This window comes from Mesorhizobium sp. WSM4809, from assembly GCF_055811655.1.
In genome coordinates this window covers 1-54873 of record NZ_JBVVQW010000018.1, presented here as the reverse complement: position 1 = coordinate 54873, position 54873 = coordinate 1, and the positions used below count along the sequence as shown (strand labels likewise).

The window sequence follows — 54873 nt, the reverse complement described above, 5'->3', positions numbered from 1 at the left end:
CCCGCTTTTCTCTAGAGCAGGTTCAAATTCAAAAATAGAGTCGGTATTTGAATCAGATTGCTGCCGCTCGTTTTGAGAGTCATTGCCGCTCGGATTCGTAGATTTCATATGAATTTCCAGCAGCTTATCCACATCCTCACGCAAGGCGGCCAGATCGGCGACGATGGGCTCGAGCTCGGCAATGCAAGCTCGGCGAGGAATTGCCTCCACAACGCCGCGGAAGCGCTTCCACAGGCCTCCCCAGTCGCCAGGGACGTCTTCATCAAGGGCCGCCTCTATCAGCTTATGGATGTCACGGCGGTGCAAGGTGATCCGCTCGCGCATAAGCCTGAGCGCCCTGTTGTCGGCGCGGACACGCTCGGCCGCCGCCTGGAATTCGTAAGCACGGGCCAGCAGCGGCGCCAGGGAGAAGCCAAATGCTTCCTCGATCTCCCCTCCCCTGCCCTTGCGGGCGTAACGCTTGCCGTTCGGGCTATCCCGACGGGTGATCAGCCCGCAGTCAACAAGAGCCGCCAGGTGCCGCCGAAGCGTGGCATCAGGCATCCCGTGCGCCCTGAGCGACAGCTGAGCGTTCGAGGGAAAGACGATGAGATCGTTCTCCTCACTCAACTCACTGTCAGGATAGAAAGATAACAACGCATTCAGGACGGCCAGAGCACGATCGCCGATGCCGACGATGCTCTTGCCTTCGCAGAGGTTGCGGTAGATCTGCCACTTGTCGACGACCCTGTCCTTGGGGATTTCACGTGAATCGTTTTGCGCTGCCAACATGGCAAGCGACATCGGTCGCCGCCCAAAGGGCGTCGTTGCAATACCCGTCTCCATCTTCTTTCACCTTCGATTAGGCAAAAGAAATCTGCTCGCCAAAACGGCGCCACGACTCTTGACAGTGATTCGGGGAAATGCGATTCTCAGCTTGCGACAGACGAGAAGGGCTTCCGCGACGGTGACGTTCGGGGGCCTTTTTCTTTTGCGGTTTTAGTCTCCTGTTGATGCCTTCTCCGACTTTCTGAACGCCTCATAAAGGCTGCCCAGATTGTCGGAAATCCACGTCCCAAAACGGCTGCCGTCCATCTCCTTCACGGCGATAGTGATGGCTTTGCCTGCCTTCTTGACGCTAACGCTAACTGATTTGTCCTCGGGGACCCAGGATTGTGCTTGGGACTTCACAGCCACCTTGCGAACTGGTTTCCCCGTCGAATTCAGGGCTGCTAGCAACCTTTCGAAGCGTTCGTTGCTCTCCAGCTCGGCGAATTCTGGTTCGGATAAGATTGCATTGACCACTTCGGATTTCTTGCCGGCAAGCAGAGACAGCTCAACCCACCGCTCGCGGCCTACAGACGTAGCTGATCCAATCTTGCCGATCACAGATGCCGGAATTCTTGTGACAACTGATACCATCTTCGAGACCGCAGCGGCGTTCGAGGCCAATGCTGACGAGATCACTTCTCGGTCGTACCCCAAATCCTCAAGGCGCTTAGCGAACATCGCCTTCTCGATGAAACTGAGATTTGCCCGAGCGGAATTCTCCTGACCCTGGGCAATTACATGGGTCTTGTCATCGATCTCCTTGACGACCGCCCTCACCTTTCGTCCCAGTTCGCGGGCGACTCGGACTCTGCGATGGCCGAAGACAATCATGTAGCGCCCGTCTGAGCTCGGATGCGGACGGACAAGTATGGGAGAATCCTGCCCTCTCTCCCGAATCGCTTCCAGCAGCTCTTGGTATTGTTCCTCGTCGTCGCCCATGCGGTCGGAAACGAACGAGCCGTCGACTGCGCTTGGGTCAAGTTCGACGACATGCTCGCCCTCAAGATACGCATCCGCTTGCTTCGCCAACTCGTTGACTGAGCGGATCATGGATTTTGACGCGCCGCGAATCGGATATGCCGCAGCGGAGGCTGATGACGCCCGGTCGTCGGTCTCCGCTTCTACGAGGCCTGCAAGAAGATTCTTACGTGCCATATTTACCTCCAGATAGCGCGTAGTCCATTGAATACATTTGGCAAATATCCACTTTTGTCAGCAGACAAAGTCAACGCCCCCATGCTTCATGAATTAAAGCTACGATTTCGCCGTTTACGACGTCCAAGGCTTCCATTGCCCGCTCGTATGTGGAACGGGTCATCGCATTCTTTTCGACTTCGTAGAGGGTCTGCTTGGTAATCCCCGCATCGGAAATCGCCGTTGATTTCAGCATCTGGTTCTTCAGAATGAATTCGCCGAACAGCGTATGCAGGAACGCTACCATTTGCGCCTGTGGCTGATCTGTGGGTTCGAATCGAGTAACAAGATAGCGATACCACTCCAGATTCACCTCCGCACCGGCCGCCCTGATCGGCTCCAGGATGTTCCCGAGCATCAGCAGAAACTGGCCCATGCTCATAACATCGAGCATCTGCGGATGGATGGTGATCAACACTGAGGTCGCCGCGGTCAGTGCAGTGATCGTCAGATAGCCAAGCTGCGGCGGACAGTCGATAACTATGACATCGTAGCGATCGTCGACCTCCATCAATGCAGTCGAAATGCGCGTGAAAAACGCCCTGCCCACATTCGAAGACTTGTCCGTCATTGCCAGAGGCGTGTCGTATTCAAATTCCTGCAGCTCTAGGTTCGCTGGCACGATGTCCAAGCCCGGGAAATTCGTCGGCTTGATGATTTCCGAGAGAGGCACCCTCTCGTCGTCATAACGGATCGCGTCGTAGAGCGATTTCGTCTGGTCGAGTTCAGGTTGGAATCCATGCAACGAAGAAAGCGACGCCTGCGGATCGAGATCGACAGCTAGGACACGGTGCCCGGTAAGTGCAAGGTATTGGGCTAGATGGGCGGCGGTAGTGGTCTTTCCGCTGCCCCCCTTGAAATTAACCACAGCTAAAATCTGAAGCTTTTCGCTCGGTCGCCGATGGGGAACATACATGCGGGCGTCAGATCGACCGTACTGGTCGAGATACTGGCGCAGCTCAAGCATCTGTTCAGCAGTGTACGAGCGTCTGCCCGACGTCGAGGTTTCAGGCACCGGTCCCTTTCCTTCCAGATGCAGTTTCTTCAGATGGCTCTGGGAAACCCCCAGATACGTGGCAACCTCCGCCAGCGAGAACGAACGAAGATTTTTCTTTGCGTGGGGAGGGAAGCGCTGCATCGAAAGCAGGTGCAACTTCTTCGATATCTGGTCGCCCTGATCGAGGATACTTTTCTCGAACAGCAGCGGGATTTTCGTAGGAACGGGCGAACTCACGTTCATTCGATCGAGACTCTCTAAAAACGATTTTTGACGTAAAAGCGCCAGGCAACCGTCATTATGTCCGATTCGCTCGCCCGGGCAAGAAATTTAAAGTTAACAAAAGCTTAATGTCTCGGGATAGGATCACATGATCCGATTCATGCGCCTGAATACGCTATACAATTCGGCGATTTTGTCTGCGGACAAATCCACTTATCCAAAGCCCAAATCGTGCTTACCCAAGCGTCCCGCGCAAATTTTTTTCGGCTTCCTTAGGCTACCCCGCACCGGCGCATGGCAAGTGATCACGACATTGAGCTGCTGAGGAATATCTGCAGATTAAACTCGACCGCGCTGACCCGACATTGCAAAGCGGCCACGTCATCTTTCCTATCCCTTGAAGAAGCTAAACTAAGCGTTTCGGCCGACCGAGTGCGGCTCTAAAGCCGCGAGGACGGTTTCGACGGAAGCGGGGTCGGGCAGGCGGACATAACGCTCGTCGACCTCGGCGGAGGAGGCGAGCCCAGCGCGCAGCGAGTGCCCGGAAAACTCCTGTGCCCGCTCGCCTTCAGAGAGATCCCCGCGCACGCGGCGGCCAAGACCGCGTTTGACCCGCCGCGCCACCTCCTGACCGTTCAGCCGCTCGGCTCCCATGCGCAATACGGGCCAGCTTCAGCCAGGTCTGCAGCGCGACCACCGGGCAGGTGGCGTCGGACGAGCGATCACTTTCGACCTAGCGCCAGCCGGCCATGCCTCGCAACGCAACCAGCACGCCCTTGTCTGGAAAGAATTCAATCCAGCGGCGACCGTCGTCGGTTTGATCGCGCGCAGCATCGAGGCCGACGACTTCGAATCGGCGCAAGCCACCGGCGAAGCCCAAAAGCAACATGACGCGGTCGCGCAGACCGCTCGGTGCCGCGGTCAAGCGTTTCCAGCATGGCGAGAAGAACGTCGCGCACTTTGATGGGAGGGGAGGCGTGTTTGTTTACGGACGCCGGCGAACACGGTGGCGATATGCCGGTCCTTCCGGTCGAACGGTCGACCGCGTTTGCGTAAAGTGCCAAGCCAGCGACGACAGGCAGCACTCGATGGTCGACGCCGACTTGTGTCCCTTGCCGATCCCGGGGCCTGGGCCGTGATGTAGAGGCCAACGATCTGTGGGTCTGCGGCTGCGAATCAAACGACTGACGCCGGCACCGAGCTCAAACAATGCTTCCAGTTGGCGGCATAGGCGCGACGGGTGTTTGCCGAACTCGCTGCTTCGACATAGCGCGCGCACGGTCAGCTTGATCCGCGTGCGTGCTAGGGCGGTGGCAGCAGCTTGAATGGTTCGGTCTTGGGCTTGAAAGGTGCCGAGAACCGCCATATCTTTTGCACAAGAAATATGACTCTCAGTATGGTAGGATGAATTCTGTGGCCCACGCACTCAAGATCCCCGAGCAGAATGAACCTCTCATCTTGTCCTATATGGACCGGAACGGGAAGATTGCGATCGAGCAGGTCGCGGACGGTTTTGGCATGTCCAAGGGCCAGTTGGCCCAGACCGCCGGTCTTGCTCGCGAGACCCTTTATCGCTCAGAGCGCAGTGCTACGGTTAAGACACAGGGGCGTCTGCGGGAAATGCTTGAGATCATCAGCCGCGTGACGGATTGGGCGGGCGGCAAGGAGCAGGCGATGGCTTGGTATCGGGCTCAGCCGCTTCCGGCATTTGGCGGGCGCACCGCCGAAGCGCTGGTGAAGGACGGCAAGGCCGCTGCGGTGCGTGATTATCTCGATCACATGGCCGTTGGTGGTTTCGCTTGAGGTTCGTTGGAACCTGCTACCGGGCACACGATCCACGTTGGGCATTCAAGCCGACTTCCGGCGAAGGGGCGGCGATCAGAGGTGCGCGATTTAATCCCAAAGGCGTGCCGGCGCTCTATTTGGCGCTGACCATTATGACAGCGGTCAAAGAAGCCAACCAGGGGTTCGCGCACCGGATCGATCCTTGCGTGCTGTGTTCCTATGAAATCGACTGCGATGACATCGTGGATCTGACAACGGACGAGGCGAGGGGAGAATTTTCTATCGCGCTCGAGAACATGGCCTGCGCCTGGGCGACGGCGCTTAGCGACGGAGAGCGTCCGGCGTCCTGGTCCGTCTACGACCGGCTGCGGCCTCGGAGTATTGCCGGCATTGTGGTCCCAAGTTTCGCGCCGAGCGCCGAGATGGAGGATCGTAACCTGGTCCTTTGGGACTGGGGTCCGGATCTGCCGCACAAGATAACCGTATTCGACCCAAGCGGCCGGTTGCCGAAGGACCAGCTATCCTGGCGATAACGCACGCTCGGCTCCGAAGGGCAGGGGAGGGGTCTTTCGCCCTACAGGCCTGATGCTTTGGTGAGATTGACACGGAAACGATCGCGTCTGCGCTGATAGCGGCGAGTCATTTCAGCCGAGGCATGGCCGAGCTGCTTTTGCACGTAGCGCTCATCAACCTGGGCAGAGGAAGCGAGGCCGGCGCGCAGTGAATGTCCGGAAAACTTCTGTCCCCGCTCGCCTTCGGAGAGATCGGCGCGCACGCCGGCGGCCAAGGCCGTGCGCTTGACCAACCGGGCCACCTCCTGATCGTTGAGCCGATCGACGCCTACCGTTTTGCTCTGACCAGTGACACGGCGGAACAAGGGGCCATGCGCGATGCGGGCAAACTTCAGCCAGGCCTGCAGGGCGACGACCGGGCAGGTGGCGTCGGACGAGCCGCGGCCGATCTCGACCTCGCGCCAGCCAGTCTTGCCGCGCAATGTCACCAGCACCCCTTTGTCCGGGAAAAACACGATCCAGCCGCGACCGTCCTCGGTTTGATCGCGGGCAAGATCGAGGCCGACGATTTCGGAGCGGCGCAAGCCGCCTGCGAAGCCCAAAAGCAGCATGGCGCGGTCACGCAGGCCGCGCAGCGTGCCGCGGTCGAGCGTCTCCAGCATGGCGATGAGATCGTCGCGCAGGACGGCCTCCTTCTGACGGGGCGGGGCGGCGTGCGTGTTGCGGATGCCGGCGAGCACGGTTGCGATATGACGGTCCTTCCGGTCAAGCGATTGGCCGCGCTGCGTGTAGTTCCAGGTCAGGGATGACAGGCGGCGCTCAATCGTCGCCACCGCCTTTTTGTCCCTTCCAGTGCCCGAAGCCTGCGCGGTGATATAGAGGCCGACGGTCTGCGGGTCCGGCCGCGATGGATCAAAAGACTGGCGCCGGCACCAGGCGCAAAAATGCTTCCAGTCGGCTGCGTAGGCGCGACGGGTGTTCGCCGAACTTGCTGCCTCGACATAATCGCGCGCACGGTCGGCGAGCTTTTCGAGATGCGTAGGCAACGATGTCTGTCGCGGGTCAAGGACCGGCGGGGGAGGGGAGGGGCCTTCATCCGGCCGCCCCATCTCCATGACGACGTCGACAATGTCCGGCAGGTCATCGGCGTCGATTGCGTCGGTGGACACCATCAAATTACGGGCTTTGCCCATCCAGCCTCGTCCATTCTAATGTCGCAGCAATGCGATTCTTGCGAGCGAAGGTGCGGCCAAAGTCCGGAATTGTCCACCGCGAGCTGTGTGACGGAATAGCTGCGGTTGCGAGAGGTCCGGTTATCGCCACCGGGGGTGGTCTCTCCTTGTCTTCGTGTTCAACATCCTTTATATTTCGTTCAACAGATGGAGATCTCACGATGACCACACGTGGCGCAGCGACAGCCGAAAGCGAGGAGCGGGTCGCACACACACGCAACCGTCTGGTGCTTGAGCAGGCGAGGGCGGTCGGCCTGCTTGGCGCGGCCAAGAACACCCGCCTTTCCGGCAGGGTGCCGTCGGAATTGATTGAGGCGGCAAAGAAGCGCGCCCATGTGACCTCCGATACCGAACTGCTTGAGCTGGCCTTGTCGCGACTGGCCCTCGAGGATGATTTCGGCGCCCGGCTCGTCGGCCGCAAGGGCAGCATCTCCGCGGACATCGATCTTGGCATTTGATCTAGGCGGCGCACTGCGGTCTCTAAAACCACAGCGGCGTAGGGCAGGGCTGGAACGGCGACCAGATTCCGCCCTGTCCTGGGCAGGTGACCAGCCGCCTGTCGGCGGCGTATTGCTCCTCGACACCAGCGTCTATCTGGATGTCCTGCAGGGACGTACGCCCGAAGCGGTCGATAACCTTCTGATGTATCGGCTCTGTCACCACTCGGCCATCTGCCTTGCCGAGCTCAGCCCCGTGTTCGGCCGGCTCGACCCGGCGCACCCGACTACGAAGTCGGTCCTGGGAGCCGTTGCGGATACGATCGAGGATATTCCGGCGCACCGGCTGCATGCACCCGACGCCGCCGCTTGGGGACGCGCCGGCATGCTGGCCGGCCTGTTGTTCCGGCTGAGCCATCTGCCAAAAGGGAAGGGGCATGAACGCCGCTTCCTCAACGATGCGCTGATCATTCACCAGGCCGGCATGCTCGGGGCGACGGTCCTGACCGGCAATGTTGGCGATTTCGATTACCTCAGCCAGCTTGTTCCGTCGGTGCGGGTGATCTTCTACCGGGCAGCGTCAGGTTTGCGCCCGCAGGCTTAAAAGCGTCATTGGGATGCACCAGCGCTATCGTTGTGCCGTTCCAGGAAAGACCGTCGCGCTGTGGGGTGGTCCGGAGGGTCGCTGGGCGTGAATTTTGGGCTTCTGCTCAACGAAAACGGCCATTTGTCCTTGTAGCGCAATAACGAACGATAATGCAACATTATCATTCGTTTTGTTGGTACGACGGGCTGTGCGTTTTGGTGCAAAACACATGGCAAAAAGCGCACCGGCACTTTACCCTCCAAATCATGATTCGCCTCGATCCCGCGCCCCCCAGCTTCTCTGCGCCGCCCTTCGTTCCGGCTTGGGCGATCACAAGCGCCGGCGCGCCGAGTGACGGCGACGCGGCCTTCCGGGCAGGCGCCGCCCTGGGTGCCCTCGATACGCTCACCCGCGCGCAGCCTGCCGGGGCCGGGGCCTGGCGGCAGCGCCTGGCGCTTCGCTGCGCCGCCGCCAGCATGCGGCTTGTTGGCCGCGCCGAGGACGCGGCCGCCCTGCGCGACGGTTGGTATCTGCGCCAGGTCGGGACCGACCCCGGACCCGCCGGCACCATCTTTGGGGCCTGGCGGCAGTTGGCCGGGCAGCCGCCTGTCGCCAGCGCCGATCGGCTCGAAAAGATCGTCGACCAGCTCGGGCTCCATTTGGATGGTGCCGCGCTCGCCGACCTCTGCACAGAGATCGAAAAACTGGCGGGGTTGCAGCGGCCGGCGCCGTTCGCCGCCGCGGCGATTGCCGCTCACGTCGTCGCCGTGCGCCCCGATGCCGAGCTTTTGGCGTGGTGGCTCGCCGATCTGGTGCTGGCGCACAGCCTGCGCTGGCCGCAGTCGCTGCCGCTGCTGATGGCTCAGGCCTTTGGTCCGGCTTTTCGCCCCGACGGCGGCGGCAAGCGCATTCGGCCGGGCGAAAAAGGGTTTGAGCGCGCGGTCTGTGTTGCGCTGGTTCAAGCGGCGGTGGAGTCCTGCCGGCTGGCCGCCGAGTTGTCGCGCCGTGCCGAAAGGCTCATCGCCATCGCACCGAAGCTCAGGGCAAAGGGGGCGGGCGATGTGATCCAAAGACTGCTCGACGACGACGTCGTCTCCGGATCGCTAACGACCAAAAGCCTGTCGCGCTTTGCGGCGCGACGCCTGTTCGAGCGGCTGCAACAGCTCGATACGGTGCGCGAGCTTTCCGGCCGCACCACATTTCGGCTGTTTGGGTTGTAGGGATGAGCCAAGCGTCTGCCCGCCGCAAGCCAAACGTTCAGCCGGCTTTGCTGGATACCGAGCTGGAACATCTGCCGGCCGCGCTTCGCTGGCGCGAGTGGATGGGCCGCGTCGAAGCGGTGATTTTTTCCGCCAGCGAGCCGGTGACACGTAGTGTCCTCGCGCGGGTGGTGGGGAAGAACTGCAATCTCGAGCTGATCATCGACGACATCCGCGCCGAGCTCGCCGGCCGCCCCTACGAGCTGGTCGCGGTCGCCGGTGGCTGGCAGCACCGGACCAAAAAAATTTTTGGGGACGCTATCCGCGCCGCCTTCGGCACGGCAGCGGGCGAGGGGGCAAAAGAACTGTCGCAGGCGGAGGCGCTGGTTTTGATGTGCATTGCCTATTTCCAGCCGATCACCCGTGGCGAGCTGTCAGGCTTCTTCGGCAAGGAAGTGTCGCGCGACCTGATCGGCGTGCTGCGCGCGCAAGATCTGATCGCCTCGGGGCCGCGCAGCCCGCAGCCGGGCGCGCCCTATACCTATGTGACGACCAAAAATTTCCTGTCGCAGTTCGGACTCGACACGCTGCGCCACTTGCCGGATTTCGAGGCGCTCGAGGACGCCGGGCTGCTGTCGAAGGAAAAGCTGCTGGCCGGGGATATACCGATCGGACTTGGCCGGGGGGAGGGCGACGGCGAAGAGCGCGAGCCCACGACAGGCATCGTTGAAGATGAGGCGCTCTGAACTGATCGGAAACCAAGTTGCTTACGGCAGCTAGCAACTCAGGGCCAAGATGACTGGTCGTGCGGCAGCCGTTCATCGCCGAAGGGGATGAAGCCGGCGGCGACACAGTGGGTCAGGCCGGGCATCATCGGCCGCGTAAAGCACTTGCGCGGTGAGGAAGACCTTCGGGACGACTCGCTGCAGGATTTTCGGGAGGAGTAGGGAACCGTCCAGCGTCTTGGAAATTCTACCAAGACTTCAACAAGCCGAGGTTCCAAGTGTTCAAAGATCACAAATTGAGAATGATTGAGGGCGCTCTGGCAGCGGTTCTGCCTGTCGCGTTCGTGGCGCTCCTCCTCTCGATCGGGGTTTCATGACCATCAATCATCTTATCTGGAGCTTCCGCTCTTCCGCTTTGCGTTGGGGCTAAACTGGCGCGATTGTGAGAACATTAAATCGCCTCTGCCGGTCGCGGCCACGGCAACCCCACCGCTTCCGGCTTTGCCGCCCGGACTGGGGATGCCAGTTCTGCCAGTTCAAACAGGCAGCCCTCGACGTAAGCTATCATTTCATTTCATGATTTGACCAGTTGAATCTGCTTGACTGAATTATTGGACTCTTTCCCATAATTAAGGTATTTCTAATATTCTAATAAAAGTTTGGGGAAGCTACTCAACTCGGTAGCTCCGCCGAGCTCTGTAAATCCGTTGTCTTGGCGAACAGTGAGTTGCCTTGGCACATGCAAACTCCGAGCTACCGTTAGGACGAGCGAGCCCCATGATCTCATCAGGGGAGTGCTATGCCGAACAAATTGCCGAAGGCAAACAAAATCACCGCAAGTGGTTTCGAGGATCAACTTTCCACGATCGTGTTAAGCGGATCGGACCAGGATGGGTCGGTCACAGGCTATGTTCTCACGTCGTTGCCATCGAACGGCACGCTCTACCTAGATGCCGCGCGCACAGTTCCGGCGGCACTCAATACGGTGTACGCAAGCAGTACGGTTTACTTCTTGCCTGCTTCGAATTTTAGCGGAGTTTCGTCCTTCAATTATAGCGTCCGAGATAACCAGGGCGGCGCCTCCTCAAGTTCCGCATCTGTCACGCTCAACGTAGCGGCCGTAAATGATGCGCCGGTGGTGGATCTGAATGGGTCTGCCGGTGGGACATCCGCAACCCTCGCCTATTCGGCAGGCTGTCCAGCGGCGCGGTTGCGCCATCCGCAGTTGTTACCGACATTGACTCTTCCAAGTTCAGCGGGGGCTCACTGCGCGTCGCGATTACCCAAAACAAGGCAGTTTCGGATCAACTCGCTATCTCTACCGACGCGTCTGTGACGGTATCGGGCGGCTCTGTCTTCGTCGCCGGCGTCAAAGTCGGAACGATTTCCGGTGGCAGCAACGGATCCGATCTCGTCATCAATCTGATCAGCGGCGCCTCGCCGAGTTCGGTTTCCATCCTTCTTGAGCACATCGCATACTCGAATTCTTCGGCTAACCCGCCCACGTCAGCTCGCGCCCTCACATTCACGCTGGTAGATGGCGGAGGTACTGCGAATGGCGGGACTAGTACCGGAATTGCGACGGCCACTATCAACATCGATACGGGCAATCATGCGCCAACTTGCTCAGTGTCGATCGCCGGCACGACGAGCGAGGATCAGGTGCTGACGGCCTCGAACACACTGGTCGACGCCGATGGGCTCGGCAAGATCAGCTATCAGTGGCAGCGCGATAGCGGCTCCGGCTTTGCCAACATCGGTGGGGCGACGAACGCGGCCTATACGCTCGGCGACGCCGATGTCGGCGCGACGGTTCGCGTGGTGGCAAGCTACACCGATGGGCATGGCACGGCGGAGTCGACCCTATGTCGACAACTGGTTGGAGACGCGCCAGTCGGTGAACGATATCATCAGCGCTTTCACGGTGTTCGTGCTCAGCACCAACCTGGGGGAATCGCTCCAGGCCGATGGCGATCAGATTTTCAAGCGGGCCGAGCTGTTCAACCTGCTCCGCTCCAACAAAGGCCTTCGGCTGGCTCGGGGGGCAGTTCGCCATTTGGCGTCATCTTGTTGACGGCCTCTGGCAAATCCCGGGTGATCCTGCTGATGAGTTCCTCGCGCGAAAGGCCGGTCTGCATCGAGAGTGACGTCAGCGTGTCTTCGTCTATTGCCGCTTCCACCTCATTTGGCTGGATCGGTTGGTTCGGCCCAGTGCCTACCCAAGAGTCGACCTTTGAGCCGGCCCCCGCACCTCTGAATCGATCTAGGATATCGCCAAGCCCGGTTCCCGAGACGCCCTTGGAAACCTGATCTAGAATCCCGCCTTCCGGGTCGTTGGGATTACGATCTCCCGCCCCCCGGATCAATTCGCCGATTTTGTCGCGATTTTGGTAGGCCAGAACGCCAAGCATCGCGATCGCCAGTCTCCCAAGACTTGCCATTTGGACCTCCACTGTTCGAGAGGAGAAGGCCTTAACCTTGCAAAAGTTCCGCCAGCGACGATCAAAGTGAGGGAAGCCCGATCCCGTACAGCGTCAGGCCGCGCGCTCATGCTCGCGCGGGGCGACTGACAAGCGAAGTCCCATCGCTACGGGGTTAAGTCCGAGATGGAGGAGATCACGCCGAAGGTGAAGAGGCGATAGACTGAATCGAGCCTCGCTTTAGTTGGAATCATCAGTGCGCTTGGGGCGAGAGCCTTGGAGGGAAGGTGAGCGCACTGGTCTGCCAATAGAACTTCCATTCCCCCGTCCGCAGCTTTGAATAGATTTTGCAGACGCGTCCCTTCCAATGAAAATCCAGGCCTGTCTCTTTGTTGCGCCATAGGGTGTCGATGTCGACCACCCCGAAAGCTGCGTCCCCCGTGGGGGCCACTTCGATCTTGATCGTACTCCGACGATTATGAATCAAATCATGTGCGGCAAATAGGTCGTTATAGCCCTTGCGCCACTCTTCTTCATCGAAACGCCCCATTACGAAGACCCAGTCAATTGGATCATGCGCATCTGCGTTAGGGGCAAATGGCCAAGCCATGTCAGGATGGATCATGGCCAAGAAGGGCTCGATGTTTTTTTCGTCCCAACCCTTGGTTTCCTCATCAACCAAATTTTGGATGACTTCTCTCACCTCGGTCATGGTTCTGATACCCATCGCCATGCGACTCACGCCGCGTGCAGAGTCGGGATAGCTTCGATCTCGGCGCTCAGCGCCTTCTCTGCCTGCTCCAGATCGTAGATGCGCTGGAGGTTGAGCCAGAACACCGGACCGTTGCCGATCAGCTTGCCGATGCGCAGCGCCATGCCGACGGTGACAGGCTGCTTCTCGTCCAGGATGTCGTAGAGCGTGCGCCGGGAAATACCGAGCAGCTTGGCGATCTCGGTCTTCGACTTATCGAGGGCCGGCAAGAGGTCTTCGCGCAGAAGCTCTCCAGGATGCATCGCGGGCAGGCCGCGCTTGATGGGTGCCGTGTTCATCAGTGGTAATCCTCTAGTTCGACTTCGATAATGTCTTCGCCGTCCCAACCGAAGGTGATGCGCCAGTTTCCGTTCACTCGAACAGAATAGCGCCCCTTCTGATCGCCCGATAGGCCGTGAAAGCGATAGCCGGGAAGGTCCATATCTTCCGGCTTTGAGGCTGCTTCCAAGGCCCGAAGGATGCGGGCGACTCGCTTGTCGTCTTGCACGCTCAGACCGCGCGGATTGCCGGTCTCGAAGAAGCGTTGCAGGGCTTTGTTTCGGAAAGACTTGAGCATGTTTGTAAGGTAGCGCCTTACACATTCCAGGTCAACAAAATTGTGAGGCGCGGCCTTACATAATAGGAAATCAGATCGATGCCGAATGAGCAAGAGATCGACCAGCTCGCTGCCAATGACACCATGGCCATGGATCGCAACAGCGTGCGCACGTTCGACCAGGACGGCCATCTGCGCGTCGAGATGACGCCAATCTCAAAGGCAAACGTCTGCCCGTACTATGGCCGCGAAATCCCGGATTTCGAGGCGCTCGGACTCGATCCCGAGCGGGTGTACCGCCTCTATCGTGACGCCGACGAGCTGGCGAAAGCAGCCCCGACCTTCGTCGACAAGCCGCTGCTGCTCAAGCACATCCCGGTCAGCGCCAGGGACCATCCGCGCGAAGCCGTTGTCGGCGCGCTGGGTGACGCCGTGGAGTTCCATGCGCCGTACCTCATGGCGCCGCTCAGCATCTGGGATGGGGCGGCAATCGCGCTGATCGAATCCGATCGGCAGAAAGAACTTTCGAGCAGCTATCGCTACCGGGCCGACATGACGCCCGGCACGCTGGCTGGAGAATCCTACGACGGCGTGATGCGGGACATTTCCGCCAATCACGTCGCCTTGGTTGAGGAAGGCCGCGCCGGGCCTGATGTAGTCGTCGGCGACAGCAAAATGGAGATCATCACGATGTGAAAACAGCACTGCTGTCGCGCATGGCGTCTGTCGCCCACGGCGCGATCCTTGCCCACGTCATGCCCAAGCGGCCGCCGATCAGAAGATCGATGTCAGCGCGGCTCTCGTTGGCGTCACCGCTGACAATTTCAAGGCCAAGCGGCCCGCCATCATCGAGGCGGCCGGCAAGGCGGCCAAGGGCAAGCTGGCGGCCGACGCTAAGCTCGACGGTCTCGATGCGATCCTGGTCGCGCTCGACGAGATTGAAGTGCAGGAAGCCAAGGACGAAGATGACGACGACGAGGAGGCCAAAAAGAAAAAGGCCGCGGACGACGCGGCCGAGGAAGAGGAGAAAAAGAAGGCCGCCGAAGACGCGGAGCAGGACGACGACGAAGACGACGACGACGACAAGGTCGACAAGAAGGCTATGGACACCGCGATAGCCGCGGCGGTTTCGACTGCTGTTGATCGCGCCAAGTGCGAAGCCCGCGAAGAGGCCGCCCAGGTGCGCGCAGCGGAAGAGGCGGTGCGCCCCTACATCGGCAAGCTCGCCATGGCCCACGACAGCGCGGATGCTGTCTACCGCACTGCTCTCACCTCGCTTGGGGTCAACATTGATGGCGTTCACCCTTCGGCACTGCCTGCCATCCTAAAGGCCCATCGTCGTCGCCGGCGGGATCATCTTCTTCTACGAGGGTGTTCCGCTCGGGCCGCTCCGCGACATTCCCTATGTCGGCCCGGCGCTCGCCAGCGTCGCCGACGGCCGCGTCGGGCGGGAGCACGCCCTCGGCGAAAAGGCCGATGCCGCGCTGTGGCACGAAAAGATCAAGCTCGCCGCCATCGCCCAGGCGGCCGACATGAAGACCCGGCAGCAGGACATCGATGCCGCGGCTCAAGCCTACATCGACAAACAGCATAGCGACGCCGGCCGCATTGCCGAGCTGGTGCGCGCCCAGAAGGACGAAGACAATGCACCGCACGATCCGACGAACCCTTCTGGCTGTAAGCCTGATGGCATCTCTCCAGGGGTGTCAGCACGGCTCGACGCTATCGGTCGATAGCTTGGCGCCGAAGCCGGCCATCCACGTTGACCCAAGCGTGATCCAGGAATGCGAGGGGGTCGTCGCTATCCCGCATCGCTTCATCCCGCGCGAAGAGGCGACTGACTTGCACGCCGAGGACCGGCGCCGGCTCGGCGATTGCGTGCGGCTCAACCACGCCAAGGCCATCACCATCAAAACACTCGTGAAATGACGGGAGCAGTGCCTAACCGGCTGCGCGACCTCGACCCGGAAACGATCCTCTGGCTCGATCGCCTCGACAGCAAACAGCGCGAGGCCCTAATCTGGGCTGGGCGCCTAAAGCCGGAACAGCGCGACCGTCTCGATGAATTCCTCGATCTCGACCAGGATCACTTCGATGCTGGCTTCGCCGTGGTCAAGCTCTGGACGCGCCTCAAATGGCTAGGCTCCACATCGATGTGGATCATTTTGACGGTGGCCGGGTTACTATTGGCAGTGACGCAAATCATCGATCAGCTCAAAGGAGCGAAGCCGTGAGGCTGCCTCGCACCTCCTCCGAAGTTCTGACCGGCCTGGTGTTCCTCTTGGCCGGGGCTCTCGGTGTGCTGCTCTACCTGCAGATAGCGCAGGCGCTTCCCCTGTAATTTCCTAACCATCATTTCCAGTCTCCCCACCGGCTTCGGCCGGTGGGGTTCCTTTTTGCGTTTCGTTGGCCTACCTGGTGGGCAGGGCGCGAGGCGGGCGAAGGCGATGATCGGCGGGTTCTTGGACGCCACGCAGAACATGCAGCGCGACATCACGGAGATCCGACGCGATATCAAGGACAGCGATTCCCGTGCCGCCCTAAGTTATGAGGAGTCCGACCAGCGCGCATCGGATGCGTTCTAAAAAAAATCGCAACGCAGCCCGCAAAGCCGAAGCCGGCTAACAAAGATTGAAAGCGGTAGCGTCCCCGCTGCCGGTCGAGGTCACCAAGCCTTGGCCGGGTCCGCCTCCGGCCTCCAGTAGGGGCGGACCCACTGAAGCTCAATTTTGCAGATCAAGGGAACCTGTTTCTAAAATCGAAGTTCAGTTCGCAGCTTGGTTTACAGCCGAGCGGTCTCGAGGCAGGGCCCGTCATTGCTGATCAGTGACGGGCCTTCGCGTTGGCGCTAAAGGGCTTGGTCCGACCAAAGCCCAATGCCGAAGCGCAAAGGTCTGACCCGTGAAACATTGGAGTTCTTTACACGTTTGATGCAGCCGACGATCAACAGTCCCCTCATCGTCGGTTGGTTGATTACCCGCCACGGCTCGCTTGGCGTGGCGGGTACTCATCACGGAGAGCGAATGCAGCCTGGTGAGATCATTGCAACGCGTTCGCAACGGGGTTGGCCGCCGTCCCGGTGCCAGGGTCAGCACTTAGCGGCACCTAATTTGCTGCTTCCCGTGAATGACAATCAGCCACCCAGCAGGCTGGTACACGAGCCGCCCGCGGACCAACTGGGCGGATCGCCTGAGAGTACATATGGCGACATTCCCTGTGGCGCATATCAAGATCGGTCAGGCAGGCTTCCCGGCGAACTGGACCGATTTGCCGCTTTGGAACTAGTACTGGTTCCCGGCCAAGTGATCGTCTACGGATTACATATTGAGCATGCGCGCATGTCGGCACGATTGAGCGCGGTAGCTTTCGAGAATGCTGTCGTTCGATCGAACGGGCCGTGCCAGCGGCCGTTCCTATCCCCTGTTCCGGTCTGCGTGCCTTGGCCTGCATTGCAGAAGCCACAATCGGCTCGATGGATCCGCCCTCGATCGTGAGTCCAATTCTCGTAGATGTAGTAGTCCATCCCGCCCTCCAATCCCGTGATTGCCGGTGTGTTTCAATAGGCGTACTTGGCGGGCCAGCGCCAATCCGTCTGCGCTTTGCCGTAGCAATTGCTGTAGTCAACAAACTGGCCTGTAGCGATGTCGCGGCAAGCCCAAACGAGTTGGGGGTATGGGTTATAGAACTCGTCCCAATCGGAGTCCTGGTAATAGTTCGGCCTGACGTATCCGCCCCCGCCGCAGTCGTTGTTCGAGCATACCGCAACGGCTGCGCCCACAGCTGCAATGGCGATACCGGCAGCTATCGCCTGATTCTGCTTTCTGGTCATGTCGGCGCACTGGACGAGAGTCACGGATCGCCGAACAAGCTCAGCGTAAAGATCATCCTGAAACTTTGCATCCTTGGTAGAGGTGAAGGTTCGACAAAGGGCTGAAGTGCTGACGGCACTCGGGTTCTTGGTTAGCGCCTGTTGCGATGTCGTGCATGAGGCGGTTGCAAGCGCCAAGGCTACCGCAGCCGAAACTGCGGCTCGTCTGCCCATTCTCATTGTAGTCCCCCCACACACCAAAATTGTTCGGCCCGCGAACCCAGCGGCCGATAGTCATTCACTAGCAGAGCGTCTCACACGCCTGCCCGTCGCCATCGCGATCCAGCTTGCCGCCCCAAGGGCAATTGCTGAGATACCATTGAGCCTCGTCGCACGAGCTGATTTGCGAGCATTTCCGCCGCGGCTGGCAGGAATAGCTTTGCGCTACCTGTCGATTGATGATCCCTAGGGGCCGCTCGATCACCGCCGGCCGGGCGTCCCCATGCCCTGCGCGCCATTCCCACGGCGGTTGGAACTTTCCGACCCACAGCCCAACCTTCGCCGCCTCGGCCTTCGCCTGCTGCGCTGCATAGGCGCCATGGCTGTATTGAGGCCAATCGAGCGCCTGACCGTGCTCGACCATCCAGGAGGCGACGCTTGCGCCATCGGCGCGCCGGCAGTCGCCCACAAAGCGGTTGTAGCGATCCCAGGCGACGAAGTTGCATGTGACCGGCCTCGAGGTGGCCAGGAACCTGTCTAGCGCTGCCGCGGCCTTCGCGCCGCACCGGTAGCGACCGCCCTTAGCGTCGTCGCATTGTTGGGCTGACTCGGGAGCGTCGATGCCGTTGAAGCGTATCCGCTGCCCATGAATCTCGATCGTATCGCCATCGATGACAGAGGCGACGCCGGCGATCGGCTCCGGGGTACGTCCGATCCAGTTGGAAACGTGAAGGTCAGGGGAACTTTCGCTGTGCTGCACGGCGAACTGCGCGACGAAGGCGGCTGCCGCAGCAACCGTCACGAAGACCAGCCGCTTTGGTATGGCCGCTATTAGGCGGGCACGCCGACGCTGTGCACCTTGCCGTTTGCGCCATTGGTCTGAGCGATTGTCGTATCGGGATTTGTCCATTTACTCGCAGCCTACGCCGTCGTGATCGCCATCCAGCCGGTTGGTGTCAGCACCAGTGATTTTCACAGGACCGGCTACAACCGGATTGTTTCCCTTGCCGCCTGCACAGTCCAAGTCGGCACCACCAGTGGGCGCCACGCGCCGATACGCGTTGAAGGCGGCCACCGCGCGGGCGCCGTCGCCCTCGATGTGGGTGTTGTTGCTGTTTGGGTTGAAGGGATCGACGGTCTGCAGAAGCAGGTTGGCGTGGTTCGCATCGCCGGCCGCGAGCGTCACCGAATCATAGTTGTTCAAGTAGTCGGATGTGCAAGCAGAAAAGAGGAGCAAAGCCCCTAAAGACAACACCCTTTGCCAATACATTTGCCCACTCCCCAGTTCTGAAGAGTTGCACAAGATCCAACTGCTCGCAACTGCCGGGCGAAATGGCCTGATCAGCTAAGCCATGGTAGTCGATAAGATGGCAGGGCGTGCTGATCTGCGCGGCTAGAAATCGAGTAGTAGCCGAATGTAGCCGTATTCGATTGGCCAAGCCCCGGTGACTGCAGAAATCAAACCATAATTTGCCGCGACTAGGATTGCGGCGATGACGTAGTCGCTCCAATTGAATTCCGTGATGAGCCTCAATAGCAGTTTTGATCTTGACGATCTCGGTCCGGACGGTCTCATAGGCTCGCTCTTTGCGGGTGCGCACTGAACATCGATTTCCAATTTCAGGCCTACCAGGACGAGAGTCTTTGCAAGGGAGCCCGCTTTGTTCGGTGTGCGCTCTTAGGCTGGGGCGATGTCAACGCACATACTCTTTAAATCGCCCATTCAGCCAGATCGAAGCCGCTGGGGCAATCCAGTTATCAGGGCTCCATGCAGTTCCCCGCTCTCTAAGCGGCGTTTCGAAAGCACGATAAGCGGTCGCTCGATCAAGCGATAGCTCACTGCGCTTACGACGGCCGTCAGGAAAAGCAACGTAAAAAGATGGACGACGCTCGCCAGGGGGCTACGCGACCAGAACGAGCTCAATACGCCTATCAGGCCCAGGTGCCAGAGATACGTGCTGTAGCTAGCGTTTCCGGCAGCCAGCGCCAGTGATGGCGTCCTCAGCTTGCCATCGCGCTCCAGCATCATCGCCGCGCAAAGTAACAACGCGGCAGGCGGACCGAAGCCGTACCAGCGGAACGCATTGATCTCCATGGTGGGGTATAACCAAATAGAGGCATAGAGAAACCAACCCACGGCGCCCAAGAGCAGCAAGCTCGCCGGCAAGCGGATCCCTGATTGGCATACCGCCGCGACAGCGATCCCCATCACAAATTCCAACATGATCGGGCTTGTCATCGTTTCGGCTGTCGGCCAAACCTGCGATACCAGCACAAGGAAGACAGCCATAGCGGCAAAACCCAGCTTGCGGTTTCGAAATATCATCACGATGACAGCAACCAGCACATAGAACCTGATCTCGAATACAAGCGTCCAGCCGACTGGCTGGGGCAAAGGGAAATCGATGAGGAAGAGCTGGCGCGTCCAGGCCCACACGTCAGGTGGCGGCGTGCCCCTCCCGGTCCAGAGCGTGAGAATCATGGACAGCCAGAACAAAGGAAGTATGCGCAGTACGCGCCGGAGCGCGAAACGACCAGCGTCCGCTATCCGTCCGGCATCCTGTCTTGGCTGCGTGATCAAATACATTATCGCCCCACTTATGGCGAAAAAGATATCGACACCAAAATGGCATATGACGTCAGTGTATGGGCGAAGGGGCATGAGGGTATTCTGGCCGGACAGTGCGTTTGCCTCTATGACTGCGTGCCCGAGGACGACCATCCAAGCGGCGATCGCCCGTAAACCCTGGATGGATCGATACGATCTTTTCGGAACGATCATTATGCCTCCGGGACCAAGCCGTCCTGCAACTGTCGAAGCTAAACAGCGGCTTGGCCATTGGTAGGCTCTCGGCCTAGCGGCGCGCATTCAGCCGGCCCTGGCGGCCCAGGGGCCGAGTCCCCGCTAGTTATACCCGAGCAGATGGCGAAGCCCAACTATCGGCAAATAAACGGTCCAAATCATGCCGATGGCTGCGGCAACGCCAAGGCCGATTGCGGGAGCCCAAGCCTTCCAGAGCATCTGGAGCCGCGCCGCTATTTCAGTCAAACTGTCTTCCATGGACGAATTCTCCCCAAGTTGATTCGAGAGGCGAAAATATCAATGAACGCCAAGACTGCCGCGCTTGCAATCACCGCAAGTGTTTGCATCGCTGGTTTCGCTTATTCGAGCGGTCATAAGGCCGGTCGTGTTTCTCAACTGAAAGACACCGTCACATCCTACAACCGCCGGATGGGGATTAATGACACCGCCAACAGCCTCGGCCGCGTCGATCTCTGCCTCGAGCTTGGTGGCCTACTTGATGAGTGCGAGCGGCTAGACCGCTGATCTGCTCGACCGGCTGATTTCAGCCTTCCACCTCCATTGCCAATTCAACAACTGCCCCTCAGGGCGGAAAGGTACTAGCCATGGACCGCAACTTCGCGGGGCGCTTGCGCTCGTTCTGAAATCTGAAGGCCTCTGGTCGGACAATCCGGCTGATCCCGGCGGCGCCACTATGAAAGGCGTCACGCTCACCAACTTCCGGCGCTATGTGAAAGCCGACGCTACCAAGGCCGATCTGCGCAAGATCACTGATGCCCAGGTTGCGACGGTCTATCGCCGGTTCTATTGGGATGCGACGGCCGGCGCCCAGCTTCCGGCGGCGTCGACTACGCCGTCTTTGATTTCGCAGTGCACAGCGGCCCAGGTCAATGTTGCGCGGCGTACGAGCCGGAACCTCGACCCTACGACTTCGACTATCTGCACAACGTTTGCCGGTATCTGAAGGCGAACAACAATCTGTCCGTGGATTCGCTGTTCATCCTCTTCAAGTCGCTAATGCTGTAGCCATTCCCCTACGGCTGGGTAGTGCTAGAAGCCCTCGTCTTTCAGCGTATTCCCGCCCCGGCCCTTACGAGCTTCAAGATCGGACCAGTAAAAGCTCAAAGCCAACTGCGCTGGCAGGCCGATGCCGAGGACGAGGACAAATCCTATGGGGCCAAACCAATAGAGGGCCAGAAGCATGGCTGCACTGAGGATTACGGTTCCAACAAAACAACGGAAACAGCGCGTAGGGAGCATGGCTGATTTTGTAGCACAAACCACCGCTGCCTCCACCGGGTCTGGCAAATATGTAATCGCCCCTCTTGTTGCTCGATTGACACGTTGTCCGGCCGAAGGCAAAGAGTGACACATTGGATTGGCAAAGGGGAATGTCGATGAAGAAGACCTATCAGAAGCCCGTTTTCACGAAACGTGAGCGGCTGTCGTCGGTAACGGCTTCGCCCAGCTCATCTGCGGTTTCCGGGACTTAATCAAGAGAATTACAGTTTTGGAAAGCCCGCCCCCAAAAGGTGGCGGGCTTTTTTGTGCATTAGTGGAACCTGAAATGTCGAGGCAAAACTGCGGCAGCGTCCCCCGCTGCCGGTCGAGGCCCCCAAGCCTGGGCCGGGTCCGCCTCTGCCCGCCAGTAGGGGCGGACCCACTGCATTCGCTGCAACTCAACAAAACTGCCCTGTCGAACTTCGGTCGTCGCACTGCTCCCGGTGCTTTCCCCCATGAGAACTGCCCGCTGGCCTGACGGCTGGCGGGCTTTTTTGCGCCATGTGCGGGGAGACGCTCAGACCCTATTCGCTGGAACCGCCGCTTCAATACGAAGTTAGGTGCCCGAGGGACATTAAACATGGAGTTGATCATGAAACAGCTACTCTTCGCGTCCGCCATTGTGGCACTGTCAACTGGGTTGGCCTTTGCCCAATCGAGCAACACCACCGACACTGGCGGGTCATCCACGACGACAACCAAGACCATGCCGAGCACCACGACCGATCAGGGCACGGATTCGACCACCACGAGTGGAACCAACTCGAACTCCGCCAAGGACTGCGCTCCGGGTCAGCAAACTGGCAGCGCCAAGCAGGCCGCGCCAGGTCAACAGGATACCGACGCTAACTCGGCTGCGCCTGGCCAGATGAAAAAGACCACGGAAGGCTGCTGAGCACTCTTGTTGGAACTTCGGGCTCTGTCCCGGGTTGATACATCGCGGTCGATTCCTAGGATGTAGCCGCACAATATAAGCCCGTCGTGCAAGGCCAGCACGGCGAGTCTTCCCGCAGGACCAAAGGCTTGGATGTGATAACCAAAGGTCCGGTCTGTGCTAATTGGTTCTCGGCTTGTCTGGCGGCCGTTCTCATACATCAGCAATTCATGATATACTTTGTGATGTGCCGCAGTCGCTGTATCGTTATGGAACATTGGGCTTGGCACTTACATTGCATCGCAAATCTCAGCAGGGGAAAACTAACACCCCGGCAAGTCCCGCTATCCCTAGGGACGGCCCGCCGCTGCTGCCGTGAATGGGGCGGGCGGGCTTTTTCCCCGCCGCTGCTCCGGCCGGCGGCTTTTTAGTTCAGCCGCGGCGCTCGGTCGGCGACAAACGCCAATGTTTCAGCAATTCGCTGAAGGAACTCTTCCAGATCGAAGACCACACCGTCGGGCTCGTTAAGATATCTTCGCGGTCTTGCCGCTGCGGATGCTCAATCGCGACAGTGAAGATATAGCCGGGTCTAGCGCCGCTTTCTGGCGGCGATCCATGCCGTCATATGCTCCAACCATTTCATGAACTTCGCCTCCCGCGAAAGCGGGCGATCGGCAACACGGGTAAGGGGGCGGGGGTCGCCGATCGCCCAGTCTGGGTATGCTAGAATGTCGGAGGTGGCCCGACAAAATCGACGCTACGCCTGTCCCCCGCGCCCGCAATGGCCATCATTCGGGTTGGTGAAGATGCCGTTACTATCCACAGCTAAGCTTTAATGCTCGGCGCGGGCGGGATACTCGTCGAACTCAACGTCAGCTTGTCGACGGTCTTGACAATGGCGGTGGCCAACGCGGCCGCCTCATGCATGAGTTCCGGCCCATAAAGACCGTTCACCACTTCCTCGCTCGGAAGAACGCCAGGCGGACAATGATCCTCGATCGTTCGCCGGATCAGGGTTAGCGCCGCTCTGCACTCTTCTGTGTCAATCGTCGGCATGCACCGAAACATGCAGAATGGCTAAAATGTTCCGTCGGGGCCGATCCGTTATTGCAGTGCTGCTTGCCGGTCCGTGGTCGGATAACCTCGTCATCGGCTGCCCAGTGCCTTGGCCTCACGCTCCAGCGTCTCACGGTCGTTCCCGTGCTTTCTGATAAGTTCCCGCACTTCAGGGATGGTAAGCTGGAACTTGCTGGCGAAGTAGCCGACCTCATATTCCTCGTCGCCCGATACCCGGTCGCGGTCGCGAATATCACGCTTGCTTTTGTCGTCTGGCATGTTTGTTCCTCCTGAGGGAAGAACAGCGAAAGTGGCACCGGGTTCCACATACTATCGCGAACATCCACCCTTCGTTTGATCGCGGTAATGATTGAAACATTCAGCTTCGCTAAAATGTCCCGGAACCGATCGGGGCCTTGTGCCTTGAATCGCAATTATGTGAGTTCCGTGCATGCGTCTGAAGTTCATCCCGCCGATGCAGCCGGAGCTGGTCGACACCCCGCCCGAGGGTGCGGAATGGATTCACGAGATCAAATTCGACGGGTACCGAACGCAGATAATCAAGGACGAAGACGGCATTCGCCTGCTGACCAGGAGAGGGTACAACTGGACTGCACGTTATAAGGTTCTTGCCGACCAGGCCTCCGCGATTGAAGCCGACGACTTCATCATTGAGGGTGAAGCCATCGTGGTTGATGAGGTTGGACGCTCCGATTTCCATGCGCTGCAGTCGGCCGTCAGCAGCCGCGAGACCTATCAGGACTACTATCTCGTCGCCTTCGATTTGCCGCACCTAAACGGGCACGACCTGCGCAACATGCCGCTGGAGGACCGGCGCGAGCAAGCGCCTGTGGGACCGCGTGCAGGGCAAGGTCGGCGGCCCGGTGCCGAAGGGCTTGAAGAAGGACAAGGCGGAATGGCTGAAGCCGGGTCTTGTCGGGCGGGTGAAGTTTCTGAAAGGTGAGGAGCAGCTTCGTCACGCCAAGCTGCTGGATTACCGGGAGGAGGAATAATGCCCGCCGCAAAGCCAGGAGTCCGGCCCGTTGCCCCAAGCGCGCAAGAACCGGCGCATTCGCGTTCTAGACCATCAGGCTTAGTTGCTGGATTCCTATCATGCCGGTAGCGTGACAGGGCTGGTCATTAGCCCACCCCTTGTGCCCGGCCTGGCCGGCGCGGTTCCTGTCACCCCAAATTCGTAATCCGGGCCGGCCATCCCTGGGTCAACTCTCAATGATCGGATGCAGGGAATTAGGCAGAGCCCTCGGTCTCGCTTTCCTCATCGAACAGACGCGGCACCGGGAGATACGCGTTGGCAATGAGGCAATCGCCAATGATGGTCTTGATCAGATCCGATTTCGCCAACCCCAATTCTACTGCGATGTCGGAGAGCGTATCCTGAACGCCAGGATCAAGATCGATGCCGCCGGTGTTTCGAATTATCAGCGCGGCGCGTCGAAGCAGGATTTGAAGATCGGCGCGCGAAACGTCTGCGATGCAGTCGGACGCCTGCTGCAATTCCTCGGCGAACGGCGAGCGGGTCACGGGTGCCTCCCTCCCAAGAGATATTGATCGCCGTCGGCCCGGTGCCTGCGGCAGAACCAATGTGACGGCCCCTTCGGTCGCGCGAAGCCGAACGGCGCACCCGTGCCGCAACCGGCATGCTCACAGACATGATTTTCAATCCGGGCGCGTTCGCGCGGGGCGGCTACCATGCCTTCGGCAAGTCTGGCTGGTTCATCGCTCATAGGGGATTGATCGGCGCGACCAAGGCGGGATGGTCATTGGGCTGCTTGTTGATCAGTGTCGCGTTGACATCGCGGCCGACGCGATTGAACTGCAATTGGCCGTCGATGTCGTGGCTGAGGATATCTTTCAAATCTTCCTTGGGCGTCGCCGGATCCAGCCACGCGTCATAGTAGGTGTGGTCGAGGATGACCGGCTGCCGATCGTGCAGGTTCTTCATCGGGTCGCCGGCGGGCTCGGTGATGATGGTGCAACTGGTGATGTCGAGGTTGGAGTTGTAGGCCCACAGCCCTGCGAATGAGAACGGCGCGTGGCCGGGCAGATAGATGTGCCAAGGGTCCTTTTTGCCGTCGGCCGGCGAGATGGTCCATTCGTAGAATCCATCGGCGGGGGATCAGGCAACGCTTCGACTTGAATGCGTGTCGGAAGGCCGGGGCCGTATCGACGCCTTCGATCCTGGCGTTGAACATTGCCGCCTTGGGCATCTCTTTCGCCCAGCACGGTACGAGCCACCAACGGCCCTCACGGAGTTTGTGACTGCCGTTTTCGCCGGCGGTGATGAACGGGACTTCCTCGGTCGGCGCGATGTTGTAGCGAGGGGCGTCATTGCGGCCGGTCTCCGCCGGCGCCGTCAGCCGATAGAGCCGGTGGATCTCGGACCAAGTGAGGTATCGGGTGAAGCGGCCGCACATGTTCAATAGACCAGTTCAAGCATGAGATAGTTGTCCGGCACAGCATCAGGAGGCCAATTGGCGCAGCATGCAGCGATAGCGGCCTTGTTGGCCGCCATCCCAATACTTGCGGCATCGTCCTCTTCCGCTGTGGGCTCTTCATCGGCAGCAAAGCTGGCGTCGTCCCAGTCTTCCAAGGCGAACATTCCATCTGCGGCTTGCTGGGCCGAAATGCCAGCCGCAGTGAACACGGCCTTAGCCGCCTCGACGCCGCTCGAAGCGCCTTTGATCTCCAAGCGAAGCTGCATTATTCGCCTCCTGTGGCTATCCTGCCGACAGTGAACAAAATGAGAACCTGAGAGTCAATCCCCTCTTGACCTGACAGGAATATGTTCCTTATTCCTGAATGCATCTATGCAAGGAAAGCTATGGGAAAGCGCCAAAGCGCGCCGGCCGGCGAAGCTATGTCGGAATTGGAACTTGCTGCTCAACAGGCAATCGAGGCGGCGGGTGGTGACGCCGTGGTCGCATTGCTGAAGGTGCTAGCGAGAAACTTGGAGATCGAGCGCGAACTGGCGCTGTCGCGCGCGGCTGTCTCAACGGGCTTTTCCCGCGGTGGCACAAGGCACGTACATAAATGGCGGACACGGCTGAGGACAATTTCCGGATCGAGGTTTGGGATAGAGAGGAGAAGACCCACCTCGAAACAATATCCCGATCACCAGATGCCATGGTCAGCCAGGCGGCTTGGCAAGCCGCGATCCGTCGCCGCCCAGGAATGTTGCTGATCCACTACAACAGCCGACACGTCATGGAGAAGATTATTACGCCGGGTGAGGTCAAGATCCCGCCCCAGACGATTATCGACGGCAGCATTCATGCCGGGCTGGATGTCGCACTTGGTGACTTGCGCTCATGGCACTGGCTGCGGGCCTATTGCACAAAATGCTCGCATCACGCGACGGTAAAGCCGGAAGGGCTGATCAGGCGGTACGGTAGGGATGCCTTGTTCAGCTCGGTCGAGCGAGCGCTTTTCTGCACGAGCTGCGATCGCGGCGGGCCGGTTCGGCTCGAGGTCCACAGCCTGCCGCGAAACTAGAGGAATTATTAAATGCATGGCCACACGACAACTCGTGAAACTCTTCAAAATTGCCGGGAAAAGTGTGGGCCAGATATCGCACGACCCTTGAATTATCCATCAGCCGGTCAAAAAAGCGGCCGGCTGCCAGCAGTTCTAGGCTCACGGAGCCACGTCGCTCCACGGCGCTCAAAAACTCACTGCTTAGCTCGCCAAGTTCAGGCGTCATCGCGCCCAGTTGGTCTTCAGACACGTTGGCAATCATCGCCGGATCGAAACCCTCGGCCAGCAGCGAGCGCGGCGTAAAAGCGACAAGGATCTTTGCGTACGTGAACGTGACCCGCTCCATAGCAACCATCAGTCGGGCAATTTCCAATTGCCTGACGGGAATCACATGCCGCAGCAAACCGAAGATTTTCACCTTCACAGGGTAGTCTTGGAGGAAATCGAGGACGTCCGGGCAAATCCCGCTGACAGAATGACGGCCTGCATTCTTGCTAGGAAAGGGCTTGCTGGCACGCGCTGCTGCACCCGGTTCGTACATCGCGCCTTGCAACCTCTCGGCCAAGAATTTTGGTATGGTGGCAAGCCCCTCGGACACCAGCAATGAGTGAAACCTTTTATCACTCATTATCAGACGAAGCGCTTCGACCAGACTACTCAAGCGCTGTTCTGTTACCACAGTTTCTCTTATAAAATTTCGCTTGCGTGTGCACTCCGCTTCATAAGCTGCTATGAGTTTTGGCGCGAATAGCTTCTCCCTTGACCCTGGTTGATCGGCAGCAATACTACGGGCGTGTCTCTGCTCGCTGGTTTGCAAAGCATTGTAAGCGGCCTCGCTGGTCATAGGATGCTTCGGACTCACACTACGTTCTCTGCACCTGCTCGCTCCGCCAGCATGATAAGCGGGCTGAGCGTGGGAAAAAGGTAGGTGTCCAGTTGTGCGCCATTGTTAGCGCGCAGCTCCGATTTGCCGACGATTTTAGATACAGGGGCAATCAGATAGTCCCGGATGACAAGGTCACCCGGACTCATCCTGATCAGGACGAAAATGTCGGGCTGTGACTGGTGCTTGTTATTCAGAGACCAAACGGGATATCCGAATACGGAAGCACCGCAACGTGCGATTTCGATCGCAACAGTGATCTCATCGTTGATCCGGAGGATGCCGGTTTCTAGGTCATAAGTCGCCTGTCCGCTAGTCCTCCCGATCGCGACCAATAGGTCATCAATTGCCTTCAAACGCACCGTCTTCAGCCGCTTTTTCGCGGCGATGATCTGGCAGTTCCTAGGCAACCGATATCCAACGAATTCGTAGAGTTCCAGAAGGCTTCCGAAACGTTCGAAGTAGAGGCTAGCTGCGGGGCACTCGGGTGCAGCGTCAATAATCGCGGTCGACAACGCGCCACGGCGCGCGAGGACTTTCTTGAGCGCAGCCAGCATCTCGTCGTTGTTTATACGCAAATAGAGTGTTTTGTGGATGAGTTGCGCCCTCTTGAATAGCTTGCGGTCAACAATCGGCTCAAATGCACCTTCCGTGCGCACCCACTGTTCGGGGGGATTGTTCACCGCCTTGCCTTTGAGCTTAGAGGAGCGCCGATTCCAGACGCTGTTGCCAATGTACGTTTCATTGGTCAGAACGGTGCGTACGCTTTCCCGCTTCCATGGGCGCCCAAGGTCAGTCATCACGCCGCGCTTATTCAACAGCCTTGCGATTTCAAGCTCTGTCTGGCGCGTTTTGACGAAGTGGCTGAAAATCCATTGTACCGTCGCGATCTCGTCTGGCGGCCCAGGCACTACGATTACTCGGTCGGTGTGCATGCTCTTTTGTTCGCGCTTTGAAAGGATTAATTTGGGGCGTCCCGAATCGTCGACCAGCAGGCGTCTTAGGCCGAGGCCCGGCTTACTACCCTGGCGGAACCCCATCCGGACCAGCCTTGCCTGGCCGATGAATGTCTTTTGCGAGAGCATGCGACTGTGCTCAGCCGCCATGCTGCGCTTTATCGCCTTCAGCACGTCTGATCCGATGCTGCCATCGTTGGCGAACTGCTCTGCGCAAAATTCGATTCGTACGCCAGCCATCTGGCATCGGTACTCATAAACGGCGCTCTCATCGATATTCTGGAACCGTCCCCAGCGGCTGACATCGTAAACCACAACCGTTTCGAAACCGGCTCTCCCGCTCTCGACATCGGCTAGCAACTGCTGAAGGCCGGGACGGCCTCCGAGATTGAGACCACTGCGACCAGCGTCCTTGTAGGTGGCGACGATGTCGTAGCCCATGATATCCGCGTAGTCGCGTATGGCATCCCTTTGGTTGTCGATAGAATAGGTCTGGTTTTCCGTCGACATGCGCAGATATTGGGCCGCACGCACTGCGCCCCTACCTGAAGGAGCTTTTTGGGTCGGTACAACCTTGTCCATCGCTTGCTTGCGCCCCTGCCGATCGGACATGCTAACGATCATCGGCCTGAGGTTTGGTTCAAAATACCTCTCCAGTTTATGTCGAATGCCTGGCTTTTCTGGTTGGACCCTTTCAACTGTCGTAAACGCTGACTCACTTCGTGAGAGCGCGTGCCCCCGTTCCGCCGCAATGCGACCGCACGGACGGTCGATAGGATTTCAGACTTTTAAGGGAGACCTCCATGACCTTTCACAAAGCGATAGCCGCAGTGCTGATGACCGCAGCACTGGCAGGCTGCGCGCAGACCGAAGGCCAGCAGCGGGCCGGAACCGGCGCGCTGATCGGCGGCGCCGGCGGCGCCCTTGTCGGCCAAGCCATTGGCGGCAACACCGAAAGCACGCTCATCGGCGCCGGCGCCGGCGCGTTGCTGGGCGCCGTTGTCGGCAGCTCCACCACGCCGCAGCGTCGTGGCGAACAGATGTGCCGCTATCAGGACCGCAGCGGCCGCATCTACACCGCCCCTTGCGACGACCGCTATTACAACGGCGATTACTAAGCGGTTATCGCCGGCCCCGTCTTAACTCAGTCAGCGCCGCTTCGAGGAGCGGCGCATATCGATGTCATTTTTTGCCCACTTCTTTGGGCTAGACTGTTCCTCGCGGCGGGCTTTGGAGGAGGTCGATGTGACGACAAGCCTTGCCGCCCTGAAAAGCCAAAGCAAACGCGCCGTAAAACGGCTCATCGGCTATGATTCCCGCAACTGGCTGCGTATCCGCCAGATCGAGGCGTTCACGCTCTTTCTAGAGGCCGGCAACCGCAAGGCCGCCGACGTGATCGAGATCTCGCCCGGCTGGAACCGCTATTGGCGGGCAATGTGCCCCAATTACCGCTCGGTCGATTTCCCCGCCTTCGACATCTGCAGGGATCGCACCGACGAGCAATATTCGATCGTCATCGCCGACCAGGTGCTGGAACATGTGCGGCGGCCTCACGCGGCAGTGCAAAACATCCACGCCATGACCCGGCCCGGCGGCTGGGCGATGGTGGCGACACCTTTCCTGTTTCGCGTTCACGCCAGGCCGCACGACTACAACCGATGGACCCCCGCCGGCCTTAAGCAGCTGATGGTCGAGGGCGGCTTCGCGGAAGCCAACGTCAAGGTCCACGGCTGGGGCAACAAAGCCTGCGCGAAGGCCCATATCGGCGGCCCGGTACGCGCCTATGGCCTGTGGCGGGATCTCAGCAACGACGAGGAATACCCGCTGATGGTCTGGGCGTTTGCGAAGAAGGAGTAGGCGAATAACCGCGAGCGATGAGGTAAGGCGCACATCTCACGAGCGATGTGACAGGAATATGTTCCTTTTTTAAAAGGATGGCGCACGAACCGATCGACACGCTGGGCAAGGCGACCCGGCACAACATGCCTGTGAAAGCGGAATGCAGCTGCGGCAACGTACGCTACTGCCGATCGGCCGATTTGATGGGTCTATGGCGGTGGCGCCGATCCGCAGACGCTGAAGTTCGATTGCAGCCGCTGCAAGCCACAGATCAAGATCACCCTGCTGGAGGTGCATCCGGAACATTTGCCCCGCCTGATGATCCACAAGCCGATGAAGGCCGACGGCAAGATCACCTGGTACACCGAGCGGTTTAGGGGATGACTAAGACACTCGCCGACACCTTGGCCGCCCGCGAAACCGTCTACGTGAATTGCGGGCACGCGATGTGCAGCAAATCAACAAGGCTCGACATCCGAACGCTGATAGACAGGCTTGGTCCTGACCACGGCTCGATGCATTGGGATCTTGTCGGACTCTTTGCATGCTCGGATTGCAAGGCGGCAGGGCGCGACCGCCGGCCGGTTTTCTTCACATGCATCCCTGACTACCAAGGCCCAGCAGCGGGAGCGAAATCGCGACCGGGAGCCGACTTTCGACCGGGCCAAGCCCGCTTGACGCGTAGGCACAACTCCACGATAGGCGCTTCTAGTTATCGGAAGAGGAAATGGCCGGCGCGGCGTCATGGTGTAATCGCGGATGGGGTGAAAGCGCGTGCGGCGACGATAGAAATCTCATTTGCTACGTCTCGACGATTTAAATGCCGATATCAAAACTCTATGAAAGTCAGCGTCGCAGCTAAACCAGTCAGCGCCTTCCCGGCTCCTGCCGAATTGCTGGTGATGGTCAAGACGTCACCAGGCTCAAAACCAAACGAGGCTTGCCCCGCGCTCATGCTGCTGTCTTTTGGAATGAAAGCCGTTAGCCCGGCGATAGTGTCAGTCGTCACAAGCGTCGTCGCGACGCCGGCACGGTACCGCCTCACAAGCAGGGTACGGTAGTTCGCTCCATCCGCCGTCGCGTCCGCGTTGACCGTGAACGCAGCCGCCGTGACCAAGCCGCGCCGATCGCAAGTGATCATTGGGAACACCACCGATCCGGTGGCGGCCAGGTCGCCCAGCCGAGCCGTAATCTTCTCGCCCTTAAATGAACTTGTGAATATCGCCCTGGATCGTGACGACGCCACGAACGCGGTTGTTCTTGCCCCACCGCAGCGAGTACGGCGAAGGTAGATATTCCCACTTCACCGCGCCGTTGATCGGCCGCCAGACCCCAGTGCCATCGGCAATGCGCTGATCCGTCCCGGCCGGGCCGCCTGCAGCGGCCGACACGCCGGCAACCATGCAGATGAAGTAAGCGCCGGCGCGGGACACGACATTGTCGACGACATATGCTGTTGACCCTGCCCACGCGGCTATTGCTGCTGTCCCATCATCAATGATGGAAAGTGCAGTGCCAGCCGGACCGCCTGCAGCGGCGGAACGGCCCTCGGCAATGGCGCGGTAGTAGTTGCCGCCGTTTGTCACCGTCGCACCGCGTTTGTAGAGCGTGCCAGCCGTCCAGGCGACGAACATGGTACTGTCGCCGTTGAGGTTAACCGCGCCCTCGATGTCGCAGTCATCGATAGAGGCGACGCCACCACGTCTACCAAGCTCAGTCAGCGTGAGATCGGTCGCAACTCCAGCGTTGTTGCCACGCGTGATCAGCCTGCGAATTTTGGCCCGCGATGGTGCCGCGATATAGAGGCCGCCCTTGTCTGATGCTTCGATCCGCAGCCCGTCGATATCAATATCCAGATCCGACCAGCCGATTTGATCGGCTGTCGCAGCTTGCGAGAAGCAGTAGACCGCGTGCGTGAAGCCGCAGATCGCCCGATAGGAGGTAATGTCTTTCAGCTTGAGATTGACCGCCTCTCGGATGTCGAAATAGCCGTGATCGTCAAGCGTGATGTTTTGCAAGGTGATGTCTTGCACCGGCCCCGTGCCGGCATGGTTGCCGGCCGCCCAATCCCAGCCGATGTAAAAGGCAGGAACCACGGCGGAGCCAATTGCCGAACCGCTGATGTTGGACAGCACGATGCGCTTGGCCACCTGAAAATTCCGCACCAGGCTATTGGCGACATACTCCGCGTAAGTGTCCGGCGTCGTCGTCTTGTAGTTGACCGTTGCGATGTTGCCGGTGTTGAACACAGAGAAATCGCCAATCGAGGCGTCCACCTGTTCGTTGACGTCGATGCACTGATTTGCGCGCGAAACCGATTGAAAGACGCCGCCCCGGATCACGACGCGCTGACTTGTGCCGTCCAGGTCGATCGCCTCCGAGAAATTCTCAAACAGGAAGTTCGTCATAACGAAGTTTTCGACATAGCGGATATTGAAACCACCCGTTACTTTCTGGTGTCTATGGCCGTGTATCTGGACGTTTTTGCTGTTCTGGATATGCGTGAAATAGCCCCGCCGAGCACCGCTCGATACGGCTTTCGTGTTGAGTAAGCGCAGCCCGTCGACGCCGACCGCATAGAGAAACCGTTGATTGCTGTTCGTCGCGTCCGCATCGTTCTCCGCGTCGAAGGTCAGGCCGTCGAATGTGATGTTCTTGCGCGCACCAACCGTCATGTTTTTGTTAGTTGAAAACACTGGCTGGAGATCGTTGGCGATAACGCCCGCGCGACTGACGCCATGCAGCACCGTTTCGCGCCCGGTGAACGTCACGCTGTCTAGGGTCAGGGCCACCGCGCGATAAACGTTGAAAGCGGTATTGCCAAGGTGAACGAAGAAACCGCACCGGGCACAAGCCGGTAGTTCCCGCAGGAAGGTCGACGCCGCCGATCCCCAGATTGTGCGCCGCCTGCACTGCCGGAGCATCGTCCGCCACGTTGTTCTTGCGCGCACCCTTTTGCGAAGCGGTCGGCGTGTCCGACAAGGTGTAGCCGACAAGCGTGACGTGATCGCTCAAGGTAATGACCAGGTCGCCGGCGGGGGTTCCAGTTTTTCGATATACGCCACCGCTGCCAGCTACTTGGTTGGTGTCGTAGAATGCCGTCCGTATGTAGTCGGGCGCGGCCACCGGGGAGAAGGCCTCTGCCGTCGCCTTCGTTGCGAATTGCAGGTCCAGCACCGTTGCACCGCTGGGGCCGGTCGGCCCTGTTGGCCCCGGAGGTCCGACAGCGGCCATGAGATCGCGTGTCGCTTCGGAGAGGCTATCGGGGGTGACCTTGCCGTTCGGCAGCGCGCCGTCGGAGCCCGACGCCGGTTGCGGAGCTAACAACGCTGACGCCGGCCGTGAACCCGAAGAAGTCGATATTTCCGGATTACATCATAAGTTTGGAAGACGGTCGCAAATTCAAATCGATGAAGCGCCATCTAGGTTTGCTTGGGATGACGCCCGAACAGTACCGCACGAAATGGGGTTTGCCTCGCGACTACCCCATGGTGGCGCCAAGCTATGCCGCACAGCGATCGAAGTTGGCAAAGTCGATAGGGCTAGGGCTAAAGCCTGCCACGAAGGATCCCGCCAAGAAAGCGCCGGCCAAGAAGCCAGCCCCAAAAGGGTATCAAGGCTAAAGGCGCAAAGCGCAATCTCACAAGGAACGCGTAAAGCGAAGCTGGGGCTTCGTATCTCCGTCATGCAACGCCTAGGGGTGTCACCTTACCCACAGGCTGGGCACGGCGAGCAACGCAGTCGCCGGAGAACCGTCTAACCACAACTTACATTAGGGATCTCTTGCAGATCAGCCTTATCTGGGGTATCTAATGGCGGGGGTGGTGTTATATGTACTGGACAATGTTGTTTCTCGGGATGGGTTGCATTATGGCCTTGTTTGGCCTCTTGGCTCTCAGTGGCCTGGTGGGCGACCCGGGTGCTCACAGGTTCAAGTCCCACAAGGACAAGCCGAACTAGTCAGCTTCCGCGCTACTTGTTTTTAACGACCGACAAGATTGTTGGATCGACATCGAATATCTTGCGGGCCCGCGCTGAGAAGAAACCTACCTGAAGCGCATTGCAAAACGCCGCGGCCGACGCGAGTAAAAGCGGGCCCCCCATCAGAACGCCAGCCGTACACAATACGACGGTTGCGAGGCCAGTACCCAAGGTAATGCGAAAAGCAAACTTTTCGTCGCCTAACACCATCAACAAAACTCCTGACGATCCGCCGAGAACATGGCAAACTTGGCCGCAGCCTAAGATCAGTGCTATCCATAAAGAACTTTCGTAGTGTGGGTTCCAAATCTGAACAGCGGCATAGCCAAGAGTCACCAACCCAAAATACATTAGGCAGGTCAGAAGCGTCGAAACACAAACCAATGTCCTGAGAGATCGCTGAAGTCCCGCGCGGTCACCCAGCGTCCAATGCTGAACCGCAGAAGGGGCAAAGGCGGAATTTGCGATGCTGAGCGGCATGATCAGTACCGTCGAAATCCTCAAGGCGACACCATATTGCGCAACTTCCGAGAAGCTAGTGAAGAGCGTCAGCAGAACCATGTCGATCTGAGATAGACCGAACAACATCAGGGTTGTTGCGAGATTCGGCAGAGTGCGAAGGATAATCGCTCGTAGGTTTGTCTCCACGTTTGCGGGCTCAGTCCAGCGGCGCGACATCACAAAAATGCTAAAAGCGCCGAAACCCGCTGCCATCGCGAAGCCGACCAAACTACATAATAGTACTTGATGAAGGGTGACGCTGCTGTGTGTCACTAGGGCAAACGCGAGGAAGAGGGCCACAATGGCACTGGGGAAGGCCATGAGGAAAGCCGAACTCCGAATCGAGTGAACCGCTCGAAGCAGTTCGACTTGGACAGACCCCAAAGCTGCGCAAGGAATGGCTACGGCGACTATCGGCAAAATTTCTCCCCATTCGTTGCCTCCGCCGCTTCTTATCCAATGTTCTGCAAGCCAGAATGCCAGCGCTGTGATGAGGCCGAAAGAGACAACCAGTCCCTGAATCCTAACTATAAGATCCCGCGCTCGTCCAAAGTCTCCTTTCGCGGTCGCGGCCGAGACAAGCGCCGGCACGGTAAATGTGAGGCCCAATTGAACCAGGATCGCAAATCCTGAGGTGAGGATCTGAGCAATGAAATAGATGCCGACTTTGTCTGGAGGCAAGGCAAGAGGAAGGAGCAAGGAGCTCGCAAGACCTGCAGCCAGTATGCCAACGCGGCCGGCGGCAGCGGCGCCACTAGCACGCCATATCGAGGGCGCGGAAGCGACCGGAAGATCAACGGAGATGGGGTCGCTCATTGGGAGGCGCTCGGCTATCCCGGGGACAAAGGGACGAACAGTTGGGAGTAATTGTGGCGTCTGCATGATTGGGCGCCCAATTGCAGTGAATTGGAGCCGGGGTTAGTCCACAAAATGGCGCGCCCACTCTGTCTGGATAAAGTGACCCTTCAGTTCGGCGTAGTTCGAGATGATCTCAGATTGGGCGCCAGTTCTCTGCCTTTTGAAACGGCTTTCGAGAGGTGCATCGCGCAAATTCAGAAATTCCAGGCAGCGCAATACGCCAGAGCCGTCGATCAGCTGTTCATATGTTACATGCAAATTGGGAAATTCACTCGCTATTCTACGCAAAGCGGAGTTGTCGCTTGTCCATTTCTCAAAAGCGGTCAATACTTCAGTTGGATCTACGTAAAAATCATTTATTTTTGTCGGCCCGTAATCCGATCTCCACGAATTATTTAGGGCCGCAAGTCTGTACGAAATATATTGGTCCAACAGGTTGTCGCGTGACAAGCGGACAATCTTGTATCCGAACCTCTTGAATGCTTCAACCGCGTCAGTATGCTCCAGCAGAGACAGGTAGGGCATTTTGAAACCGGTGACCCTGCTACCCTTTTTGTGGAGCATCTTCTCAAGATAGCTAGCCACGTCCTTCTGACGGGAGTTTCTGAAAGATATTGTGCGCCGCCTGACCAAGTCGGCGATTAAGCGCGCCGTCGGTGAGAATAGCTCGCCTTCGCACGTTGCATCTGGGTGAGAGTCAAGCAAAGCCTGGAGATAGCTGGACCCCTGTCTCCCCACAAACAAAATCGCGAAAAATGTATGATCAGTCATTGGCAGATAATTGCTACACCGTTCAAAGGCCCATTCATCCTAGACGTCTAGCACCATCCCGAGTATTTGACAGGGCGTAGGATGATTGGATGGATATTTTGCACATCAAATCAGAAACCCAGTGCCTCTATGGGCAACGGCCGAAGCTATTAGCGAGGAACTCGCCGATAAGGCCGCGTGGCTGCACGTCTTACGCGCTGCCTAGACCCATTAACTGCCTGTATTCCGACTCCTTGGCACGATTGCAAAAGCACGCGGACAGTTCGACATGACGGATAAGCCGGGAGAGATGACGCGCAGTTTGGCTTCAGAGGGGGATGCGAGTGATGTCCCGAAAATCGCTCAACAGGAATCCGTGCTCGTCTTCGAATCTTTTGAAGAAACAGCGGCCTTTAAGCTAGGCTGCGCGCTTAGTTCCATCGCAGTGCGCGAACAGGCCGGGATCGTTATCGACATTCGGCTCTGGGATCGTCAATTATTCTACGCCGCGCTTCCGACATCAACGGCGTCGAATGGTGAATGGGCACGGCGCAAGCTTAACGTAGTCAAGCTCTTTCACAAGAGCAGCTATCTCTTAGCCCTACAGCAGCAACGTGAGGATCGCACTTTCCCTCCCGGATACGGTCTGGATCCACAGGATTTCGTTCTAGCCGGCGGGGCTTTTCCAATCCGGGTCAAAGGGGTGGGCGTGATTGGAGCGATTGCGGTGTCTGGCCTCAGTCAACGCAGTGACCATAACCTCGCAGTAGCAGGTCTATGCGAGCACCTTGGAAAGGATGCCAACCTTTTGTCCCTCGGTCCCGAGACATGGAACTAGTCTCTGTTGGCTGCATTCCGTCGTTCCCGCATACGCACCGATACTGGGGCAAACGCGCACCGGGCTATCAGGAGAGCGTGGCTTACGGCTTTGCGAGATAGCAGTGTCCGCGGGTGCCTGGCTGCTGCCAATAATCGTTGAACGGCAACAGCTACGCGTCCCGAACGCCCATGGATCGCAGCCGACAGTAAATTAGCGTTTGCCCTAGTCTCACGCTCCCATTTGCGGAGTTCATCGGGAAGATCCTTCCGTCGGAAGAACGTCTCAATCATGCGCTGCGGTTCTTCTCCACGTTCAAATGGCACAGCTCGGTAGGTGGTCGACGCGCTATGCATACGGAATTCCGCGAGAACCTCTGGCACATGGTAAAAATTACCTTCCAATGCCAAGCGCAGGAAAAAGTCGAGGTCAGGAATCTGCCGAAGGTCCTCTCGCCAGTAACCAGCTCGTTCATAAGCCTCACGTCGAAAAAAGGCCCCAGGGCCCGGCAGGCAGTGCAGGTGTGCGTAGAGAGCACGACGCGAAAATTCCGGCGGCTGTAAGGTCGACCTGAGAGTTGAATGCTCGTCGATAATGTCGAAGTCGGGGTAAACCAAAACTACATCAGTGCGAGCCGACAATTCCTCCACGCAGCGCCGAACAGCTGTTGGGCGCAGACGATCGTCTGCGCTTAGATAGCCGAGGATGTCCCCCGTGCTCATTGCCCATCCTGTGGTCATGGCCGCACTCTGGCCAGCGTTCACTTGACGGTGCAATTTAATTTCAGGACCATAATTCGAGACGAGATCGCTTGTGCCGTCAGTTGAACCGTCATCTACAACTATGATCTCCAAGTTTGGATAGTCTTGGGCCAAGAGGCTTTCGATTGTTTCCGCGATGTAGTCTGTCGCATTATATGCTGGGACCACGAGCGACACTTGGGGACCTCTTATCAACGGTCCTCTCCGGTGCGCTTGATCGTCGTCGACAGGGCCTCGATCGCCGGTTGAGTTTGTGGCGTATCTACGACGACGTTTGCGGGAGCCCCCCTTTTTGCGATTAATTCTTCAAAGCGAGAAATCAGCTTGTCTACAATCGAAGGCCAGGCAAAAGTCTCCACTATATAAGATCTAAGCGCTCGTCCCTTCGACGGTAGATCACCACGTTCGGCCAGCATCGAGTGAAGCCCTCCATACAAGCCCTCAACAGTTGCCGGTACGACGTATCCACCACCCACCGTCTCGACTTCATCAAACCCACACTGGTCAGTGAGAAGAACAGGCGTGCCAACGATCCCAGCTTCCAGCGCCACGAGTGACATCGCCTCAGCTCGGGAAGGCACGACCAGGAAAAGCGCGCGTCTATATGCCTCGCTCCGTGCGCTCTCGCCTAGATGCCCCGTGAAGACAACCCGGTCGGCGAGGTGGTGCGCATTAACAAAGGATTCCAACGATACGCGCATGCCAAAGTCTGGACCTGCTACTACCAACCCGATATCCGGATATTCCTGACTCATCTTCTCAAACGCGCTTATAAGAAGATCGGGGCCTTTCACTTCGGCTAGTCGGCCGACGAAAAGGACATACGGCCCATTTAGTCCAGTCTCCATCGCTTCAGCTGCTAAAGGTTGTTCCTCAACCCCGTTTGGAACCACGATGACATTGTCTTCTGGCGATTTGAACCGCTCGAGTATCTGACGGCGCTCCAGGGGGGTGACCGCAATCAGCGTCGCTGCATTCCGAACCATCCGCTTTCCAAAGGCGATGTGGAAGAGATACGGGATCGGCCTAGGGTGATTGAGACCGACAAACTCCCCCGCAGCGCTGAAAGTATAAGGCTTCCCGAGCCATCGCGCGAGAAACGCTGTCGCGACCGACAGGAAGTTCCAGTACCCGAGAATATGAATGACATCAGCGTTTCGAACGCTGCGCATTAGCCTAAACGGATTGATTGTCGGGACCGAGAAGCGGAGACGCATCGCACCCGTAATATAAACTTGCATGTTCCTACCATGCAGTTGCTCGACGAGATCCCCGCCTTGCATAGTGACGATCTCGCAACGATGTCCTCTTTGCGTCAGATGGCTAGCAAGCCGCCTTGTTCGCTCTGCTGTGCCTCCTCCTTTTTGGGAATCGAGTGAAACTGTAGTCAGGAGGATATTCATGCGCCCGACATCCGAGTCACCCTCGCAAGATCACTGGCGTAGTTGTCCAGCCTGCTGGTGAACGCCTCGGAGACTAGCCCTAATTCCGTGGCCCTGATTGCAGAGAAGCGCCGGTCAATAGCGTGCGCCGGAAGCCCCCTCAGACGTAACAAGAATCTAAGGAAGAATCTTGGTGAGGTTGGTCCAAATTTCGGGAATTCTCGGCCGAATGCCAGGGCGAAGCGATCCTGGACAAACGCGAAATTGTTATTCGGATCGGAATCATCGGTAACTAGGACGATCTGTGAGCCATGGATTTTCCGGTCGAACGCCAATTTGACAAGTGCCTGTGCAACAGTCTCCACACTCACCAGGTGCATTCGTCTTTCACCGTAAAGAGCACGGCGGAGCGCAATCTTCCATGATGGGGCTTGTTTCATCTCCTCCGCCAAAGTGACGAGATTGCGTCCGCCGCATCCGAAAATAGCTCCCAGCCGCAACACAATCGTCTCGGCGAACGAGCCTGTCAGAATTGCCTCACCTATAAGATGCTCTTGCTCATAAGGCGACAACGCGCATGGCAATGTGGCTTCGTCGATTTGCCGGTCGCGTACCCCTGCGTAAACGTCAATGCTGCTAGCATGAATACAACGGGAAATACCGGCGTCACGAAATGTCGACTGCAAGCTCCGCAATACGGTAGGGTACCAACCGGTGCCGTCGGGGCGTAATAAGTTGATCATCACGTCGTAACCGCTCAAGGCGGCCAACATCTCGGCAGAATCTTCCAAATCGGCCTTTTTGACATTCACGCCGGCTTGATTGAGCCATTCTGGTTCCGAACGATGCACAATGAACCGGCTGGGTGGGAAGGCCGGATTGGCCAACAGCCGCGCTAGGGCCTCACCAACGAACCCGGTTCCCCCGAGCACTACCACGCGCGGACCGGTGTCACATTGCTTGTAGGTCATTCGGGCTGACTTCGAAAAAGGGCAGCGAATCGAGCCAATTTATGAGACGAGGCACAAGCCAATTCGCAATTCGCAGGGCTATATCATGGGGATTGCTTCTCATACAACGAATTGCGTCGCCGGCTGCGTGTATTATGGGGAAGAATCGCGATTCGTGGCGCAGAGGGTTTGGTCATGCTTGCCGCATGTCGGTATTTGGTCTCCGCGAGCATTGAAGTAAAGGGTTGATATGAGCCAATCTCAAAAGATTCAGCCATCCCGAGCAAATGTGCCTGGAAACGCGATTCTCTTGGGAGTTGCGCTGCTTGTTGCCTCAATGGGCTTCGTCCTTCTAGCCACCTATCCCGGCCAGTCGAAACTGATTCTCCTCTGGTTCTATGCATCGGGCTGCGCTGCCGTCTTCATCCCGCTCTGGCGTCCGTCCTCCTTTTTCGTGTTTCTGCTGTCGTCATTCCTTTTTGTAGGATTCATTGCAAAAGCGGTCGCTAATTTCGTATTTGGCATCGCGCTCATCGAGCCTACCAGCACATTCAGGACTGAGTGGGATCAGGCACTTGCTTTCGCAGCTAGTGGCTTTTCAGGGGTGTGCGCGGCTGGATTGGCCGCATCGTTTTATCCCGCGTTCAAGGAAATTCGGAAGGCGGTAGCGCCTCCTTTCGTGTCGAAATTTGTCGTCGTCGCGTTTGCAAGTTTGATTGCCGTTTCTATCGGGCTGTATTGGGCCAATTACTCATTTCACATTATACGGATTGGTTTCCCCTTGGGCATTAACATCAACCCCCGCCTGTATGCGGTCGCGGCCTTCGTGATCGCATGGGGGGCTCTTTTGGGAGGCCTAACCTTGGCACTGTGGCTGGTCGAACTACGCGACTGGTCGTATTCAGTGTTGATCTACGTAGCAGTGTTTCTTGGGCTGCTCGCATCGCTCTCGATGGGAAGCCGCATCCAGTTGCTTCTCTATGTTCTCGCCGCATTCGCGGTCGTCGTCTTACGACGTCGCGATGTGAGGAGTTGGGTTGCGATCGCAGTTGCCATGGGTCTCAGCGGATTTGTTTTTGCAGGCTCGCTTGCAGTAGTTAGCCTTGAACGCACTTTCGATTTCTCGATCAGCACCGCACAGACACAAGGCGTTCCACAGCAGCCGTCAGGCGTTGTTCCACAGCAGCCGACAGGCATCGGAAAAACTCTGGCACCGTCGCCCGACTCCTCGGCGCCTCCGGCTGCGACGATAATAGACAAGGTTGACGCAGTCAGAGGTGATCGTTTCGCCCTAGCCGGTCTCTACCGTCAACTGCGCAATCTCGCGGTCATGCGCTGGGTTGGACTTGAAGGGACGATGACGGCCGCGGCAAATCTTGACCATCTTGGAGGCGATTTGTTCTTGCATGTGATCAAAGAAGACCCAGCCGCTGGCGCCCAAGCGATCTACCAAAAAATGTCCGGTGACCGGTACGGAAAGGTCCAATATTATACCTTCCTCACGTTGCCAGGCCCCATTGGGGTGGCCAGCCTTTCAGGGTCGATAATCGTCGTCTCGGTATTCATGTTCTTTCTGACAATAGCTGGCCATTCGATCGAATGGTTGGCTGCCTGGGTCACACAAAATGTCGCCTCTGCGGCGGTGACAGGTGTCTCGTTAGCCTACTTACTCGTCCAAATGGGGTTCCCGTGGACTTTGTTCATTTACGCGATCGAATTGGTCCTGTCGGTGCTTTTCGTCGGTGCCGTTTGGTACATAGTTGATTGGCTGGCTACGGGTAGGCGGGCGGTTACCGCGAAAGTGTGAGGAATCTGCCGTATCAGATTTAGTTGGGCTGAGTTCCTGCCTTGCACTAGACGATGGCGGGCCGGAATGCGGCGGACGGCTTTCGCTCAGAGCTGCGGGGAGACGAAGGCACGATTGCGGTCAGACGGCGCCAGGTTCGTGTTTCCTCCAGACCCGCCTGTTGATGAAGTCCGTGTAACTTAGAACGATCCGCAGCACCTTTTCGGATACATTGTCGGAGCTATAGTCAGTCGGCAAACGCAAGGTCCGCATCGCGCCTCGTGACTGAGTCTCCAATATCTTAAGCCCGTCAAAAACGCGCTCTATGTCCAGGCCAACCATCATCACTGAGGTCTCTTCGAAGCCTTCGGGGCGCTCATGTACCTCGCGCAGATTGAGGGCGGGAAAGTTCAGGATCGCGCTTTCCTCAGTTATCGTGCCGCTATCCGAAAGCACGGCTCGAGCCGAACACTGGAGCCTAATATAGTCGAAGAACCCAAACGGTTTTTTAAACCTGACATTTTCATGGCAGCTGGCACCAAGCGCGTCCAAACGTTTTCTCGTGCGAGGATGGGTCGAAACGATGACTGGCTCCTGATATCGCTCGGCAATCCCATTGAGGACATTAAGCAGCTTCCTTAGCCGCTCGGGCGAATCCACATTTTCCTCGCGATGAGCACTGACTACGAAGAAATGTTCTGCCGTCAAGCCGAGATTGCTGACCGCCGCCGAGGCTTCGATTCCGCTTCTGTAGTGCTCGAGCACCTCGCGCATCGGACTGCCGGTAACAATTACCTGGTCGGGTGGGAGGCCTTCTCGCAGTAGGTAGTCACGAGCAATCTGGCTATAGGTCAGATTGACATCCGCGGTATGGTCCACAATTCGGCGGTTAATCTCCTCTGGAACACGGAAATCGAAGCAACGATTTCCGGCCTCCATGTGGAAGATGGGCACCTTCCGCCGTTTGGCCGCAATCGCCGCCAAACAGCTATTCGTGTCACCCAAAATCAGCAGTGCGTCGGGGCGATGACTCTCGATCGCCTGATCAGCCGCGATGATGACTTTCCCAATTGTCTCCGCAGCAGAAGCACCTGCAGCTTCGAGGAAGACGTTGGGCGGCCGAATGCCCAACTGCGAAAAGAAGACCTCATTCAGCTCATAATCATAGTTCTGGCCACTATGAACGAGCACGTGATCGAAATTGGCATCGAACTTTTCAATGACCCTGGACAGCCGAATAATCTCTGGCCGAGTCCCAACAATGGTCATGACCTTAAGCACGGAGCGCCCCTTTAAGGATGTCCAACTGCGATAGCAGTGCCTTGACCTGACCAACATCGAGGCGAACGGTGTTGTGAGATGTGTAGTCCTCCAGCTCTGAAACCATTCGCTCGCCTTCAACGAAATATTTGTCGTAGTTCAGATCCCGAGAATCGGCCGGAATCCGGTAATAATTGCCTAGGTCCTCCGCACGCACCATTTCCTCGCGCGACACCAAAGTTTCGAAAAGCTTCTCACCATGACGAGTCCCGATGATTTTCACCGGATTGTCCCGTTCGAATAGTTCCTGCATCGCCTCAGCCAGAACCCCCACGGTAGAAGCGGGTGCCTTCTGAACAAATATATCGCCCGACCGTGCGTGCTCGAATGCATAAAGCACTAAGTCGACTGATTCATCGAGCGACATCAAGAAACGTGTCATGTTGGGATCGGTTAATGTCAGGGGCTTGCCGCCTAGCAGTTGGTCAAGGAAGAGGGGGATCACTGAGCCGCGGGACGCCATGACGTTGCCGTAACGGGTGGCGCAGACGACGGTGCGAACAGAATCGCTGACTCGCGATTTCGCGATCATAACTTTTTCCATTAACGCCTTTGACATACCCATAGCGTTTACAGGGTATACAGCCTTGTCAGTGCTAAGCACCACGCAACGCTGGACGCGATGACTGATCGCAGCGCGAAGCACGTTTTCAGCGCCGAGAACATTCGTTTTGATCGCCTCCATTGGGTAAAATTCGCAAGACGGCACTTGCTTGAGCGCCGCAGCGTGGAAGATGTAGTCGGCTCCGCGAACTGCATCATCGACAGCGTGATAATCGCGTACATCACCAATATAAAATTTTAAGCGATCGTCCGGCAACGACAGGCGCATATCCTCCTGCTTTTTTTCGTCCCGGCTAAAGATACGGATTTCTGCGAAGTCCGTTTTGAGGAATCGAGCCAGCACAGCGTTGCCAAAAGAGCCGGTGCCCCCAGTAATCAAAAGGGTTTTGTTGGAAAACATTAACGTCTCGCTCGAGGATGTTTAGCCAAAGTCATACATGGATCGGATTAGAACGGGCCAGTCGGGAGGGCGGTACCCGGTAGCGTTCTGGAAACGAGATGAATTTAATGACCGGTCAATCACCAACTGGTCGTCCGGAACGATTTGGGTCTTTTTGCCGTAGACCTCGGCTATGATTCTGAGGAGATCATACTTGCTGATTGGATCTGACGACACATGGTACACGCCGGTGAGTTTGATATTTGGCAGGACGAAATCGCGAATGATCCTGGCGAGTTCCACGGTAGGCAGTCCGGAAAATATGGCTCGGGTGAACCCTTTAACGTCAGCCTGTTGGCTCAAAAACCAGTCGACCAAGCCGTGTGAAGTGTTCAACTCGCGGCCGATTATCGAAGTCCGAAGGGTTATCGCGTTCTCACAAACTACTTCGCCCAGCAGCTTGCTCCGCCCGTATAAATCATCAGCATTGGGCCGGGCACTTTCGCTGTAGTTCCCGGCCGCACCGTCAAAGACACAATCGGTACTGATATGAACGAGACGAGCCCTCGCGACTGCGCAGAGGCGTGCCAGCCGATGCGGCAAAACTGCATTGATTGGAATTGCGGCGAGAGGGTCATTCACAGATGACATCTGCTTGACAAGCCCAATGCAATTTATGACCACATCCGGATTTGCCACCGCGAAAATCTTGCTTAGACCATCAAAATTCTCGACGTCGCCTGTGTCGATCAGCGTCGCCCGACTTTCTGGAAAAACAGGATGCAGATTATTTGAACGGGTGGAGCCAAAAACTACGTAGCCTTCGCTGTTCGCAAAGAATCTGAAAACTGCATTGCCCAGCATGCCCGAGGCACCGAGGACAAGGATTCTGGGGTGCGTCGATTGAGCCATGGTATCTCTCGCTATCTCCGTGATGCTCGTCGCTCCCTTAAAGCCCGACGGAAATGTTCGACTAAATCAAGAGCGAGTGGACCAGGTGCGAAATGCTGATTGAAATATTCACGCCCCGCGGTACCCATCGCCTCCCGCGTTTCTCTTGGGAGGCCCTTCAATCGTATGATTGCCTCTGCCAGGGCTATGCTGTCTTCGGCTGGCACAACTAGGCCCGCCTTGGCCTCGCTTACGATATCGGCCGCCTCGCCATCAAGGCACGCCAAGATGGGGCGCCCAGCTGCTAAGTATGTCGGGAGTTTGCTCGGCACCGTCAAACCTAAACCCTTTGCCCTGTTAAGTGTGACTAGGAGAGCAGAGGCCTGTGCAAATACCGCCGGCATCGCCTCTTGCGGAAATCGTCCTACTAGCATGACATTGGTGAGATGAAGTCGCTCAATTTCGGTCCTGAGCCACTCAGACCGGCTTCCACTTCCAACAAGCACGATGTTGATCTCGGGATCTGATATTCGGCCTGCCGCGTCTAAAACTGTCTCCAGCGCCTGAGCTGACCCGAGATTACCCGCAAACACGACATTGAACCCGCGCGTAAGATCCAGAGGCGAACCCGTGAATTTGCTATCCACCGCCAGATTCAAATCGCCAGGATTGGGGTGGTATGCGATTGGCACCGCATCGCCGGCAACGGCGCGTATCTTTGCGATGAAACCGCGTGACTGGGCCAGAAGAAGGTCGGAACGTTGGTAAATGAAGCGAGTGAGGGCCTCCACAGCGCTCAGCACTCGCTGGTTGCGAACAAACCCTGTTTCTTCCAAATTGTCCGGCCACAGATCCTGGACCCAAATCACATGAGCGGCAGATTTGAACTGTCTGAAAACGGCCCCTACCAATCCTTGCAGAATCGGGGAGTTCGCATACACGAAGACAATATCGTATCGCTTGGATCGCGTTAAAAATAGCCCGATGATGCTCCCCGACACGACGAATGAGAGGTAATTCCACACTCTCCGTAGCCCCCCGCCTTTGCCTCGCGGCACAACAGGCACCCGGTGTATCAGGTACCCGGACGGATGAATTTGCGTGCCTGAGCTAAGCGCTCGGTAGCCTTCAAATATTTGGCCATGCGGATAGTTCGGCTGACCAGACAAAACCTCAACGTCGCACCCACACGAGCGAAGCGACTCGACAACCTCGTTGATCCTAAACGTTTCAGGCCAAAAATGCTGACTCACGACCAGCACCCGCATCTTCTCGTTAATTCGGTCTGGTGACGGGCTGCCGCACAAAGCCGCGGTCGCAAAGTTCATGACTTAGCCGAACGCTTTATGCTCATCAGCAGGTGATCTTCCATGTCGGGAGTGAACTCCGGCACAGTCGATTTGAGGAGCTTCACTGCGCCTTGCAGATCCCGGGCGCTGACTACGCACTGCATTTCATCAAAAATACGCACAATTACAGCACGTTTGATCGACCGCGACGATGCCGCCAAGATGCCTGAGGCTCCTGTCTCACTCAAGGTCTCTTTGCTGTCGAACAGCTCCTCGTAGAGTTTCTCTCCGGGCCGCAGCCCCGTGTAGACAATCTGAATATCCTTGTCCGGTCGACGTCCCGAGAGCCGAATAAGATTTCGCGCCAAATCGACGATTTTCACGGGAGACCCCATATCGAGCACGAAAATCCGGCCTCGCTCATGCTGTGGCGCGGGGGTGTATGCCGCCGCCTGTAGAACGAGGAGACAGGCCTCAGGGATCGTCATGAAAAAGCGTTCCATGTCGGCATGAGTGACGGTCACAGGACCACCCGCCTTGATCTGCTGTTCGAAAAGAGGGACGACCGAGCCAGCCGACCCCAAGACATTGCCGAACCGAACTGTGATGAATCGCGTGCCGATGACCTCCGGGTCGAGGTCCAACGCCTGGCAATACATCTCCGCCATTCGCTTGGTTGCCCCCATAACATTGGCGGGATTTACCGCCTTGTCGGTCGACACCATGATCATCCTGGATACATTTGCACTGAGCGCCGCATCGGCGACATTTCGTGTTCCGATTGCATTGGTGAAAATGCCTTCGAGCGGCTGAGCCTCAACCATCGGCACGTGCTTCAGTGCCGCAGCATGGAACAGCACATCAGGTTTGAAGCGTTCAACGATCGTGCGCACAGCCTCTTTTTCCCGCACGTTGCAAAGAGCGGCTTGGATATCGATATTTTGCCATCTCTGAGACAGCTCGGACTTGATTGTGTAGAGCGCGAATTCGCTGGCATCGAGAAGAATTAGGCTTCCGGGATTCAGGTCAGCAATCTGTCGTGCCAACTCAGATCCAATGGAGCCACCGGCCCCTGTAATCATGATGGTCTTACCCTGAATCATCGACTGGATCTTGGGCACGTCCAGTCGAACGGGGTCTCGTTGCAGGAGGTCCTCCAGCTTGATGGGCCGCAGTTCGATCTCCGCATCGATGCTTTGCATATCGAGCAGATTTGGCAGCCGAAGGATTTCTAGCTTCTGAGTTGCGGCAATTTCGACCAGCGCTTCAATGCTGGCATGACGTTCATAATCATCACGTGATCGCGTGAGGATTATCGCCTCTGGGCGGCGCCCCCGAGCCTCAAATCGGGAGAGAATCTGGGGTAGCCGTTCCAAAGGCCCCATAACTGGAACTCCGCGGATAGATCGGCCTGTTCTTCGTCCTCTCTCGTCAATGATTGCCAGCACCTCAAATGAGGTACGATCCCTTTCCTTTATAGCCCTCAGGAAAGCTTCCGCATTGTCGGTAGCTCCGATCAAGAGCACGTTTCTTCCCCCGGCGGGTTCGGCCTTTCTTCTTCGTTTGCTGTCATGGTGATTGCGGTAAACTCGATACGCAGCGCGAGGTCCGGCCAACAGCACGACGGTGAACGCCCAGGCTATGACAACAGAAGAGCGTGGGATCGCATTCAGCCGTATCAGAAGGAACTCAGCGACAATAAAGAGCGCGATGGCCACGCTAGTGGCGCCAGCGATCGCTACCAAGTCAGGAAGCGACGCATAGCGCCATATTCCGCGGTTTAGTCCCAGCAAGAACCCTGCCGTACTGACCATGACCCCGAAGAGGATAGCTGCTCCAAGCAATACCGGCCAATTCAGGAGGAAGCCATCAAAATCCAGTCGCAACACAAATGCAAGTAGCATCGCGACAGCACCCATTATGCCATCGTGCGCTAGGGCCATTCCTCGCAGCGTAATTGGCCTAGGGATAGTTAGACCCCTTCTAAACTTTATCCTGACATCAGAGCTGCCTGGAAGGCCGCACCTGGCTTCCGGCACCTGCTCAAGGCTTTCGTTCAACACAGATGGTCACGTTGATCAGGCGGTTCACGGATGTCTCACCCCCCAAGACAAGCTGTCTCCTCGAAGCTCGGACAAAGGATCGAACCAATTTGAGCCAATTTGTCCAACTGTATAGACCAGCGAAGACGCTTCGAGCACGGATAATAATCTCCCCGGCCGGAAGCCGCGGTCCAATGATAGCTTTCGTTGACGAAGCACGATCACGTAGCGAGCCGTGATTCGGCCGGTGATTCTATTTGCATGATGTATTCAGTCCTCCACTACGCAACAACTACTTGGTGGATTCCATAAGGGCAACGATAATGATCCAGTCGCCCCCACTTTTTGAACTTGGGCTCGATTCTGGCGGCGCCATCTCTGCCGAAGAGCCGGCGATCGCCGACCGATCGGACTGCCGACTTCGGATTTTGCCAGGACGGTACCTTGGTCTATTTGGCAATTGGACAAGTCTTCGTTGCACAGCCAGGCCAGAATGATGACGTCCTGGCGTTATCGACTGAGTTTCTTGTGGGCAGAGCCCGCCGCGGCGCTGTTCCTGACGCATGCACAGAGTGCGATCCTTACCGCCAACACGCGGATTGGTAACAACCCACAGGAACGGGTTTTGGTAACCCTTATCGAATGAGTCGCGCTCGAACTTCTTGGCACATTCCTTTCAGGCTTAATTTCGGACAACGACAGATAATTCTGGACGGCATAGTGGAATTGCGATCTCGGTGTCGAACTTAGAAAAGCTGGCGCAAATCCAGCCTGATCGGCCTCTCGGCCCGGAAGAAAAGCGCAGTTGCATTGCCCCGCTGAACCGCCGATCGCTATCGCCCAGGCGCTGGCGAATTAAGCAAAGGTCCGTTCGCCTCCTGCAATCTGGGAGTTCTTGTCGACATCGGCGCGAAGGGCACTTGCGCCGTCGTAAAGCGTTCTCCTGTCACAGACGCGGTGAAGGCTCCACGATCATGAAGAGAACGGGTGGATCAAGTTCGAATGACGATGCTCCACCGGGCGCGCCGGCATCCTTCCTCTTTGATCGGACCACCGTCGAACGCTTCCGGAAGAGTTTTCCCCGTGCTCGCTGGAGCGATGAACTCAAGGCTTGGTTTGTCCCCGGAAAAACCGCCGCTCGGCGCTTCAATCGGTGGCTGGAGCGAGAATTCGCCGGATCGAGCGTGCATGCTGACAGCAGGGGACGTGACGCCTACGCCTTCGATCCGATCGTTTCCAAGTACCTGCTCGTGCACCAGGATCGGCTGGAGGTGCAAACACCATATTCTCGTTCGGTGGTAACGGTGATGCGCGACGTGCCGTTTGCGTCCTGGGAACCCGACAGGCGCGTTTGGACTGTCCCTTATCGTTCCTACGAACAACTGCATCGACGCTGGGCGGAAATTGAGGCGGCGGCCATTCGCAGCGAGCCCGAAGCGCGAAAGCAGCGCGCGGCGCAGAGGCGGGGGGCCCCGCAAGACGTGGCGTCACGCGCACGTGCCACCGAGCGTCGCCGCAGGCGCTATCCGCTGGATCCAAACGATCTTCCGCCGCTTGGCCGGCCGGTAATGACACGGGGCTACGGTGCCGTCGTCTTCATCGGATGCGATGGCGAGCCCGTTGACGGCGACATTCTTGGTTCCCAGTACGCCGGCTTTCCAGACCACCATGACTATGTCTGGGGTCGGTGGCGTCCCGCCACCCTCGATGAGCTCATCAAGACCTGGCCCTCTCGAACCGAGACGGAAATTGGTGACGCGCTTTGGTGGCAGCCAACTCTTGATGACCTCAGGGTCGCACGAAAGGCGGCGCGTGGGCTGGAAAGACGGCGCCGTCGAGTGTGACCCTATTTGCCACCGTTCAGGCTCTTCTCGATCTGCCCCGCCGACGCCATGATATCATCGAAGCTGGGCGCGGCGCCGAAGATCATCGCGGTCGTGTTGGCGTAATCACGAGCAAGCGCATCGACCATCTTGGTCGCGGGCTCGAGCGCTTGGACGACCCGCATCCCCGGCCGATCCGCCCAATAGAGGCGGCTTGGCGCGGCGTATTTGAAGTGGATTTCCTGGCCGCCGAGTTTGATCGGCTTCAATCTCGCATCGACCAGCACCTCGATCCGCGCGGGTACGGCCGTGGTAAGACCAAGATCGTTGGCGGCCGTCATGCGATCGATGACGGTGCGCGCGTTGTCGCGGCGTGTTACGGCCCGGATCACGGCGCGATAATCCGGCACGGTGGCGCGGCCGGTCAGAGTATTGGTCCGCGGGCGGTCATAAAAGACCGCGGTCAATCCGGCGAAGCTCTTGAGCGCAGCCAATCGCTGCAGGGTCTTGTCCACCGCGGCGCGCGCGCCGAGATCGGCAAAGTCGCCCGGGTTCAGACCTCCTCGGGCTTGGACTCGATGCGCGCGAGCACGCGAGAGCGCAAATCGGTGTCGTGTTCGACCGCTTTCATGTCCGATATGCGACAAGTTTCGGACAATGGCAGGAAGTGTGGTTCTAAGAATGCTACCAATTTCGGATGGCGAAGTCTTAAGCCGCCTGCATTTCTCGAGGATAAACTCGCGCTACTCAAGCTCGATCCATGCCGGCGCGTGATCGCTCGGCTTCTCCCATCCTCGCGTCTCAACATCCACCCCCGCACCGCGAAGCTTGGGCGACAACGAGGGACTGACCAGCAGATGGTCCATTCGCAAGCCAGAACTCTTGTCGTAGCCGCCGCCGTATGAGTGATTCCAATACGTGTAGACTCCTTTTTCAGGATGGATGCGCCTGACCGCGTCGATCCAGCCGTCCTCGAGCATCTCGGCAAAGGATTGGCGACTCTCGGGAAAGTAAACCGCATCGCCGATCCATCGTCGCGGGACGACGGCATCAATCGGCGTTGGGACGACATTATAGTCGCCGCACAGGACTGTTGGCGCGCCCTCTTGGAGAAGAGCTTGGCCGTAGCCGATCAGACGGTCGAACCAGCGCAACTTGTAGTCGAACTTGGGACCCGGGGCGGGATTTCCGTTTGGCAGGTAAAGACAGCCGACAACGAGCCCGCTGACCTCCGCCTCGATATAGCGGCTATGGCTGTCGTCAGGGTCGCCAGGGAGCCCGCGTCGGCGCTCGATCGGGTCAGCTCCGCGAGCCAGGATGGCGACGCCGTTGTAGGATTTCTGGCCGTGCCAGATCGCACCATAGCCAGCGTCGCCGATCGCCTCGGCCGGAAATTTCTCATCAGAGGTTTTGAGTTCTTGAAGGCAGACGACGTCATAGCGCGTGGCCTTTAGCCACGCGATGAGGACCGGTAGGCGACCATTGACGCCGTTTACATTGAACGTGGCAACCCGGACCATAGCCCGACGCCGTCGTTCAGTTCTTGCCCAGCTTATCCTCGACCTTCTTGCGGCTGTTGCCGACCGATTTCACGGCCGACTTGACCTCGGCGTTGCTCGCGCCGGTCTTACCCGCCTCGTATTTCACTTCATGATCCTGCCCGCCAGCGACCTTCACGCGGTCCCGGTTGCGTCCACGTGTTGTTCCTGTATTGGGCATTTCGTCCTCCAAAAGATTGCCATTCCAGATCCAACAACGCAGCCAGTGTCTTCCGGTTCAATGTCTCGACTTACCGGCGTGGAACCGAATCCCGTTCAGGGTATTGAATCGAGCCATGTATTCGAATTCCACATGCCGGCCCTAGAGGCCGCCCTCAGCAAAAAGCGCCCTCGGCGCCGGGACTCAGAATCTACCCCTACTTATCCGCTGCCAGCGTTTCGTCCGTTCCAGCTCTGCACCCTGACAGACGCCATACCCGTGGGCAGCAATTGGCTGTTCGAAATGAAGTTCGACGGGTATCGTGCCCAAGTCGCGATTTCCGGCTCTAAAGTGGTGGTCTACACCCGCAACGGCCACGACTGGACACGACAGTTCAAGGTGATCCTGCCGCCGCTTCAGGCGCTAACCAAAGGCTCCGCACTGATCGACGGCGAGATCGTCGCGATCGACAGCCAGGGCCGCACCAATTTTTCCATGCTGAAAACCGGCATCGCCGCAGGCATGCCGCTCAAGTTCTATGCATTCGATCTGCTCGAGCTGAATGGCGAGGATCTGTCGACCCAACCGCTGCTCGATCGCAAGGAGCGGCTGGAGTTGCTCCTTGGGGACCGCGACGTTGGCGACAGCCTGCAGTTTTCCGGCCACATCGTCGACCGGGGCAGACAAGTCTTCGACGCCATGTGCGAGGGGGGCCACGAAGGCGTTATCGCCAAGCGCGCCGACAGCCGTTACATCGGCGACCGCACGACCAGCTGGCTCAAGATCAAATGTACCAAACGACAGGAATTCGTCGTTGGCGGTTACCGCCCCAGCGACACCGGCCGAGGCATGGCCTCGCTGATTCTCGGCACCTATGAGAAGGGGAAGCTGGTTTACCGCGGTCGGGTGGGGACGGGATTCACCCAGGCCATGCGCAACAAGATCCTTGCGCAGTTAGAGAAGCGACGCCTCGATAAACCGGCCTTCGCTTCCGTGCCGCGCGACATCGCGCGAACCGGTCGGTGGGTAAAGCCCGAGCTTGTTGCCGAGGTGACCTATGCCGAGGTGACACCGGATGGCAGCCTGCGCCATCCAAGCTTTGAGGGCATGCGCGAGGACAAGCGGGCCAGTCAGGTAATGATGGAACAGCCCAAAGCGCTCACTGCGGGCACCGCTGCCAATCTCGATCCCCAGATGGGCAAGGAGATCGCCGTTGCCGTAGGCGTTTCCCTCACTCATCCAGACAAAATCATGTACCCCGGAAGCGAAATCACCAAGGCGACACTTGTGGCGTATTACGCGGCCGTCGGCGAGAAAATGCTGCCGCATATCCAGGATCGGCCGCTTTCGTTCGTGCGCGACAGCGATGGAGACTTGGCAAAAACCTTCTTCCAGAAGCACAAGCTGCCGGGCATGCCCAAGGCGATCCATGATGGCCAGTTGGCTAAGATGTCCGGCAAAGAAAGCCGCATCCTGTGGGTCGATGACCTGGCAGGGTTGATCGGCGGCGTCCAGATGAATGTCCTCGAGTTCCACGTGTGGGGCAGCCTGCGGCAGCAGCCAAACCTGCCGCACCGCATGATCTTCGACATCGATCCCGACGAGGGCCTGGGCTTCGGCGACGTTAAGCAGGCGGCGCTCGACATTCGCGGCGTCCTCGAAGCGCTCGGTTTACAATCCTGGCCACTGCTGTCCGGCGGCAAAGGCGTGCATGTCGTCGTTCCGCTCGTTCCCGAAGCGGACTGGGAGGAGGTCAAGGGCTTCTGCCAAGATTTTGCTGAACTGCTGGCCCGCACCGACCCGTCGCGTTTCGTCGCCAACATGAGCAAGGCCAAGCGCAAGGGCCGCATGTTTCTCGACTATCTGCGCAACGGACAAGGCTCCACGGCCATCTGCCCCTGGTCGACCCGTGCGCGGGCCGCTGCCTCCTGCGCTGTGCCCGTAACCTGGGAAGAGTTGCCGAAGCTCACAAGCGCCAATGCCTTTGACGTCTTTGCCGCTGCGGCGCGGGCTCAAGAGCCCGATGCCTGGGATGGGTATTTCGAGGTCGAGCAGACGCTTACGGACCGTATGCGCAAAGCGGTTCAGTAGCCGACCAACTCGGTCTGGATCGCATCAAAACAGTCCTAGCTGATCTGCGATCGGGACGCTGTCCATGCTTTCCAAGGATGACAGCGTCACACCCAGCAAGCGGATGCCCTTCACAACCGGGAACAGGTCGGCGAGCATGGTCTGTGCCACCTCAAGCATTTCATCGGCGCCCAGCACGAGCCTTGGAAGGGTACGGCTGCGTGTTACCTGCTGGAAATCGGTGAACTTCACCTTCAGCGTCACGGTCCTGCCGGACAGGTGCTCGTGTAGGGTTTCGTCAAAAGCTCCGTTCCAAAATCGAGCGTGCCATTGTGACAGCGATACATTGTCCTGCCCATTCGTTCGAGCAT

At 58.1% G+C, this 54873-nt stretch carries 57 protein-coding genes and 4 pseudogenes (1 of these 61 only partly in view); 22 read left to right on the top strand and 39 right to left on the bottom strand.

Features of this window, described 5'->3' with window-relative positions:
* From repC to AC0L24_RS28810, 4 genes and pseudogenes are all read right to left on the bottom strand, one after another.
* Positions 1-825, bottom strand: the 5' portion of a protein-coding gene (repC, locus tag AC0L24_RS28825; RefSeq protein ID WP_473564523.1) for a plasmid replication protein RepC. 381 nt of this gene lie to the left of the window's left edge; 825 of the gene's 1206 nt are visible here — the first part of the coding sequence; its start codon is at positions 823-825; the stop codon falls past the left edge of the window.
* Positions 826-978: 153 nt separating this feature from the next.
* Positions 979-1965 (bottom strand): plasmid partitioning protein RepB, encoded by a 987-nt coding sequence (gene repB / locus AC0L24_RS28820; protein WP_473564522.1) that lies wholly within the window; start codon positions 1963-1965, stop codon positions 979-981.
* Between the two features lie 70 nt (positions 1966-2035).
* On the bottom strand, positions 2036-3244 hold the full coding sequence (gene repA / locus AC0L24_RS28815) for a plasmid partitioning protein RepA (RefSeq protein ID WP_473564521.1): 1209 nt from the start codon (positions 3242-3244) through the stop codon (positions 2036-2038).
* 462 nt (positions 3245-3706) lie between these two features.
* Positions 3707-4602: pseudogene (locus AC0L24_RS28810) on the bottom strand (integrase); the annotation flags it as partial.
* Between the two features lie 34 nt (positions 4603-4636).
* On the opposite strand from AC0L24_RS28810, the gene AC0L24_RS28805 reads away from it, so the two are divergent.
* On the top strand, positions 4637-5026 hold the full coding sequence (locus AC0L24_RS28805) for an antitoxin Xre/MbcA/ParS toxin-binding domain-containing protein (RefSeq protein WP_378925698.1): 390 nt from the start codon (positions 4637-4639) through the stop codon (positions 5024-5026).
* The gene (locus AC0L24_RS28800; protein WP_473564520.1) at positions 5023-5541 is read left to right on the top strand and encodes an RES family NAD+ phosphorylase; all 519 of its coding nucleotides are present in this window, start codon (positions 5023-5025) and stop codon (positions 5539-5541) included. Before AC0L24_RS28805 ends, AC0L24_RS28800 begins: the two co-directional genes overlap by 4 nt.
* Positions 5542-5582: 41 nt before the next feature.
* Here the strand turns inward: AC0L24_RS28800 and AC0L24_RS28795 are convergent, their stop codons facing one another.
* The gene (locus AC0L24_RS28795) at positions 5583-6713 is read right to left on the bottom strand and encodes a site-specific integrase (protein WP_473564519.1); all 1131 of its coding nucleotides are present in this window, start codon (positions 6711-6713) and stop codon (positions 5583-5585) included.
* Between the two features lie 200 nt (positions 6714-6913).
* Here AC0L24_RS28795 and AC0L24_RS28790 point away from each other — a divergent pair, with 200 nt between their 5' ends.
* From AC0L24_RS28790 to AC0L24_RS28770, 5 genes are all read left to right on the top strand, one after another.
* The gene (locus tag AC0L24_RS28790; RefSeq protein ID WP_473564518.1) at positions 6914-7210 is read left to right on the top strand and encodes a hypothetical protein; all 297 of its coding nucleotides are present in this window, start codon (positions 6914-6916) and stop codon (positions 7208-7210) included.
* Positions 7200-7793 (top strand): type II toxin-antitoxin system VapC family toxin, encoded by a 594-nt coding sequence (locus tag AC0L24_RS28785; RefSeq protein ID WP_473564517.1) that lies wholly within the window; start codon positions 7200-7202, stop codon positions 7791-7793. Before AC0L24_RS28790 ends, AC0L24_RS28785 begins: the two co-directional genes overlap by 11 nt.
* A gap of 248 nt (positions 7794-8041) precedes the next feature.
* Positions 8042-8995, top strand: coding sequence for a DUF1403 family protein (locus AC0L24_RS28780; RefSeq protein ID WP_473564580.1), 954 nt, complete (start codon positions 8042-8044; stop codon positions 8993-8995).
* A 2-nt stretch (positions 8996-8997) separates the two neighbouring features.
* A complete protein-coding gene (gene scpB / locus AC0L24_RS28775; RefSeq protein ID WP_473564516.1) occupies positions 8998-9720 on the top strand; it encodes an SMC-Scp complex subunit ScpB in 723 nt (240 codons plus the stop codon).
* A 778-nt stretch (positions 9721-10498) separates the two neighbouring features.
* Positions 10499-11035 carry an Ig-like domain-containing protein gene (locus tag AC0L24_RS28770; protein ID WP_473564515.1) on the top strand — a complete coding sequence of 179 codons (537 nt, stop codon included), beginning with the start codon at positions 10499-10501 and terminating at the stop codon, positions 11033-11035.
* Between the two features lie 664 nt (positions 11036-11699).
* Here AC0L24_RS28770 and AC0L24_RS28765 read toward each other — a convergent pair.
* The 4 genes from AC0L24_RS28765 to AC0L24_RS28750 all read right to left on the bottom strand — a co-directional run bounded on the left by AC0L24_RS28765 (position 11700) and on the right by AC0L24_RS28750 (position 13447).
* Positions 11700-12110 (bottom strand): YidB family protein, encoded by a 411-nt coding sequence (locus AC0L24_RS28765; RefSeq protein WP_473564579.1) that lies wholly within the window; start codon positions 12108-12110, stop codon positions 11700-11702.
* A gap of 262 nt (positions 12111-12372) precedes the next feature.
* Complete coding sequence (locus AC0L24_RS28760) at positions 12373-12852, bottom strand: hypothetical protein (RefSeq protein ID WP_473564514.1); 480 nt, start codon at positions 12850-12852, stop codon at positions 12373-12375.
* A 5-nt stretch (positions 12853-12857) separates the two neighbouring features.
* Positions 12858-13169 carry a HigA family addiction module antitoxin gene (locus AC0L24_RS28755; protein ID WP_292631660.1) on the bottom strand — a complete coding sequence of 104 codons (312 nt, stop codon included), beginning with the start codon at positions 13167-13169 and terminating at the stop codon, positions 12858-12860.
* Positions 13169-13447, bottom strand: coding sequence for a type II toxin-antitoxin system RelE/ParE family toxin (locus AC0L24_RS28750; RefSeq protein ID WP_292631661.1), 279 nt, complete (start codon positions 13445-13447; stop codon positions 13169-13171). Before AC0L24_RS28750 ends, AC0L24_RS28755 begins: the two co-directional genes overlap by 1 nt.
* Before the next feature lie 78 nt (positions 13448-13525).
* Between AC0L24_RS28750 and AC0L24_RS28745 the strand changes: the two genes are divergently transcribed.
* Positions 13526-14122: a DUF2213 domain-containing protein gene (locus AC0L24_RS28745; protein ID WP_473564513.1), complete on the top strand. Its 597-nt coding sequence runs from the start codon at positions 13526-13528 to the stop codon at positions 14120-14122.
* On the opposite strand, the gene AC0L24_RS28740 is transcribed toward AC0L24_RS28745, so the two are convergent.
* Together AC0L24_RS28740 and AC0L24_RS28735 are read right to left on the bottom strand one after the other, a co-directional pair.
* Positions 14112-14729 (bottom strand): hypothetical protein, encoded by a 618-nt coding sequence (locus tag AC0L24_RS28740; RefSeq protein ID WP_473564512.1) that lies wholly within the window; start codon positions 14727-14729, stop codon positions 14112-14114. The genes AC0L24_RS28745 and AC0L24_RS28740 overlap by 11 nt on opposite strands.
* Positions 14710-15018, bottom strand: a complete 309-nt coding sequence (locus AC0L24_RS28735) for a hypothetical protein (protein WP_473564511.1) — start codon at positions 15016-15018, stop codon at positions 14710-14712. The genes AC0L24_RS28740 and AC0L24_RS28735 overlap by 20 nt, the downstream gene beginning before the upstream one ends.
* A 52-nt stretch (positions 15019-15070) precedes the next feature.
* Between AC0L24_RS28735 and AC0L24_RS28730 the strand changes: the two genes are divergently transcribed.
* The 3 genes from AC0L24_RS28730 to AC0L24_RS28720 all read left to right on the top strand — a co-directional run bounded on the left by AC0L24_RS28730 (position 15071) and on the right by AC0L24_RS28720 (position 16011).
* A complete protein-coding gene (locus tag AC0L24_RS28730; protein ID WP_473564510.1) occupies positions 15071-15355 on the top strand; it encodes a hypothetical protein in 285 nt (94 codons plus the stop codon).
* Positions 15356-15363: 8 nt separating this feature from the next.
* Positions 15364-15660 carry a hypothetical protein gene (locus AC0L24_RS28725; protein ID WP_473564509.1) on the top strand — a complete coding sequence of 99 codons (297 nt, stop codon included), beginning with the start codon at positions 15364-15366 and terminating at the stop codon, positions 15658-15660.
* Between the two features lie 213 nt (positions 15661-15873).
* Entirely contained in the window at positions 15874-16011 is a 138-nt protein-coding gene (locus AC0L24_RS28720) for a hypothetical protein (protein ID WP_473564508.1), read from the top strand.
* Between the two features lie 971 nt (positions 16012-16982).
* On the opposite strand, the gene AC0L24_RS28715 is transcribed toward AC0L24_RS28720, so the two are convergent.
* The 4 genes from AC0L24_RS28715 to AC0L24_RS28700 all read right to left on the bottom strand — a co-directional run bounded on the left by AC0L24_RS28715 (position 16983) and on the right by AC0L24_RS28700 (position 20235).
* Positions 16983-17255: a hypothetical protein gene (locus tag AC0L24_RS28715; RefSeq protein ID WP_473564507.1), complete on the bottom strand. Its 273-nt coding sequence runs from the start codon at positions 17253-17255 to the stop codon at positions 16983-16985.
* Between the two features lie 280 nt (positions 17256-17535).
* Positions 17536-18255 (bottom strand): thermonuclease family protein, encoded by a 720-nt coding sequence (locus AC0L24_RS28710; RefSeq protein ID WP_473564506.1) that lies wholly within the window; start codon positions 18253-18255, stop codon positions 17536-17538.
* 108 nt (positions 18256-18363) lie between these two features.
* Positions 18364-18723 carry a calcium-binding protein gene (locus AC0L24_RS28705; RefSeq protein WP_473564505.1) on the bottom strand — a complete coding sequence of 120 codons (360 nt, stop codon included), beginning with the start codon at positions 18721-18723 and terminating at the stop codon, positions 18364-18366.
* A gap of 453 nt (positions 18724-19176) precedes the next feature.
* A complete protein-coding gene (locus AC0L24_RS28700; protein WP_473564504.1) occupies positions 19177-20235 on the bottom strand; it encodes an acyltransferase family protein in 1059 nt (352 codons plus the stop codon).
* A gap of 141 nt (positions 20236-20376) precedes the next feature.
* Here AC0L24_RS28700 and AC0L24_RS28695 point away from each other — a divergent pair, with 141 nt between their 5' ends.
* The 3 genes and pseudogenes from AC0L24_RS28695 (at position 20377) to AC0L24_RS28685 (ending at position 22432) form a co-directional block, all read left to right on the top strand.
* The gene (locus tag AC0L24_RS28695; protein WP_127327852.1) at positions 20377-20781 is read left to right on the top strand and encodes a hypothetical protein; all 405 of its coding nucleotides are present in this window, start codon (positions 20377-20379) and stop codon (positions 20779-20781) included.
* An 80-nt stretch (positions 20782-20861) separates the two neighbouring features.
* Positions 20862-21147: pseudogene (locus AC0L24_RS28690) on the top strand (glycosyl hydrolase 108 family protein); the annotation flags it as partial.
* A 982-nt stretch (positions 21148-22129) separates the two neighbouring features.
* Complete coding sequence (locus AC0L24_RS28685; RefSeq protein ID WP_473564503.1) at positions 22130-22432, top strand: hypothetical protein; 303 nt, start codon at positions 22130-22132, stop codon at positions 22430-22432.
* An 804-nt stretch (positions 22433-23236) separates the two neighbouring features.
* Here AC0L24_RS28685 and AC0L24_RS28680 read toward each other — a convergent pair.
* Both AC0L24_RS28680 and AC0L24_RS28675 read right to left on the bottom strand, forming a co-directional pair.
* Positions 23237-23467, bottom strand: coding sequence for a hypothetical protein (locus AC0L24_RS28680; protein ID WP_473564502.1), 231 nt, complete (start codon positions 23465-23467; stop codon positions 23237-23239).
* Positions 23468-23557: 90 nt separating this feature from the next.
* Positions 23558-23746 carry a DUF3606 domain-containing protein gene (locus AC0L24_RS28675; RefSeq protein WP_473564501.1) on the bottom strand — a complete coding sequence of 63 codons (189 nt, stop codon included), beginning with the start codon at positions 23744-23746 and terminating at the stop codon, positions 23558-23560.
* A 172-nt stretch (positions 23747-23918) separates the two neighbouring features.
* Between AC0L24_RS28675 and AC0L24_RS28670 the strand changes: the two genes are divergently transcribed.
* A complete protein-coding gene (locus AC0L24_RS28670) occupies positions 23919-24431 on the top strand; it encodes an ATP-dependent DNA ligase (RefSeq protein ID WP_473564500.1) in 513 nt (170 codons plus the stop codon).
* Between the two features lie 284 nt (positions 24432-24715).
* Here the strand turns inward: AC0L24_RS28670 and AC0L24_RS28665 are convergent, their stop codons facing one another.
* The 6 genes and pseudogenes from AC0L24_RS28665 to AC0L24_RS28640 all read right to left on the bottom strand — a co-directional run bounded on the left by AC0L24_RS28665 (position 24716) and on the right by AC0L24_RS28640 (position 29413).
* Entirely contained in the window at positions 24716-25009 is a 294-nt protein-coding gene (locus AC0L24_RS28665) for a hypothetical protein (RefSeq protein ID WP_473564499.1), read from the bottom strand.
* 199 nt (positions 25010-25208) lie between these two features.
* Entirely contained in the window at positions 25209-25574 is a 366-nt protein-coding gene (locus AC0L24_RS28660) for an SOS response-associated peptidase family protein (RefSeq protein ID WP_473564577.1), read from the bottom strand.
* Between the two features lie 88 nt (positions 25575-25662).
* A pseudogene (locus tag AC0L24_RS28655) lies at positions 25663-25902 on the bottom strand (SOS response-associated peptidase family protein); the annotation flags it as partial.
* 2 nt (positions 25903-25904) lie between these two features.
* Complete coding sequence (locus AC0L24_RS28650) at positions 25905-26189, bottom strand: hypothetical protein (protein WP_292633205.1); 285 nt, start codon at positions 26187-26189, stop codon at positions 25905-25907.
* 702 nt (positions 26190-26891) lie between these two features.
* Positions 26892-27806, bottom strand: coding sequence for a plasmid partitioning protein RepB C-terminal domain-containing protein (locus AC0L24_RS28645; protein WP_473564498.1), 915 nt, complete (start codon positions 27804-27806; stop codon positions 26892-26894).
* A 14-nt stretch (positions 27807-27820) separates the two neighbouring features.
* The gene (locus AC0L24_RS28640) at positions 27821-29413 is read right to left on the bottom strand and encodes a recombinase family protein (RefSeq protein ID WP_473564497.1); all 1593 of its coding nucleotides are present in this window, start codon (positions 29411-29413) and stop codon (positions 27821-27823) included.
* 191 nt (positions 29414-29604) lie between these two features.
* On the opposite strand from AC0L24_RS28640, the gene AC0L24_RS28635 reads away from it, so the two are divergent.
* The gene (locus tag AC0L24_RS28635) at positions 29605-29919 is read left to right on the top strand and encodes a YMGG-like glycine zipper-containing protein (protein WP_292633214.1); all 315 of its coding nucleotides are present in this window, start codon (positions 29605-29607) and stop codon (positions 29917-29919) included.
* A gap of 127 nt (positions 29920-30046) precedes the next feature.
* Complete coding sequence (locus tag AC0L24_RS28630) at positions 30047-30658, top strand: class I SAM-dependent methyltransferase (RefSeq protein ID WP_473564496.1); 612 nt, start codon at positions 30047-30049, stop codon at positions 30656-30658.
* A gap of 811 nt (positions 30659-31469) precedes the next feature.
* Here AC0L24_RS28630 and AC0L24_RS28625 read toward each other — a convergent pair.
* Both AC0L24_RS28625 and AC0L24_RS28620 read right to left on the bottom strand, forming a co-directional pair.
* Positions 31470-31781, bottom strand: coding sequence for a hypothetical protein (locus tag AC0L24_RS28625; protein ID WP_473564495.1), 312 nt, complete (start codon positions 31779-31781; stop codon positions 31470-31472).
* 61 nt (positions 31782-31842) lie between these two features.
* Entirely contained in the window at positions 31843-33564 is a 1722-nt protein-coding gene (locus tag AC0L24_RS28620; RefSeq protein WP_473564494.1) for a hypothetical protein, read from the bottom strand.
* A 384-nt stretch (positions 33565-33948) separates the two neighbouring features.
* Here AC0L24_RS28620 and AC0L24_RS28615 point away from each other — a divergent pair.
* Positions 33949-34263 (top strand): annotated as a pseudogene (locus tag AC0L24_RS28615) (Ros/MucR family transcriptional regulator); the annotation flags it as partial.
* 349 nt (positions 34264-34612) lie between these two features.
* On the opposite strand, the gene AC0L24_RS28610 reads toward AC0L24_RS28615, so the two are convergent.
* Entirely contained in the window at positions 34613-35938 is a 1326-nt protein-coding gene (locus tag AC0L24_RS28610) for a lipopolysaccharide biosynthesis protein (protein WP_473564493.1), read from the bottom strand.
* 102 nt (positions 35939-36040) lie between these two features.
* A complete protein-coding gene (locus AC0L24_RS28605) occupies positions 36041-36751 on the bottom strand; it encodes a hypothetical protein (RefSeq protein WP_473564492.1) in 711 nt (236 codons plus the stop codon).
* A gap of 268 nt (positions 36752-37019) precedes the next feature.
* Here AC0L24_RS28605 and AC0L24_RS28600 point away from each other — a divergent pair, with 268 nt between their 5' ends.
* Positions 37020-37568: a heme-degrading domain-containing protein gene (locus tag AC0L24_RS28600; RefSeq protein WP_473564491.1), complete on the top strand. Its 549-nt coding sequence runs from the start codon at positions 37020-37022 to the stop codon at positions 37566-37568.
* On the opposite strand, the gene AC0L24_RS28595 is transcribed toward AC0L24_RS28600, so the two are convergent.
* From AC0L24_RS28595 to AC0L24_RS28585, 3 genes are read right to left on the bottom strand one after another with little or no spacing between them, the layout of a single operon-like run.
* The gene (locus AC0L24_RS28595; protein ID WP_164748681.1) at positions 37565-38485 is read right to left on the bottom strand and encodes a glycosyltransferase family 2 protein; all 921 of its coding nucleotides are present in this window, start codon (positions 38483-38485) and stop codon (positions 37565-37567) included. The genes AC0L24_RS28600 and AC0L24_RS28595 overlap by 4 nt on opposite strands.
* A gap of 14 nt (positions 38486-38499) precedes the next feature.
* Positions 38500-39711, bottom strand: coding sequence for a glycosyltransferase family 4 protein (locus AC0L24_RS28590; RefSeq protein ID WP_473564490.1), 1212 nt, complete (start codon positions 39709-39711; stop codon positions 38500-38502).
* Positions 39708-40661 (bottom strand): NAD-dependent epimerase/dehydratase family protein, encoded by a 954-nt coding sequence (locus AC0L24_RS28585; RefSeq protein WP_292633235.1) that lies wholly within the window; start codon positions 40659-40661, stop codon positions 39708-39710. The genes AC0L24_RS28590 and AC0L24_RS28585 overlap by 4 nt, the downstream gene beginning before the upstream one ends.
* Before the next feature lie 229 nt (positions 40662-40890).
* On the opposite strand from AC0L24_RS28585, the gene AC0L24_RS28580 reads away from it, so the two are divergent.
* Positions 40891-42447, top strand: a complete 1557-nt coding sequence (locus AC0L24_RS28580) for a hypothetical protein (RefSeq protein ID WP_473564489.1) — start codon at positions 40891-40893, stop codon at positions 42445-42447.
* Positions 42448-42567: 120 nt separating this feature from the next.
* On the opposite strand, the gene wecB is transcribed toward AC0L24_RS28580, so the two are convergent.
* The 5 genes from wecB to AC0L24_RS28555 are packed head-to-tail and all read right to left on the bottom strand — an operon-like array spanning position 42568 to position 48788.
* Entirely contained in the window at positions 42568-43707 is a 1140-nt protein-coding gene (gene wecB / locus AC0L24_RS28575; RefSeq protein ID WP_473564488.1) for a non-hydrolyzing UDP-N-acetylglucosamine 2-epimerase, read from the bottom strand.
* Positions 43700-44710 (bottom strand): polysaccharide biosynthesis protein, encoded by a 1011-nt coding sequence (locus AC0L24_RS28570; RefSeq protein ID WP_127271261.1) that lies wholly within the window; start codon positions 44708-44710, stop codon positions 43700-43702. The genes wecB and AC0L24_RS28570 overlap by 8 nt, the downstream gene beginning before the upstream one ends.
* A gap of 21 nt (positions 44711-44731) precedes the next feature.
* Positions 44732-45601 carry a dTDP-4-dehydrorhamnose reductase family protein gene (locus tag AC0L24_RS28565; RefSeq protein WP_473564487.1) on the bottom strand — a complete coding sequence of 290 codons (870 nt, stop codon included), beginning with the start codon at positions 45599-45601 and terminating at the stop codon, positions 44732-44734.
* 11 nt (positions 45602-45612) lie between these two features.
* Entirely contained in the window at positions 45613-46908 is a 1296-nt protein-coding gene (locus AC0L24_RS28560; protein WP_292633246.1) for a glycosyltransferase family 4 protein, read from the bottom strand.
* Positions 46905-48788: a polysaccharide biosynthesis protein gene (locus AC0L24_RS28555; RefSeq protein WP_292633251.1), complete on the bottom strand. Its 1884-nt coding sequence runs from the start codon at positions 48786-48788 to the stop codon at positions 46905-46907. Before AC0L24_RS28555 ends, AC0L24_RS28560 begins: the two co-directional genes overlap by 4 nt.
* A 1097-nt stretch (positions 48789-49885) precedes the next feature.
* Here AC0L24_RS28555 and AC0L24_RS28550 point away from each other — a divergent pair.
* The gene (locus tag AC0L24_RS28550; protein WP_473564486.1) at positions 49886-50755 is read left to right on the top strand and encodes a hypothetical protein; all 870 of its coding nucleotides are present in this window, start codon (positions 49886-49888) and stop codon (positions 50753-50755) included.
* 2 nt (positions 50756-50757) lie between these two features.
* Here the strand turns inward: AC0L24_RS28550 and AC0L24_RS28545 are convergent, their stop codons facing one another.
* The 3 genes from AC0L24_RS28545 to AC0L24_RS28535 all read right to left on the bottom strand — a co-directional run bounded on the left by AC0L24_RS28545 (position 50758) and on the right by AC0L24_RS28535 (position 52453).
* Entirely contained in the window at positions 50758-51249 is a 492-nt protein-coding gene (locus tag AC0L24_RS28545) for a DUF6088 family protein (RefSeq protein ID WP_473564485.1), read from the bottom strand.
* 228 nt (positions 51250-51477) lie between these two features.
* A complete protein-coding gene (gene xth / locus AC0L24_RS28540; protein ID WP_473564484.1) occupies positions 51478-52254 on the bottom strand; it encodes an exodeoxyribonuclease III in 777 nt (258 codons plus the stop codon).
* 16 nt (positions 52255-52270) lie between these two features.
* Entirely contained in the window at positions 52271-52453 is a 183-nt protein-coding gene (locus tag AC0L24_RS28535; protein ID WP_473564483.1) for a DUF3606 domain-containing protein, read from the bottom strand.
* Positions 52454-52585: 132 nt separating this feature from the next.
* On the opposite strand from AC0L24_RS28535, the gene ligD reads away from it, so the two are divergent.
* Complete coding sequence (ligD, locus tag AC0L24_RS28530) at positions 52586-54523, top strand: DNA ligase D (RefSeq protein ID WP_473564576.1); 1938 nt, start codon at positions 52586-52588, stop codon at positions 54521-54523.
* Positions 54524-54547: 24 nt separating this feature from the next.
* Here ligD and AC0L24_RS28525 read toward each other — a convergent pair.
* Positions 54548-54873, bottom strand: a 326-nt coding sequence (locus AC0L24_RS28525; protein WP_473564482.1) for a DinB/UmuC family translesion DNA polymerase, incomplete at its 5' end; no start/stop codon positions are given.

What these genes read in the sequence shown, in the direction of transcription:
- AC0L24_RS28555 (WP_292633251.1), bottom strand. Translation starts at nt 48,788, where the DNA reads ATGGGTGCTGTCGCGATGCTACTTGCATTTGTGTTGCGACTGGATTTT.
- AC0L24_RS28700 (WP_473564504.1), bottom strand. Translation starts at nt 20,235, where the DNA reads ATGATCGTTCCGAAAAGATCGTATCGATCCATCCAGGGTTTACGGGCG.
- AC0L24_RS28565 (WP_473564487.1), bottom strand. Translation starts at nt 45,601, where the DNA reads ATGGCTCAATCGACGCACCCCAGAATCCTTGTCCTCGGTGCCTCGGGC.
- AC0L24_RS28695 (WP_127327852.1), top strand. Translation starts at nt 20,377, where the DNA reads ATGGCGAAGCCCAACTATCGGCAAATAAACGGTCCAAATCATGCCGAT.
- scpB (WP_473564516.1), top strand. Translation starts at nt 8,998, where the DNA reads ATGAGCCAAGCGTCTGCCCGCCGCAAGCCAAACGTTCAGCCGGCTTTG.
- AC0L24_RS28635 (WP_292633214.1), top strand. Translation starts at nt 29,605, where the DNA reads ATGACCTTTCACAAAGCGATAGCCGCAGTGCTGATGACCGCAGCACTG.
- AC0L24_RS28735 (WP_473564511.1), bottom strand. Translation starts at nt 15,018, where the DNA reads ATGCTGTTTGTCGATGTAGGCTTGAGCCGCGGCATCGATGTCCTGCTG.
- AC0L24_RS28750 (WP_292631661.1), bottom strand. Translation starts at nt 13,447, where the DNA reads ATGCTCAAGTCTTTCCGAAACAAAGCCCTGCAACGCTTCTTCGAGACC.
- AC0L24_RS28550 (WP_473564486.1), top strand. Translation starts at nt 49,886, where the DNA reads ATGAAGAGAACGGGTGGATCAAGTTCGAATGACGATGCTCCACCGGGC.
- AC0L24_RS28580 (WP_473564489.1), top strand. Translation starts at nt 40,891, where the DNA reads ATGAGCCAATCTCAAAAGATTCAGCCATCCCGAGCAAATGTGCCTGGA.
- AC0L24_RS28780 (WP_473564580.1), top strand. Translation starts at nt 8,042, where the DNA reads ATGATTCGCCTCGATCCCGCGCCCCCCAGCTTCTCTGCGCCGCCCTTC.
- AC0L24_RS28685 (WP_473564503.1), top strand. Translation starts at nt 22,130, where the DNA reads ATGAAACAGCTACTCTTCGCGTCCGCCATTGTGGCACTGTCAACTGGG.
- AC0L24_RS28560 (WP_292633246.1), bottom strand. Translation starts at nt 46,908, where the DNA reads ATGAACTTTGCGACCGCGGCTTTGTGCGGCAGCCCGTCACCAGACCGA.
- AC0L24_RS28765 (WP_473564579.1), bottom strand. Translation starts at nt 12,110, where the DNA reads ATGCTTGGCGTTCTGGCCTACCAAAATCGCGACAAAATCGGCGAATTG.
- AC0L24_RS28605 (WP_473564492.1), bottom strand. Translation starts at nt 36,751, where the DNA reads ATGACTGATCATACATTTTTCGCGATTTTGTTTGTGGGGAGACAGGGG.
- AC0L24_RS28650 (WP_292633205.1), bottom strand. Translation starts at nt 26,189, where the DNA reads ATGCAGCTTCGCTTGGAGATCAAAGGCGCTTCGAGCGGCGTCGAGGCG.
- AC0L24_RS28770 (WP_473564515.1), top strand. Translation starts at nt 10,499, where the DNA reads ATGCCGAACAAATTGCCGAAGGCAAACAAAATCACCGCAAGTGGTTTC.
- AC0L24_RS28620 (WP_473564494.1), bottom strand. Translation starts at nt 33,564, where the DNA reads ATGCTCCGGCAGTGCAGGCGGCGCACAATCTGGGGATCGGCGGCGTCG.
- ligD (WP_473564576.1), top strand. Translation starts at nt 52,586, where the DNA reads ATGCCGGCCCTAGAGGCCGCCCTCAGCAAAAAGCGCCCTCGGCGCCGG.
- AC0L24_RS28705 (WP_473564505.1), bottom strand. Translation starts at nt 18,723, where the DNA reads ATGTATTGGCAAAGGGTGTTGTCTTTAGGGGCTTTGCTCCTCTTTTCT.
- AC0L24_RS28645 (WP_473564498.1), bottom strand. Translation starts at nt 27,806, where the DNA reads ATGACCAGCGAGGCCGCTTACAATGCTTTGCAAACCAGCGAGCAGAGA.
- AC0L24_RS28600 (WP_473564491.1), top strand. Translation starts at nt 37,020, where the DNA reads ATGACGGATAAGCCGGGAGAGATGACGCGCAGTTTGGCTTCAGAGGGG.
- AC0L24_RS28585 (WP_292633235.1), bottom strand. Translation starts at nt 40,661, where the DNA reads ATGACCTACAAGCAATGTGACACCGGTCCGCGCGTGGTAGTGCTCGGG.
- AC0L24_RS28795 (WP_473564519.1), bottom strand. Translation starts at nt 6,713, where the DNA reads ATGGGCAAAGCCCGTAATTTGATGGTGTCCACCGACGCAATCGACGCC.
- AC0L24_RS28570 (WP_127271261.1), bottom strand. Translation starts at nt 44,710, where the DNA reads ATGTTTTCCAACAAAACCCTTTTGATTACTGGGGGCACCGGCTCTTTT.
- repA (WP_473564521.1), bottom strand. Translation starts at nt 3,244, where the DNA reads ATGAACGTGAGTTCGCCCGTTCCTACGAAAATCCCGCTGCTGTTCGAG.
- AC0L24_RS28535 (WP_473564483.1), bottom strand. Translation starts at nt 52,453, where the DNA reads ATGCCCAATACAGGAACAACACGTGGACGCAACCGGGACCGCGTGAAG.
- AC0L24_RS28730 (WP_473564510.1), top strand. Translation starts at nt 15,071, where the DNA reads ATGCACCGCACGATCCGACGAACCCTTCTGGCTGTAAGCCTGATGGCA.
- repB (WP_473564522.1), bottom strand. Translation starts at nt 1,965, where the DNA reads ATGGCACGTAAGAATCTTCTTGCAGGCCTCGTAGAAGCGGAGACCGAC.
- AC0L24_RS28640 (WP_473564497.1), bottom strand. Translation starts at nt 29,413, where the DNA reads ATGTCCGATCGGCAGGGGCGCAAGCAAGCGATGGACAAGGTTGTACCG.
- AC0L24_RS28680 (WP_473564502.1), bottom strand. Translation starts at nt 23,467, where the DNA reads ATGCCGACGATTGACACAGAAGAGTGCAGAGCGGCGCTAACCCTGATC.
- AC0L24_RS28745 (WP_473564513.1), top strand. Translation starts at nt 13,526, where the DNA reads ATGCCGAATGAGCAAGAGATCGACCAGCTCGCTGCCAATGACACCATG.
- AC0L24_RS28790 (WP_473564518.1), top strand. Translation starts at nt 6,914, where the DNA reads ATGACCACACGTGGCGCAGCGACAGCCGAAAGCGAGGAGCGGGTCGCA.
- AC0L24_RS28625 (WP_473564495.1), bottom strand. Translation starts at nt 31,781, where the DNA reads ATGATCACTTGCGATCGGCGCGGCTTGGTCACGGCGGCTGCGTTCACG.
- AC0L24_RS28610 (WP_473564493.1), bottom strand. Translation starts at nt 35,938, where the DNA reads ATGAGCGACCCCATCTCCGTTGATCTTCCGGTCGCTTCCGCGCCCTCG.
- AC0L24_RS28760 (WP_473564514.1), bottom strand. Translation starts at nt 12,852, where the DNA reads ATGGCGATGGGTATCAGAACCATGACCGAGGTGAGAGAAGTCATCCAA.
- AC0L24_RS28675 (WP_473564501.1), bottom strand. Translation starts at nt 23,746, where the DNA reads ATGCCAGACGACAAAAGCAAGCGTGATATTCGCGACCGCGACCGGGTA.
- AC0L24_RS28755 (WP_292631660.1), bottom strand. Translation starts at nt 13,169, where the DNA reads ATGAACACGGCACCCATCAAGCGCGGCCTGCCCGCGATGCATCCTGGA.
- AC0L24_RS28715 (WP_473564507.1), bottom strand. Translation starts at nt 17,255, where the DNA reads ATGACCAGAAAGCAGAATCAGGCGATAGCTGCCGGTATCGCCATTGCA.
- AC0L24_RS28720 (WP_473564508.1), top strand. Translation starts at nt 15,874, where the DNA reads ATGATCGGCGGGTTCTTGGACGCCACGCAGAACATGCAGCGCGACATC.
- AC0L24_RS28670 (WP_473564500.1), top strand. Translation starts at nt 23,919, where the DNA reads ATGCGTCTGAAGTTCATCCCGCCGATGCAGCCGGAGCTGGTCGACACC.
- xth (WP_473564484.1), bottom strand. Translation starts at nt 52,254, where the DNA reads ATGGTCCGGGTTGCCACGTTCAATGTAAACGGCGTCAATGGTCGCCTA.
- AC0L24_RS28590 (WP_473564490.1), bottom strand. Translation starts at nt 39,711, where the DNA reads ATGAATATCCTCCTGACTACAGTTTCACTCGATTCCCAAAAAGGAGGA.